Origin of the sequence: Lentzea sp. NPDC004782 (assembly GCF_040609115.1) — a bacterium.
Classification (GTDB): Bacteria; Actinomycetota; Actinomycetes; order Mycobacteriales; family Pseudonocardiaceae; genus Lentzea.
On record NZ_JBEXJN010000005.1, the window covers coordinates 159278 to 216948 of the forward strand.

The 57671-nt window shown below is 69.0% G+C and carries 49 protein-coding genes (2 of these 49 running past the window's edge); 17 read left to right on the plus strand and 32 right to left on the minus strand.

The features are described 5' to 3' along the window. From ABZV40_RS06900 to ABZV40_RS06920, 5 genes are all read right to left on the minus strand, one after another. Positions 1-38: the 5' end (the start) of a hypothetical protein gene (locus ABZV40_RS06900; protein WP_355436949.1), read on the minus strand. Its footprint begins 337 nt before the window's first position; the window shows 38 of its 375 coding nt (coding positions 1-38); it begins with the start codon at positions 36-38; the stop codon falls past the left edge of the window. A 1087-nt stretch (positions 39-1125) separates the two neighbouring features. After that, positions 1126-1851, minus strand: a complete 726-nt coding sequence (locus ABZV40_RS06905; RefSeq protein WP_355437146.1) for a hypothetical protein — start codon at positions 1849-1851, stop codon at positions 1126-1128. A 753-nt stretch (positions 1852-2604) separates the two neighbouring features. Then, positions 2605-2868 carry a hypothetical protein gene (locus ABZV40_RS06910; RefSeq protein ID WP_355436951.1) on the minus strand — a complete coding sequence of 88 codons (264 nt, stop codon included), beginning with the start codon at positions 2866-2868 and terminating at the stop codon, positions 2605-2607. A gap of 130 nt (positions 2869-2998) precedes the next feature. Continuing rightward, complete coding sequence (locus ABZV40_RS06915) at positions 2999-3193, minus strand: hypothetical protein (RefSeq protein WP_355436953.1); 195 nt, start codon at positions 3191-3193, stop codon at positions 2999-3001. A 435-nt stretch (positions 3194-3628) separates the two neighbouring features. Further along, the gene (locus ABZV40_RS06920) at positions 3629-4264 is read right to left on the minus strand and encodes a helix-turn-helix transcriptional regulator (protein ID WP_355436955.1); all 636 of its coding nucleotides are present in this window, start codon (positions 4262-4264) and stop codon (positions 3629-3631) included. Between the two features lie 198 nt (positions 4265-4462). On the opposite strand from ABZV40_RS06920, the gene ABZV40_RS06925 reads away from it, so the two are divergent. Next, the gene (locus ABZV40_RS06925; RefSeq protein ID WP_355436957.1) at positions 4463-4909 is read left to right on the plus strand and encodes a hypothetical protein; all 447 of its coding nucleotides are present in this window, start codon (positions 4463-4465) and stop codon (positions 4907-4909) included. 423 nt (positions 4910-5332) lie between these two features. On the opposite strand, the gene ABZV40_RS06930 is transcribed toward ABZV40_RS06925, so the two are convergent. Beyond that, the gene (locus ABZV40_RS06930; RefSeq protein WP_355436959.1) at positions 5333-5701 is read right to left on the minus strand and encodes a VOC family protein; all 369 of its coding nucleotides are present in this window, start codon (positions 5699-5701) and stop codon (positions 5333-5335) included. Between the two features lie 226 nt (positions 5702-5927). Between ABZV40_RS06930 and ABZV40_RS06935 the strand changes: the two genes are divergently transcribed. The 3 genes from ABZV40_RS06935 to ABZV40_RS06945 all read left to right on the plus strand — a co-directional run bounded on the left by ABZV40_RS06935 (position 5928) and on the right by ABZV40_RS06945 (position 8320). Continuing rightward, on the plus strand, positions 5928-6461 hold the full coding sequence (locus ABZV40_RS06935) for a helix-turn-helix domain-containing protein (protein ID WP_355436961.1): 534 nt from the start codon (positions 5928-5930) through the stop codon (positions 6459-6461). A gap of 23 nt (positions 6462-6484) precedes the next feature. After that, positions 6485-7948, plus strand: coding sequence for an alpha/beta hydrolase (locus ABZV40_RS06940; RefSeq protein WP_355436963.1), 1464 nt, complete (start codon positions 6485-6487; stop codon positions 7946-7948). A 75-nt stretch (positions 7949-8023) separates the two neighbouring features. After that, positions 8024-8320, plus strand: a complete 297-nt coding sequence (locus ABZV40_RS06945; protein ID WP_355436965.1) for a hypothetical protein — start codon at positions 8024-8026, stop codon at positions 8318-8320. A gap of 597 nt (positions 8321-8917) precedes the next feature. Here the strand turns inward: ABZV40_RS06945 and ABZV40_RS06950 are convergent. Next, on the minus strand, positions 8918-10120 hold the full coding sequence (locus ABZV40_RS06950) for an MFS transporter (protein ID WP_355436967.1): 1203 nt from the start codon (positions 10118-10120) through the stop codon (positions 8918-8920). Between the two features lie 72 nt (positions 10121-10192). On the opposite strand from ABZV40_RS06950, the gene ABZV40_RS06955 reads away from it, so the two are divergent. After that, a complete protein-coding gene (locus tag ABZV40_RS06955; RefSeq protein WP_355436969.1) occupies positions 10193-10639 on the plus strand; it encodes a helix-turn-helix transcriptional regulator in 447 nt (148 codons plus the stop codon). Positions 10640-10689: 50 nt separating this feature from the next. Here the strand turns inward: ABZV40_RS06955 and ABZV40_RS06960 are convergent, their stop codons facing one another. The 10 genes from ABZV40_RS06960 to ABZV40_RS07005 all read right to left on the minus strand — a co-directional run bounded on the left by ABZV40_RS06960 (position 10690) and on the right by ABZV40_RS07005 (position 22189). Beyond that, positions 10690-12714 (minus strand): APC family permease, encoded by a 2025-nt coding sequence (locus tag ABZV40_RS06960; RefSeq protein ID WP_355436971.1) that lies wholly within the window; start codon positions 12712-12714, stop codon positions 10690-10692. A gap of 47 nt (positions 12715-12761) precedes the next feature. Continuing rightward, complete coding sequence (locus ABZV40_RS06965; protein WP_355436973.1) at positions 12762-13193, minus strand: hypothetical protein; 432 nt, start codon at positions 13191-13193, stop codon at positions 12762-12764. A gap of 85 nt (positions 13194-13278) precedes the next feature. After that, entirely contained in the window at positions 13279-13956 is a 678-nt protein-coding gene (locus ABZV40_RS06970; protein ID WP_355436974.1) for a response regulator, read from the minus strand. Beyond that, the gene (locus tag ABZV40_RS06975; protein ID WP_355436976.1) at positions 13953-16535 is read right to left on the minus strand and encodes a sensor histidine kinase KdpD; all 2583 of its coding nucleotides are present in this window, start codon (positions 16533-16535) and stop codon (positions 13953-13955) included. The genes ABZV40_RS06970 and ABZV40_RS06975 overlap by 4 nt, the downstream gene beginning before the upstream one ends. Then, positions 16513-17040 carry a potassium-transporting ATPase subunit C gene (locus tag ABZV40_RS06980; RefSeq protein ID WP_355436978.1) on the minus strand — a complete coding sequence of 176 codons (528 nt, stop codon included), beginning with the start codon at positions 17038-17040 and terminating at the stop codon, positions 16513-16515. Before ABZV40_RS06980 ends, ABZV40_RS06975 begins: the two co-directional genes overlap by 23 nt. Position 17041: 1 nt before the next feature. Next, on the minus strand, positions 17042-19099 hold the full coding sequence (kdpB, locus tag ABZV40_RS06985) for a potassium-transporting ATPase subunit KdpB (RefSeq protein ID WP_355436979.1): 2058 nt from the start codon (positions 19097-19099) through the stop codon (positions 17042-17044). Next, complete coding sequence (kdpA, locus tag ABZV40_RS06990) at positions 19096-20718, minus strand: potassium-transporting ATPase subunit KdpA (RefSeq protein ID WP_355436981.1); 1623 nt, start codon at positions 20716-20718, stop codon at positions 19096-19098. Before kdpA ends, kdpB begins: the two co-directional genes overlap by 4 nt. Next, positions 20718-20819: a K(+)-transporting ATPase subunit F gene (kdpF, locus tag ABZV40_RS06995; RefSeq protein WP_355436983.1), complete on the minus strand. Its 102-nt coding sequence runs from the start codon at positions 20817-20819 to the stop codon at positions 20718-20720. Before kdpF ends, kdpA begins: the two co-directional genes overlap by 1 nt. Positions 20820-21110: 291 nt before the next feature. Continuing rightward, complete coding sequence (locus ABZV40_RS07000; protein WP_355436985.1) at positions 21111-21506, minus strand: type II toxin-antitoxin system VapC family toxin; 396 nt, start codon at positions 21504-21506, stop codon at positions 21111-21113. Beyond that, positions 21503-22189 (minus strand): alpha/beta hydrolase, encoded by a 687-nt coding sequence (locus ABZV40_RS07005; RefSeq protein ID WP_355436986.1) that lies wholly within the window; start codon positions 22187-22189, stop codon positions 21503-21505. Before ABZV40_RS07005 ends, ABZV40_RS07000 begins: the two co-directional genes overlap by 4 nt. Positions 22190-22285: 96 nt before the next feature. On the opposite strand from ABZV40_RS07005, the gene ABZV40_RS07010 reads away from it, so the two are divergent. Together ABZV40_RS07010 and ABZV40_RS07015 are read left to right on the plus strand one after the other, a co-directional pair. Further along, positions 22286-23248, plus strand: a complete 963-nt coding sequence (locus ABZV40_RS07010) for a WYL domain-containing protein (protein WP_355436988.1) — start codon at positions 22286-22288, stop codon at positions 23246-23248. A gap of 68 nt (positions 23249-23316) precedes the next feature. Then, positions 23317-24810: an amidase gene (locus ABZV40_RS07015; RefSeq protein WP_355436990.1), complete on the plus strand. Its 1494-nt coding sequence runs from the start codon at positions 23317-23319 to the stop codon at positions 24808-24810. Here the strand turns inward: ABZV40_RS07015 and ABZV40_RS07020 are convergent. Genes ABZV40_RS07020 through ABZV40_RS07030 form a run of 3 tightly spaced genes read right to left on the minus strand, consistent with a single transcriptional unit; the run spans position 24750 to position 30398 of the window. Further along, a complete protein-coding gene (locus ABZV40_RS07020; RefSeq protein ID WP_355436992.1) occupies positions 24750-26975 on the minus strand; it encodes an SseB family protein in 2226 nt (741 codons plus the stop codon). The genes ABZV40_RS07015 and ABZV40_RS07020 overlap by 61 nt on opposite strands. Before the next feature lie 34 nt (positions 26976-27009). Further along, positions 27010-27561, minus strand: a complete 552-nt coding sequence (locus tag ABZV40_RS07025; protein ID WP_355436994.1) for a hypothetical protein — start codon at positions 27559-27561, stop codon at positions 27010-27012. After that, complete coding sequence (locus ABZV40_RS07030; protein WP_355436996.1) at positions 27558-30398, minus strand: enterotoxin A family protein; 2841 nt, start codon at positions 30396-30398, stop codon at positions 27558-27560. The genes ABZV40_RS07025 and ABZV40_RS07030 overlap by 4 nt, the downstream gene beginning before the upstream one ends. Positions 30399-31236: 838 nt before the next feature. Here ABZV40_RS07030 and ABZV40_RS07035 point away from each other — a divergent pair. Continuing rightward, on the plus strand, positions 31237-31467 hold the full coding sequence (locus ABZV40_RS07035) for a hypothetical protein (RefSeq protein WP_355436998.1): 231 nt from the start codon (positions 31237-31239) through the stop codon (positions 31465-31467). 3 nt (positions 31468-31470) lie between these two features. Beyond that, positions 31471-31923, plus strand: coding sequence for a hypothetical protein (locus tag ABZV40_RS07040; protein WP_355437000.1), 453 nt, complete (start codon positions 31471-31473; stop codon positions 31921-31923). A gap of 22 nt (positions 31924-31945) precedes the next feature. On the opposite strand, the gene ABZV40_RS07045 is transcribed toward ABZV40_RS07040, so the two are convergent. From ABZV40_RS07045 to ABZV40_RS07065, 5 genes are all read right to left on the minus strand, one after another. Beyond that, positions 31946-32779, minus strand: coding sequence for a hypothetical protein (locus ABZV40_RS07045; protein WP_355437002.1), 834 nt, complete (start codon positions 32777-32779; stop codon positions 31946-31948). A gap of 17 nt (positions 32780-32796) precedes the next feature. After that, positions 32797-33303 carry a YbaB/EbfC family nucleoid-associated protein gene (locus ABZV40_RS07050; RefSeq protein ID WP_355437004.1) on the minus strand — a complete coding sequence of 169 codons (507 nt, stop codon included), beginning with the start codon at positions 33301-33303 and terminating at the stop codon, positions 32797-32799. 119 nt (positions 33304-33422) lie between these two features. Then, positions 33423-34295: a hypothetical protein gene (locus tag ABZV40_RS07055; RefSeq protein WP_355437006.1), complete on the minus strand. Its 873-nt coding sequence runs from the start codon at positions 34293-34295 to the stop codon at positions 33423-33425. Beyond that, positions 34292-34696: a hypothetical protein gene (locus tag ABZV40_RS07060; RefSeq protein WP_355437008.1), complete on the minus strand. Its 405-nt coding sequence runs from the start codon at positions 34694-34696 to the stop codon at positions 34292-34294. Before ABZV40_RS07060 ends, ABZV40_RS07055 begins: the two co-directional genes overlap by 4 nt. Continuing rightward, the gene (locus ABZV40_RS07065; RefSeq protein ID WP_355437010.1) at positions 34690-40434 is read right to left on the minus strand and encodes a hypothetical protein; all 5745 of its coding nucleotides are present in this window, start codon (positions 40432-40434) and stop codon (positions 34690-34692) included. Before ABZV40_RS07065 ends, ABZV40_RS07060 begins: the two co-directional genes overlap by 7 nt. A gap of 236 nt (positions 40435-40670) precedes the next feature. On the opposite strand from ABZV40_RS07065, the gene ABZV40_RS07070 reads away from it, so the two are divergent. Together ABZV40_RS07070 and ABZV40_RS07075 are read left to right on the plus strand one after the other, a co-directional pair. Further along, complete coding sequence (locus tag ABZV40_RS07070) at positions 40671-41126, plus strand: hypothetical protein (RefSeq protein WP_355437012.1); 456 nt, start codon at positions 40671-40673, stop codon at positions 41124-41126. Between the two features lie 32 nt (positions 41127-41158). Beyond that, positions 41159-41647: a hypothetical protein gene (locus ABZV40_RS07075; RefSeq protein ID WP_355437014.1), complete on the plus strand. Its 489-nt coding sequence runs from the start codon at positions 41159-41161 to the stop codon at positions 41645-41647. 23 nt (positions 41648-41670) lie between these two features. Here the strand turns inward: ABZV40_RS07075 and ABZV40_RS07080 are convergent, their stop codons facing one another. The 3 genes from ABZV40_RS07080 to ABZV40_RS07090 all read right to left on the minus strand — a co-directional run bounded on the left by ABZV40_RS07080 (position 41671) and on the right by ABZV40_RS07090 (position 45887). Then, entirely contained in the window at positions 41671-43755 is a 2085-nt protein-coding gene (locus ABZV40_RS07080; protein ID WP_355437016.1) for a M6 family metalloprotease domain-containing protein, read from the minus strand. A gap of 123 nt (positions 43756-43878) precedes the next feature. Next, positions 43879-45225 carry a HAMP domain-containing sensor histidine kinase gene (locus ABZV40_RS07085; RefSeq protein ID WP_355437018.1) on the minus strand — a complete coding sequence of 449 codons (1347 nt, stop codon included), beginning with the start codon at positions 45223-45225 and terminating at the stop codon, positions 43879-43881. Next, entirely contained in the window at positions 45222-45887 is a 666-nt protein-coding gene (locus tag ABZV40_RS07090; protein ID WP_355437020.1) for a response regulator transcription factor, read from the minus strand. The genes ABZV40_RS07085 and ABZV40_RS07090 overlap by 4 nt, the downstream gene beginning before the upstream one ends. Before the next feature lie 158 nt (positions 45888-46045). On the opposite strand from ABZV40_RS07090, the gene ABZV40_RS07095 reads away from it, so the two are divergent. Further along, positions 46046-47263, plus strand: a complete 1218-nt coding sequence (locus tag ABZV40_RS07095) for a bifunctional glycosyltransferase family 2/GtrA family protein (RefSeq protein ID WP_355437022.1) — start codon at positions 46046-46048, stop codon at positions 47261-47263. Continuing rightward, positions 47260-49317: a glycosyltransferase family 39 protein gene (locus ABZV40_RS07100; protein ID WP_355437024.1), complete on the plus strand. Its 2058-nt coding sequence runs from the start codon at positions 47260-47262 to the stop codon at positions 49315-49317. The genes ABZV40_RS07095 and ABZV40_RS07100 overlap by 4 nt, the downstream gene beginning before the upstream one ends. Before the next feature lie 48 nt (positions 49318-49365). On the opposite strand, the gene ABZV40_RS07105 is transcribed toward ABZV40_RS07100, so the two are convergent. From ABZV40_RS07105 to ABZV40_RS07115, 3 genes are read right to left on the minus strand one after another with little or no spacing between them, the layout of a single operon-like run. Continuing rightward, entirely contained in the window at positions 49366-50145 is a 780-nt protein-coding gene (locus ABZV40_RS07105) for a hypothetical protein (RefSeq protein WP_355437026.1), read from the minus strand. Between the two features lie 35 nt (positions 50146-50180). After that, positions 50181-50306: a hypothetical protein gene (locus tag ABZV40_RS07110; RefSeq protein WP_355437028.1), complete on the minus strand. Its 126-nt coding sequence runs from the start codon at positions 50304-50306 to the stop codon at positions 50181-50183. Between the two features lie 20 nt (positions 50307-50326). Next, positions 50327-50941 carry an NAD(P)H-dependent oxidoreductase gene (locus ABZV40_RS07115; protein ID WP_355437030.1) on the minus strand — a complete coding sequence of 205 codons (615 nt, stop codon included), beginning with the start codon at positions 50939-50941 and terminating at the stop codon, positions 50327-50329. Between the two features lie 88 nt (positions 50942-51029). Between ABZV40_RS07115 and ABZV40_RS07120 the strand changes: the two genes are divergently transcribed. From ABZV40_RS07120 to ABZV40_RS07130, 3 genes are all read left to right on the plus strand, one after another. Beyond that, positions 51030-51500, plus strand: a complete 471-nt coding sequence (locus ABZV40_RS07120) for a MarR family transcriptional regulator (RefSeq protein WP_355437031.1) — start codon at positions 51030-51032, stop codon at positions 51498-51500. Between the two features lie 73 nt (positions 51501-51573). Beyond that, positions 51574-52884 (plus strand): DUF2252 domain-containing protein, encoded by a 1311-nt coding sequence (locus ABZV40_RS07125; protein ID WP_355437033.1) that lies wholly within the window; start codon positions 51574-51576, stop codon positions 52882-52884. A 46-nt stretch (positions 52885-52930) separates the two neighbouring features. After that, the gene (locus ABZV40_RS07130) at positions 52931-53794 is read left to right on the plus strand and encodes a Scr1 family TA system antitoxin-like transcriptional regulator (protein ID WP_355437034.1); all 864 of its coding nucleotides are present in this window, start codon (positions 52931-52933) and stop codon (positions 53792-53794) included. 403 nt (positions 53795-54197) lie between these two features. On the opposite strand, the gene ABZV40_RS07135 is transcribed toward ABZV40_RS07130, so the two are convergent. Further along, positions 54198-57158 carry a BTAD domain-containing putative transcriptional regulator gene (locus ABZV40_RS07135; RefSeq protein ID WP_355437036.1) on the minus strand — a complete coding sequence of 987 codons (2961 nt, stop codon included), beginning with the start codon at positions 57156-57158 and terminating at the stop codon, positions 54198-54200. A gap of 232 nt (positions 57159-57390) precedes the next feature. On the opposite strand from ABZV40_RS07135, the gene ABZV40_RS07140 reads away from it, so the two are divergent. Then, on the plus strand, positions 57391-57671 hold the 5' portion of the coding sequence (locus ABZV40_RS07140) for a hypothetical protein (protein ID WP_355437038.1). 844 nt of this gene lie beyond the right edge of the window; only the first 281 of its 1125 coding nucleotides appear in the window; its start codon is at positions 57391-57393; its stop codon lies off the right edge, out of view.

The following is a 57671-nucleotide window of genomic DNA, read 5'->3' on the forward strand; positions in this document are numbered from 1 at the left end:
GTCCCCTTGTGGCGGCCATCGGACTCCACGTGCCTCATCGCCTGCTCCTCGTCTCGGTGGAACGCGCCCCGACGCCTCAGACGCTATGGCTCAGCCGCACACCCACTCAATGTCCGTCACCCGTTTGCCTCACTTCTTCTGATTTGACACACCTCGCGCTACTAGTTGCAGCAGGCGCCACCCCACTGCCGCAGGGGATCGAAGGTCACGATTGAGACGCGCGACGTGTAGCATCACCGACGGTCGGCAGCCAGACAGGTGAGCCCCAGTCGCAGTACGGCAGCCGCACCCCTTCATAGAGGTTAGCGAGACGTCTGTCCGCAGATGATCTTGATGGCAATCGCGGTCCACCCGGACCGCCCTTCATTGAGGTGCCTACGCCGCCGACATCGTGAAGACCGAGCGTGACGAGATCGCGGTTCGCTCGCGAACCGTCCTTCATTGAGGTTTCGGCGCCCGGATCGCCAGACACGTGTCGGAGATGATCGCGGTTCGCGAGCGAACCGCCCTTCATTGAGGTTCGTTGAGCGTGTCCAGAAAGTCATCGGCGACGTTGATCGCGGTTCGCTCGCGAACCGCCCTTCATTAAGGTGCGAACTGGAGCACCGGCCAGTCAACGCCCATGAGGTCCTATCGCGGTTCGCGGGCGAACCGCCCTTCATAGAGGTGCGTAACCGTCCCCCGCGTGCGGAACATGGAACGTCATCGCGGTTCACTCGCGAACCGCCCTTCATTAAGGTCTGGTGTAGGTGTCGCTGTGCGTTCCCAACGGCAGGATGATCGATCGCGGTTCGCTCACGAACCACCCTTCATTGAGGTTCGTAGGCCTGGGGGCAGCGCCCCAGCCACAGGCCCATCGCGGTTCGCTCGCGAACCGCGCTTCATTGAGGTGTCACCGGCACCGGTGCGCCCAGCGTCCCCGACCGGTCCGCCGTACAGGCCGAGCGCGCCGCCCTAAAGCTCGCGCACGAAGCACGACCCGCGGAGTAGCGCCTCAGCGATGGTGGTGATCATCAACGATCACGAGGGTCCACCCTGCCTCGCTTTACTCGAACTCGCCGCGCACTGACAGTGGGATCTGTCCTTCAATCTGTTCGAGAGCCGCAGCTGCAGGCATCGACAACTTCAGGCTGCCACGATCGTCTCACCGCGTGTCTCTCGCGCAACATCGCATTCGAGTTCTTGGGCCTGCTCGTCGAACTCAGAACGGACGATCTTGACGAGCCGTCGGGCCCGAGCAGCACCCACACCGAGCCGAATACGCAAGGTCTCAGCCGAGATCGGCTTCTGATGAGCTGCCCGATGAGTTGCATCCTCTCGCCGCGCCCGGACCAGAAGGTCTTCCGGCGCTCGCCTGCCACGTGTCTGCCGGTCAACATGCGGAACAACCGCCTCCTCCTGGAGGTGGGGCTGCGGCTCGGGCGTGCCGACGCCCGACTTCTCAGTGGCGAGCGGCGCCGACCGATCAGCATCGAACACAAGCCTCACTCGACTCGTTGAGCTGATCGCTTGCAGGAGACCAGGACCGACCTCTGACCAGCCGATCAGCAGAAGCGGTCCCACCGCGTCGAATGCCGCCTTCCCGTACTCGCCGGCAACGAGAGGCTCTGCAACGTTCAGGGCAAGGGTGACCACGCTCGCGAAGATCAGCAGTCGGCGAGCCGGCCGCAGCACGCCTGGCGACGCCCCGGTGAGCGCCAGGTGCCGCGTGCCGAGCAAAAGCCCGAGGATGGAAAGATCAACCGCAGGAGCAACGAGCGGCGCAACCCAGACGGGTACACCGAGCCGGAGCGCGAGGCTGAGGACGTTACCGAAGCCGAACATGAAGGTCAGGCCGACAACAGTCGCCATGATCGCAGTCACTGCCCGAATGATCGTTGTCGCGTCTGACTCGCACTTCGTCGCTCCACCGTCCGGCAGGCGCCCAGTCTCGACTGAACGTGCGGTTTCTGTAGCGTCGCTCATGGGTCCTTGCCCTCCTTACAGGGTGGGATCAAGGCCCCGCCGCGGTGGTGACGCACCCGGCGGGGCCGCTTCACAACGGCAGGACTGGCCGGGCACGCCGTGCAGCACGACGCGTTCGAGCTGAACAAGTACGGGGTGCGGATTTCAACACCAAGCAGGGTCGTCGGTCGCAGGACTGCAGCCGTGCGGACATCACTCGACCCAGACAAGATCGCCTGATCATGACTGATCGCCTGCTGCCATAGGCTCAACCGAAGCCGCCCCGATACACCTATCGAGTGACACCCGGTGCTCGACAACCAGACGCCCCCTCAGGAAACCCCTGGTCGGAGCTGTTCCCATCTGCTGTGTGCCCTGCCGGGGGCACACAAAACACGGGCAACATCAACAGCCGGGCGGCTGGTACTCGAAGGCACCTACCAGGTGTGAGTACCAGCCGCTTTGGCTAATGGCGACACGTCCGGCGGCCGGTCCCCACGGCGGCCCCTCGCCGTGCGGGACGAGTCACAGAAGAGGTGCAGGTGATTGCGGCCGGGTGCAACGGGTCCTCGGGTTGCTCCGTCAGCAAGACTGATGCCGATCATTCAACGCTATGGCCACCGAGAACACAGGGCTAATGAGTACGCGGGCTAACCAGTCTCAACGGCTGACTCCAGCGGCGTACCGATGCGGCTGGTCGGTGGCGGCACGGACGGCGATGTTCGACCGGCCGTGCTCTTTGATCAACTGTGCACGCTTCGCCAACGCGGCAGCCTCGTCCTCACACAGCCAGGCCTGCCAGGCGTAGCCGTCGCAGTGAAGTTTGCGCAGCGCGTTGCGGAAATTGGTCGAGTAGCCGACATGCGCGGGGTTCACACCGTTGTCGAGCAGGACGTAGGCGACGGTGGCGCCCTTGCCGGGCAAGCATCATGAGGCCAACGCCGTCGAATCCGGTGTCGCCCTTCCACGACTGATCATCTCGGTCCGGGAGGTTGAGCACCATGCACTTGAGGATCGACACGTCGAAGGGAATGCGCTTGGCCCACCGCGAGCCCTACCCGGCGATCTCGGAGTTGCGGATCTCTTCGCAGAGGGCGAGCAGGCCCCGGCCGTCGATACCCCGTTCGTTCCATGCCTGCCACGCTGCTGCGATCATGGCGTCTTCCGCCTCGAGTTCGACGGTGGTGGCCTGGTGGCGGGCCTGTCGGGCTGCGGTGTGCCGCGCAACGGCATCGTTGAGGCTGGTCATGGTTGGGCGTCTCCTTGCTCGGGCAGCGTGGCGAGGGCTACGACCTGACCGCTCCCCCGGCAGCGTCCCGTTCCTCGCTCCGTGACCTCGGCGGCTGGATACGAACCCTCACCTGCGGAACGGGTTGCCCAGGCGGCTCGCGGAGTCGTGCGGCTGCTTCGCTGCCTTGAGAGGTGCCAACCGAAGTGGTGTTGTGGTCCCTGCATCTCGACAGCATCGCGAGACCCGATCACTGGACCGGTCACCGCCGCAAGTCAAACTCCAAAAACGCCGGCCACAGGCATCTCACGATCGTCGGCAGTAGCGAGCGACCTGCGGCAGACGAGTGCGCTTCGCCGCAGATCGGATGTTCGACAAGGGGTGAACGCCGGTGGTCGCCGCGGTCAAGTCGGCGATCCTCTCGGTGTCCTCGCCGTGGTTCGCGTTCTGACGGTCTCAGCTGTGCTGGTAGGAATGCACCGAGATGGACCGCTCGGAGCCGCCCAGGTGGTTCAGCACGGTGTGTGAGCCGGTGCAGTCCTTGCTGACGAAGCCGAACTGTCGTTCCTTACTGCTGTTCATTTCCGAGCGAGCTTCGAAAGGCAGAACCTCGCAGTGCGGCTCGGAATACCAGACCGGGTCGAGCTGGATCTTCTGCCCACCGAAGTTGGGCTCGGCCCAGAAACACACATAATTGGGTGCGCACTCACCGATCGCAGCCACCGGAGCGGACGTCTTGTTGAGTTCTAAGGCGGCTATCGCCGTTCCCACCGAAACGAGTGCTACGGCTGCGGCGAGCACCACGAACCACCACCGTTGCCTGGGCTCGGGTTTGTCCGCCGGTGAGTTCTGCAATGCGCGGCGGATGATGTCGAGCTCGTCAACCAGCTCGGTCCTACCGATGCCCTGGAGGTAACAGCGCAACTGACCTTCGGTGGGCAGCTGGCCGTTCTCGATGTAGGACACCCGTTGCCGGGTCAGCGCCTCCCGGCCGGACACCGACCGTCTGGCCACCGCCTGCTGTGTCAACGCCCCGCGCAGCTCGCGCAGGCGTTCCCCGAAAGCCGCGGCGCAGGTGATCTCTTCTCCCATGTCAGGTCCCCTCAGGCCGTCCGGGGAGCAGTGTAGAGACGGTTCCGTGATCGAGTGGACACTTTGGGTGACATCGTCAGATGGGCTGGCTCTGTCCTGGACATGTCCGGACATGGCGAAGCTGGCGGCCGAGGCCGAGCGGCTGCTCCGCTTACGGCAGTCGGATCACTGATGAGGAGATGCCTTATGCCCCGAACTGTGAAGCGAGCGGTCACGATGGTGACCACCTTGTTCCTTCTCGCCGTGGCGGCGTTGGTGGCCGCGCAACCGGCATCGGCCGGATCCACCTGCGCGTTTCCATTGTGCAGCCAGACCATCAACGACAATGCGAAGGGAGTTCCCGGCTTTATCGTGCAGCGAGACTGGTGCGGCAACGACGCGAATACCCGGGAGGTTGAGGATATGCGTTGTCCGACCCCCTCCCCGCGCCGACTGCTCTCGTCCGGTGAAAGCACCGCTTTGGACCAGGACTGGGACGCCGTCAAGTTTCCGGCCGGTTGTTACGGCTACTTCCATGCGGTCAATTGGCTCGGGGGTGCTGACCGCAACTACCCGGTCGACCGGCGGCGGAGTCCTAACAGGACGACGCTCTGGTTCCGCGTTCACAACGACGAGGTCGCACACGTGACCATGAGGTGTAGCTGACGGCCGCCATTGCTGTCCCTGACGCGGCGGGCGCCTCGATGCAGTCGGGCGCCCGCCGCGACGTGGGCACATCTTCGAGGCCCCAAGCGTGTGCAAATCCCCTGTGGCAACGTTCGCTGCCACCGCCCGAACTGAGGACGGACAGCGATCTGCACGACTATCCCAAGGCCGTCCGCGCTTTCCGTCGCGCCGTCATGCTCGGCCGCGCCGGCGGCAATCCCCGCCATGAGGCCGTCGTCCTGGCCGATCTCGGCACCATGCTCACCGACGCGAGGCGTCCCGCTATCGCCCGTGCACTGTGGCGAGCGGCTCAGGAGACACTGCGCGAATTCAGAGATCCCAGAGCAACGTACGTGGAGGCCGCTCTCATCGGAGATCACTATGACCGAGCGGTCACCGCGGCATGGGCGTGCGTTCGGCTGGTCAGCCCTGGTAGAGCCAGATCCGGTTGCCGTCGGGATCTCTGACGGCCGCACTGCGAGGCATGCCCTGCCGGTCTCGCGGCGCGACGACCTCGGTGGCTCCGGCGGCCAGCGCCCGCGAGTGCCGAGCGTCCAGGTCGTCGACGAGCAGGCCGAAGGTCGTGGGGCCAGGTCGGCGGTGCGGCGGACTACCTCGTGACGCAGGTCGAACGCGGCCTGATAGAAGGCGATCGACGCGGCGAGGTCGTCCACGGCGATGGTGATCTGGACCGGTCGGCATCCCTGCTGGCCAGTCACGGCTCCAGCAGGCTCTCGTCGTATCAGACGGCACTGCCTCGTGATCGCCGACCATCGGTCCGGCTCGTGCCATCTCGCCAGCACCAGCTCGTCGACGGCTGTGCGATCACGTTGTTGGCTGCTCCCACCGACACGGCAGCCTCGCGACCGGCGGGGCACCTCCGAACACACGCATCGCGGCATGGAGCGGGCGTTGCCGCATCGCGGTCCAGTTCTGCGCCTCCAGTATGCAAAGCATCTTTGCAAATCGTCTTTGCATGGGCTAGGTTGTACACATGGCTGACCAGCCTCCTCCTCGGGTGATCACCGACGTCGATGTCTTGCGGTTGCTCGCGCATCCGCTGCGCCGCCGGATCGAGGACGAGTTGCGTCGTGGGCCGGTGAACGCGACCTCGCTGGCGCAGGCGCTGGGTGAGAGCACCGGGCTCACCAGCTATCACCTGCGCCAGTTGGCCAAGCACGGCCTCATCGAGGAAGTCCCGGAAATGGCACAGGGCAAGCAACGGTGGTGGCGTGCCGTCCCCGGTGACCGCCGCTATCCGGCCTATACCGAGCAGACCGACGACATGCGTGCGGCCAGCGCGGAAATGACCCGGAACAACCTTGCCGAGCTGGTCGAACTGTATGACGCCTACGAACGGCAGGCCCCCGGCCTCGGTGCATGGGCCGACGCGTTCCTGTTCTCCCGCGCGACGATTCGTGTCGATCTGACGCTGCTGCGGGAGTTTTTCGAGGACTACATCCGACTCGTCCAACGTTATGGCGGGACTGACGACATCGGCGATGACCGGAAGACGGTGCTGCTGCGCCTGTTCGGGTTCCCCGAGCTCTGAAATCCTGAGCCGAAAGGGCATCCATGTACGCCACCCCCTTGCGGCGGGGTAGCCGATTCACCGTCGCATGCCTGCTCCTGCTGGCCTGCTCGGTCCTGCCGAGCGCTCACGCCACTGCCGCGACCGGTTTCGACTGCACGGGCTTCAGCTGCACCGACGTCAGCTTCGCCGGCGGTGGCGGGCTCGTCCTGCACGGGACCGTGATCGGCCCGGCCACACCACATTCCTCCACACCGGGGATCGTCCTGGTGGGAGGATCCGGCGCGGGACCACGCCCGGAATACCAGTACGAAGCCCGCGCCTTCGCCGCGGCCGGCATCACGGCGCTGGTCTACGACAAACGCACGATCGGCTACTCGTTCGGTCATCGCGATTTCGCACTGCTCGCTGACGATGCGCGGGGCGCGGTCGAAACACTGCGCAGCACACCGGGGGTGCACGCGGACCAGGTCGGATTGTGGGGATTCAGCGAGGGTGCCTGGGTCGCACCGCTCACGGCGTCCCGCAGCAGCGACGTCGCGTTCCTGATCACACTCGGCGCATCCGCCTTCAGCCCGTTGCGGTCACAAACCTGGAGCCTTGCCACCACGTTGCGGCACCGCGGCGAAACCGGCCCGCTCGCCGGCACGATCGCCGGTCCCACAGCCCGTCTACTCGGTGAGACGGGTGCGTTTCCCGCGGCCGGCTTCGATCCGCTACCCGCGTTGCGAGACCTGCGCATTCCCGCCCTCGCCTTGTGGGGACAGCACGACGTGCAGGTTCCACCCGCCGAAAGCGCCACGTTACTGCGCAACACACTGACCGCGTCGCCTTCGGTCACCATCCGTTTCCTCCACGGTGGCGCACACAACGGCAGGGCGACCACTGATGGATTCGACCGTCTCGGCGCCGCACCGGCTCCTGGCGCGCCACGTGGCGCCTTCGCACCCGGCTACTTCGACACCATGACCGGCTGGGTGCACCAGATAGCCAGTGGCAACCTGCCGGCCTCCTCTGCCGATGCCCCACCACCGCAGACGATGACCAGCGCCGATCCCGGGCGCGGCTGGTGGACCTCGGCGTGGATGCAACTGACCGTGCTGGCCGCCCTCGTTCTCGGCTTCGTCGGAAGTCTGGTGTGGACAGTCACCCACCGCCGGTCGTTCACCGGCCCCCGTTCTCGCGCCACCAAGACCGCGAGCCTGCTCGCGCGCCTGCTGGCCTGCTCCGGTCTTGTCTCGGTGCTCGCAACGGTCGCGTACGCGGTGTCGATCCTCGCGTCCAACGCGCAGACCCTCGGCCCGATCCTCGCTTCCCGAACGCTGGCGTGGCTGAGTCTGCAGGTGCTCGCCCTGCTCACCACCGCACTGCTGGCCGGCACAGCGATCGCCACCGCCCGCGCCTACGCCGGCCTGCTCGTACGGCACCGGACCGCGCTGGGCATCTTGCTGCTGTTCGGATGTCTCTGGACGGCATGGGCCACCACCTGGGCATTGTTCTCCGTCTGAGCCGCCGCCGCGCCGGTACTCCGGGTCCGGCTCGTCGTCCTGTGCAGCTCGTGGGCACGTGAGGACACGCCTCACGTGTCGCGGTTGGTCTGTCCACCGGGGGCAATCGAGACCGGAATTGCCTGGTCGCAGCACGAGTTGAAGGAAATCGCGAAGCGCTCGGAGAGCGGTATGAACACAGCTCCCGACTCCGGGCAGCGGATCCGCCGTCAGCAGCACCATGAAGCCGTGGACGTCGTCTTCGAGATCAACCTCGTTGACGGCGCCGAAGCTGAGCGCATCGGACTGCTACAAGCGGCGGTCATCCGCGACTTAGTGCTGCTGCACCACCGAAACGTCGGCAGCGCGCCACCACACACGAGCGCCACCTGACTACGCCAACACGAAACTGTCCTGCACCGCCAAGTATCCAACCTGAAACCGCCGGTCAGCCCTGCTCCCATCGTTTGGTGCTCCCGCCGGGGAGACCAAAGGCGATGGGCGATCTGTGTTCGCGGAAGGCGCGAACCGGGTCGCCTTCGGGCGTTTTCGAGGGCGAGCCCCAGACCCCACGCTTGGGGCGAACCCCCGGACCCCGGTAGGCGGCCGAGTCCCCAGACATCCGTCATAGGCTGTCCAACCCGCGATCCCGCCCAGCAGGCCGACCGCAAGCCCGGCCCGCACGCACCCCGGCGCGGGACAACGCAGCTGTCTCCGCCAGGAGCGGTAACCCCGACAACCGTCTTGGTTCCGCACTGCCAGCGTGTCACCGCAGAGGAGACCTGCCTGCCAAACGGCACAGCCACCTCGCCTTCGGTCAGGGCGCCACTTCTGCATCGGCGCGCCACTGGCCCGCCTCGAAGGGAATTCGCCCAGGACACCCTGGTGCGCTTTCCGGACGTCGAGCTCGCGGTGCTTCCGGGCGAGCTGGCTTGGGCCCGGTGTTGCGCACTTCGCGGGCCGTTCCCGTGCTGCTCGAAGGTGCCGGGGTCACACCGGTGTCGGCACGGCACGCGTTTTCGGCAGGAGTGCCACCGCCATCAGTCCGCTGAGGACGGTGACGGCACATGCCAGGCAGGCGGCGAAGTCCAGCGATGCCGCTTGCGCGATCGCCGGACCCGCTATCGCACCTAGGAGCGTCGCGACGGCCTCACCGGTGAACTGCACCGCGCTGACCCTGCCCAGAACTGCGTTCGGTGTGGCGCGTTGCAACGCGGTCTGCGCGGTGACCAGTGCCGACGAGCCGAAGACACCGATCAGCACCGCGGCGGGCAACGCGGCCGCGGGGGAACGGGAGAGGAAGAGCAGCACGAACGCCACTCCCGTCGCCACCAGTGCACCGCCGAGCAGGTACGCGGGCGGCGTTCGGTCGAACAGCCGCCGAACCAGCGGTGCCCCGATCAGAAAGCCGGCACCCAGCGCGGACATCACCAGCCCGGTCTGCACGCTGCCACCCAGCACTCGCACGCCGAACGGCACGAGCAGTGCGGACAGCGACGCGTTCGCGGCGAAGAACACCGTGACCACCACGAGCAGCCATGCGGCCGGTCGTTCAGCGCGCAGGAAGGTGAGGCCTTCGCGAAGCTGGGCGAAGAACCGGCCGGCACTTCGCTCTTCGCGTGCACCGGACCGGACGGTCATCATGATCGCGAGTGCGGACACCAGGTAGGTCGCGAGATCGATCCACACCAGCGCGCCGAACCCGGCGATCCCGAGCAGGGCACCTCCCAGCGGAGCGCCGACGAGGCGCGCCGTGCCGTCGGTGACCGCGTTGAGCGAGTTCGCGCTGGTGAGGGCCGGCCCGGTGCCGACGATCACCGGGGTGTGCGCCTGTGCGGCCGGGCGGAAGAGCACCGTGCCCACGCTCTCCACCACGAGGGCCAGGTAGACCAGCCACACGTCATCGGGATCACGCACGAGCAGGAGCAGAGCGACGGCGATCGCTCGCAGCACGTCTGTCGCGATCATCAACTTGCGCCGGTCCCAGCGGTCGGCGAGCACACCTGCGACCGGGCCGAGCAGGACCGGTGGCAGGAACTCCGCCGCCAGCGTCAAGCCGGTGGCCGCCAGCGAGCCGGTCAGCTGCAGGACGTACGCCGGAATGGCGACCACGAGCAGCCATGACCCGAGCAGGCTGAGCAGCCGTGCGAACCAGAGCAGGCGGAAGTCGCGAATCCGCAGTGCCTCGAGCACCACACCACCCCCAGAGTTGTTCTGGCAGAATAGTCAGCGGATTCAATGTTCTGTCAAGACAGGTGGTTCGGTATGGGCAACCAGGAGTTCGGGCAGCAGCTGCGAGCACTGCGGGCCGCGAGCGGGCGCACACTGCTCTCCGTGGCGACCGAGGCGGGCCTGTCCGTGCCGTACGTCGCGAACTTGGAGAACGGGCGCGGCAACCCGACGGTGGACGCGGTCAACAGGCTCGCGGACGCGCTCGGAGCCGTGTTCGTGTTGCGCGTGGAGCCGGAAGGCGGGGCGACGGCACCGGCGCCGGCACTGCCCTCGTCGCTGGTACGGCTGAGTCGAGGCGCTCGCTTCCGGAAGGACGTGCAGACCCTCGCGGAGGCGACCGGCGAGCAGCCCGCGGAGCTCGCGGGGCGCCTGCTGGCCGCGCTCGCCGCACTCGCCGGCCGTGACCTCGCCGAGGCGGACTGGTTCCGGTTGCTCGACGCCGTCCTGCTGGTGCACCTGCATCCGCACGCCGCGAAGTGACACGGCGGCAATCGGCGAGGAGCGCCGCGATGGCGAACGTCGGTCTGCCGTTACACCGGTTCCTTCTCGACGGGGATCCGTGAGGTGGCACCGATTCCCCGGCGCACTTCGCCCGGGCTGTGCACCACGCGATCGGGGTCTCGGCGGGTGGTGGACGCCAGCTGCCACGGCACGCTGGTCACCATCACGCCGGGCTCGAACAGCAGGCGGCCCTTGAGCCGCAACGCGCTCTGGTTGTGCAGCAGGTTCTCCCACCACCGGCCGACGACGTACTCGGGGATGTAGACGCACACGACGTCGCGGGGGCTGGTGCGCCGCAGGTTCTTGACGTAGTCGAGCACCGGCCGGGTGACCTCCCGATACGGTGACTCGATCACCTTCAGCGGGATCTTCATGCCGCGTGCGTCCCATTCGCGTTGCAGGGCGCGGGTTTCCGCGTCGTCGACGTTGACGGTGATCGCCGCCAGCGTGTCGGGCCGGGTCGCGCGGGCGAACGAGATGGCCCGCAGGGTCGGTTTGTGCAAAGTGGACACGAGAACCAGGGCGTGCACCCGGCTGGGCAGCGTCTCGGGCTCGGTTCCGGCCCGCAGCTCCTCACGCACCCGGTCGTAGTGGCGGTGAACGGCCCGCATCATCAGGTACAGCAGCGGAATCGCGATGACGACCAGGTATGCGCCGTGCGTGAACTTGGTGACCAGCACGACCGCCAGCACCACGCCGGTGAAACAGGCACCGAGCGCGTTGATCCACCGCGCGCGGTGGATCCGGCGCCGTCCGGCACCGGTCGTGGCGTGTGCCAGCTCGCGGTTCCAGTGCCGGACCATGCCCGCCTGGCAGAGGGTGAACGAGGTGAACACACCCACGATGTAGAGCTGGATGAGCCGGGTGGCCGAGCCGTCGAACGCGTAGATCAGAGCTCCCGCGATCGCCGCGAGCACGACGATGCCGTTGGAGAAGGCGAGGCGGTCACCGCGGGTGTGCAGCTGTCGCGGCAGGTAGCGGTCCTGCGCGAGGATCGAGCCCAGCAGCGGGAAACCGTTGTACGCGGTGTTCGCGGCGAGGATCAGGATCAGGGCGGTGGCGGCCTGGATGTAGTAGAAGAAGAACGTCTGGTCGCCGCCGAACACCGCGGCGGCGAGCTGGGCGATCACCGTCCGTTGTGGATCGGTCTCGCAGTTGCCCGCGAACCCGATGAGGTCACAGGTGTGTTCGGTGAACCGCACGTTCGCGATCAGCGCCAGCGCGGTGACGCCGACGAACATGACGACCGAGATGCCGCCCATCAGCAGCATCGTCACGGCCGCGTTGTGCGACTTGGGTTTGCGGAACGCGGGCACGCCGTTGGAGATCGCCTCCGCGCCGGTCAGCGCGGTGCAGCCGGACGAGAACGCGCGCAGCACCAGGAAAGCGACCGCCAGGGTGCTCAGCCCCACCTGCTCGGGGCGGATGTCGTAGCCCGCGCTCTCCGCGACCGGTGCGTCACCGAGGACCGTGCGAACCAGGCCGACGGCGATCATCAGCAGCACACCGGCGATGAACGCGTAGGTGGGCACGGCGAACGTCCGGCCGGACTCGCGCACGCCGCGCAGGTTCATGGCGGTCAGGAACGCGACGAAGCCCAGGTTGATGGCCACCCGGTAGGGGTTGAGCTCCGGCAACGCGGAGATGATGTTGTCCACGCCCGCGGCGACGGACACCGCCACCGTCATGATGTAGTCGACCATCAGGGCGGCGGCGACCACCAGCCCGGCCGAGCGGCCGAGGTTGCGCGACGCCACCTCGTAGGAGCCGCCGCCGCTGGGATAGGCGCGCACGACCTGCCGGTACGAGAGGACCACCACGGTCAGCAGCACCGCCACGGCCAGCCCCACCCACGGCGCGAGGTGCAGGAAGGCCAAGCCGCCCAGGGTGAGGATCAGCAGGATCTCCTGCGTCGCGTAGGCGACGGAGGACAGCGGGTCACTGGCGAAGATCGGCAGCGCGAGTCGTTTGGGCAACAGGGTCTCGCCCAGCCGGTCGCTGCGGAACGGTCGTCCGAGCACCAACCGCTTGACCCACGAGGTGGAGGACGGCACGCCGCCAGCATGAACGGTCGACCCAGGTCACGCCTGCAAAGAACCCGTCAAGATCCAGTGGTTGGGCGTTGGGATTGCGTAAAGACCGGCTGTCGCTGAACGGGCAGACGCGGTGCGGACGAGTCGCCCTCGCGAAGGTGCAGCATGGGTGCGAACGCGGCGCGAAAGGTCGAGACGAGCAGCAGGACTCCCAGCGCGTCGAACCCGATGACGAGAGCATCATGGCCCGCTTGGCCGACCAGCGCGAGATCTCCGTGCCGGCCGAGCACGAAACCGTCGTGCAGGAACCAGCAGACCACCGCGGTCGCCAGCGCTGCCCTCCAGGTGGAGATCAGCGCGATCACGTTGACCACGGTGACCATCGCGATCACGGACAGCACCGGCTGGCCGGTCGCCCCGGTGGCCACGACCAGCGCGGTGGCCGCGATCCCGAGCACCACGCCCAAGGGGAAGCCGAACCCTCCCGATATCCGTTGCACTTCACCAGTTCACCGCCCGGCGACGCGGAAGAGGAGGGCCCTTGGCGAACTCCCAACGCCCAGCTGAAGAATCCTGACGCGGTCCTTACAGCTCCAGCCGGTAGCCCATCCCCGCTTCGGTGATCAGGTGCCGCGGCCGCGACGGATCGGCTTCCAGCTTGCGCCGCAGCTGCGCCAGGTACACCCGCAGGTACTGGGACTCCCCGACGTGCGTCGGTCCCCAGACGTCCTGCAGCAGCTGCTTCTGCGACACCAGCCGGCCGGGGTTGCGGGCCAGGATCTCCAGCAGTCCCCATTCCGTCGGGGTCAGGTGCACCTCGGCGCCGTCCCGGTGCACCTTCTTGACCGCGAGGTCGACGGTGAACGTCGCCGTGGTCACGATCGGGTCCTCGACGGTCTGCGTGGTGGCCCGGCGCACCGCGGCGCGCAGCCGGGCGAGCAGTTCGTCCATCCCGAACGGTTTGGTGACGTAGTCGTCCGCACCTGCGTCGAGTGCCTCGACCTTGAGCGCGGACTCGGTTCGCGCGGACAGCACGATGATCGGCATGGACGTCCACCCGCGCAGGCCGACGATGACCTCCACGCCGTCGATGTCGGGCAGTCCGAGGTCGAGCACCACGACGTCCGGTTTCTCGTCGACCGCGACCCGCAGGGCGGTCTTGCCGTCGTACGCGGTGAGCACGTCGTAGCCACGCGCGGAGAGGTTGATGCGCAGCGCGCGGACGATCTGCGGTTCGTCGTCCACGACCAGCACGGTGGTCATTGCAGATGCTCCTCGGCTTGCTGGTGAGCGGGCAGTGAGATGACCACCGTGAGCCCACCGCCCGGGGTGTCCTCCGCGTGGATCTCGCCGCCCATGGCCTCGGTGAAACCCTTGGCCACGCTGAGACCCAGCCCGACGCCCGAAGCGGCGTCCCGGTCTCCCAGGCGCTGGAACGGTGTGAAGACGCGGTCCGCGGACTTGCGGGGCAGTCCGGGGCCGTGGTCGACCACCCGCAGTTCCACGTGGTCGCCGTGCGCGCTGGCCCTGACCGCGATCTCCGGCTCGTCTTCACCGATCTGTCCGTCACCGTCGACGTCGATCCAGCGGCGCGGCCGGAGTCTGCCGTGGCGCAACGCGTTGTCGATGACGTTGGCCACCACGCGTTCCAGCAACCCGGCGTCGGCGACGACCTGCGGCAGGCCCTCGTCGACGTCGACCGTCATCGTGTGGCGTTCGTCGATTCCGGTGAGCGACCTGGCCACGATCTCGTAGTAGCTCACCGGGCGCAGCTGTGGCGAGACCGATCCGGTGGCCAGCCGGGACGAGTCGAGCAGGTTGTCCACCAGGCCGTTGAGCCGGTCCGCCGACTCCTCCACGGTGGCCATCAGTTCAGAAGTGTCCTCTTCGGACAGATGCAGCTCGCGGTCGCGGAGGCTGCCGATCGCGGCCTTGATGGACGTCAGCGGCGTGCGCAGGTCGTGCCCGACCGCGGACAGCAGCGCGGTGCGCAGTTCGGTCGTCTCGACCTTGCGTTGCGCGTCCAAGGTTTCCGCGGCCATGCGCTGTTGCCGCAACGCCATCAACGCCTGCCCGGCGGCGGCTTCCAGCACGCGCTGGTCACTCGCCGGCAGGGTCCTCCCCCGCAGCGCCAGGTGGATGTCGGAGGTCACCGCGATGTCGGCGTCGGCGTCGTCCGGCTCGTCGCACGGTCGCGGGCCCACGCACGCGACGCGTTCCCAGCCGCCGTTGTGCCGTTCCAGCAACGCCACCGACTCCGGGCCGAAGTTCTCCCGGATCTTCTCCAGCAACCGCGACAACGGGTACGGGCTCGTGAGCACCGTGCGGGAGTAGGAGGCGAGCAGCGCGGCCTCCGTGCGGGCACGGGCACCCTGCTCCGCCAGCCGCGCCGCGCGGTCGACCACCAGCGCGACGATGGTCGCCACGATCACCATGGCCACCAAGGTGATCACGTTCTCCGGTGTGTTCACCGCCAGGCTGTAGTAGGGCTCGGTGAAGAAGAAGTTGAGCAACCCCGCCCCGAGGAACGCGCTGACGAGCGCCGGTCCCAAGCCCCCGACCAGTGCCACGACGCAGGTGGCGAGCAGGAAGCCGACCAGGTCGGTGGAGTAGTCGACGTCGTCGCGCCAGAACAGGCCCAGGACCGTGGTCAGGCCCGGCAGCAGCACGGACGCGAGCCAGCCCGCGAGCTGCCGTCCGTGGCTGAGCGCGTTGCGGCCGATCTTCCAGCGGAGGCCCCGGCGTGCCGCGTCGTGGGTGACCATGTGCACATCGATCGGGCCGGAGTCGTGGATCACGGCGGCACCGATGCCTTCGTCGAGCGCGCGGGCGAGCCGTGACCTGCGCGAGGTGCCGAGGACGAGCTGGGTGGCGTTGACGCCGCGGGCGAACTCCAGCAGCGCCGTCGGCACGTCGTCGCCCACGACCTGGTGGAACGTGGCGCCGAGGTCCTCGGCGACCTTGCGGCACTTCGCCACGACCTCGGGCGACGCACCTGCCAGCCCGTCACCGCGCATCACGTGGACGACGAGGAGTTCCGCGCCCGCGCGCAGGGCGATGCGCCGGGCGCGGCGGATGAGCGTCTCGCTCTCCGGTCCGCCGGTGATCGCGGCGACGACGCGTTCGCGGGTCTCCCAGGTGTCGGTGATCTGCCGGTCCTGGCGGTAGCGCTGCAGGGCGACGTCGACCTGGTCGGCCACCCACAGCAGCGCCAGCTCGCGCAGTGCGGTCAGGTTGCCGACGCGGAAGTAGTTGCCCAGCGCGGCATCGATCTTGTGTGCCGCGTAGACGTTCCCGTGCGCCAGTCGCCTTCTGAGCGCCTCCGGGGTGATGTCGACGAGCTCGACCTGTTCGGCGCGGCGCACGACCTCGTCCGGCACGGTTTCCCGTTGCGTGACACCGGTGATCCGTTCGACGACGTCGTTGAGCGACTCGAGGTGCTGGACGTTGACCGTGGACAGGACGTCGATGCCGGCGTCGAGCAGTTCCTCGACGTCCTGCCAGCGCTTCTCGTTGCGGGAGCCGGGCACGTTGGTGTGCGCGAGCTCGTCGACCACCGCGACCTCGGGCGCGCGGGCCAGCAGGCTGTCGACGTCCATCTCGGTGAAGTCGACACCGCGGTGGTGGACCTCCTTGCGCGGCAGGATCTCCAGGCCGTCGAGCAGGTTCTGGGTCTTCTGCCGGCCGTGCGTCTCGACGAGGCCCACGACCACGTCGGTGCCGCGCTCCCGGCGCCGGTGAGCTTCGCCGAGCATGGCGAAGGTCTTGCCGACACCGGGAGCGGCACCGAGGTAGATCCTCAGCTCGCCGCGGCGCTTCTCACCTGGCTGCGTCGATGGCACGGTTCAGCGCCGTCACGTTCACGGTCGTGGTGAAGGTGCCACCGGTGTTGGCCTTGACGAGCTCCCGGACCTTCTCCGCGGTCAGGCCGCTGGCCCGGGCCACCCGTGGGACCTGGATCTCCGCGTACTCCGGGCTGATGTCCGGGTCGAGGCCCGACGCGGACGCGGTGACCGCGTCCTGCGGCACCTGGTCCTCGGCAACACCTTCGCGCTGCGCGATCTCCGCGCGCCGCTGAGCGATCACCTTGTCGTAGTCCTCGTTCCGCTCGCCCTTGTTCGAACCACCGGACGCCGGCAGCGTCGCGGCGGACGGACGCGGCACGAAGTACTTGTCGCCCTGGCGGACGACCGCGACCAGCGTGGTGTCCGCGGCCTCGGCGTTGGCGTGCAGGCCGGGGAGGCGGGAGACGCCCCACACCGCCATCGGGTACAGCACCCCGCAGATGACCGTGAGAGCGAGCAGGATCCGCAGCCCTGCCCACGCCTGCTTGAAGAAGTTGTCCATGTCAGCCGATCCCGGGGATGAGTCGCACGAGCAGGTCGATCAGCCAGATGCCGGCGAACGGCGTCACGATGCCGCCGAGGCCGTAGATCAGCAGGTTGCGCCGCAACAACGCCGACGCGCTGGACGGCCGGTACCGGACGCCCTTCAAAGCCAACGGGATCAGCGCCACGATGATCACCGCGTTGAAGATCACCGCCGACAGGATCGCCGACTGCGGCGTGGCCAGGTGCATGATGTTGAGCTTGCCGAGCGCCGGGTAGATCGCCGCGAACATGGCCGGCAGGATCGCGAAGTACTTAGCCAGGTCGTTCGCGACGCTGAACGTCGTGAGCGCACCACGCGTGATCAGCAGCTGCTTGCCGATCTCCACGATCTCGATCAGCTTGGTCGGGTCCGAGTCGAGGTCGACCATGTTGCCGGCCTCCTTCGCGGCCGACGTGCCGGTGTTCATCGCGACACCGACATCGGACTGTGCGAGCGCCGGGGCGTCGTTGGTGCCGTCACCGGTCATCGCGACCAGACGGCCGCCCTCCTGCTCCTTGCGGATCAGGGCCATCTTGTCCTCGGGCTTGGCCTCGGCGAGGAAGTCGTCCACGCCCGCCTCGGCCGCGATCGCCTTGGCGGTCAACGGGTTGTCGCCGGTGACCATGACCGTGCGGATGCCCATCGCGCGCAGTTCGGCGAACCGCTCCTTCATACCGGGCTTCACGACATCGCTCAGCCGGATGACACCGAGCACCTCATCGTTCTCCGCGACCACGAGTGGCGTGCCACCGTCCGCGCTGATCTTGTCGACGACCGCGCGAACCTCGTCCGAGGCGGAGAAGCCGCTGGCGGCGCCCTTGCGGATCTGCCGGCCGTCCAGGTCGATGCCGGACATGCGGGTCTGCGCGGTGAACGGCACGAACTCGCCGGTCTTCTCGTGCTCGGAGGCCTCGGCGGGCAACCCGTACTTCTCCACGCACAGCTCGACGATGCTGCGGCCTTCCGGCGTGCCGTCGGCGAGGCTGGACAGCCGGCAGGCTTCGGCGAGCCTGCGTTCGTCGGTGCCTCCCGCCGGGACGAACTCCGTGGCACGGCGGTTGCCCCAGGTGATCGTGCCGGTCTTGTCCAGCAGCAACGTGTCGATGTCACCGGCGGCCTCGACGGCTTTGCCGGACGTCGCCAGCACGTTGCGCTGCACCAGCCGGTCCATGCCCGCGATGCCGATGGCCGACAGCAGCGCGCCGATCGTCGTCGGAATCAGGCAGACCAGCAACGCGGACAGCACGACGACCGACTGCTCGCCACCCGAGTAGATCGCGAACGGCTGCAGCGCCACCACGGCGAGCAGGAAGATGATCGTCAACGTGGACAGCAGGATCGTCAGAGCGATCTCGTTCGGCGTCTTCTGCCGCTCGGCACCCTCGACCAGCGCGATCATCCGGTCCACGAACGTCTCGCCGGGTTTGGTCGTGATCTTGACGACGATCCGGTCGGACAGCACGGTCGTGCCACCGGTGACGGCACTGCGGTCACCACCGGACTCGCGGATCACCGGTGCGGACTCGCCGGTGATGGCCGACTCGTCGACCGTCGCGATGCCTTCGACCACGTCGCCGTCACCGGGGATGACCTCACCGGCCTCGACGACGACCAGGTCGCCGATGCGCAGATCGGTACCGGGCACGCGCTCCTCGGAGCCGTCCTCGGTCAGCCTGCGCGCGACCGCGTCCTTCTTGGTCCTGCGCAACGAGTCCGCCTGCGCCTTGCCACGGCCCTCCGCGACGGCCTCGGCGAGGTTCGCGAACAACACCGTGAACCACAGCCACACCGCCACCAGGACGGTGAACACGCTCGGGTTGCCGATGGCGAACACCGTGACGAGCAGCGACCCGACCCAGACCACGAACATGACGGGGTTGCGCAGCTGGTAGCGCGGGTCGAACTTGCGCAGCGCGTCCGGGAACGACGTCAGCAGCTGCCGGGGGTTGAAGACGCCGGACGCGACCTGGTGGCCCAGGTTCTCCGCGTGCCGGTTGCGGATCTCCTCGGGAGTCCGCTGAAGTGTGCTGGTCACAGCAGTGCCTCCGCGATGGGACCAAGAGCAAGGGCGGGAACGAACGTCAGCGCGGCGACCAGCACGACGCTGCCGGCGAGCAACGTGGCGAACAGCGGTCCGGTGGTGGGCAACGTGCCCGCCGTCACCGGCACCTTCCGCTGTGCCGCAAGGGAACCGGCCAGCGCCAGCACCGCGATGATCGGGACGAACCGGCCGAACGCCATGCAGACACCCAGCGAGGCCTGGAACCAGTCGCTGGTCACGGTGATACCGCCGAACGCGCTGCCGTTGTTGTTCGACGCCGACGCATACGCGTACAGGATCTCCGACAGGCCGTGCGATCCCGGGTTGTTCAAAGCCCCTTGAGTGCTCGGCAGGATCGCCGCGGTGCCCGCGCCGATCAGCAACACCGTCGGCATCGCGAGAATCGACACGGCCGCGGCCGTGACCTCCTTGCGTCCCAGCTTCTTGCCCAGGTACTCCGGCGTCCGCCCGACCATCAGGCCCGCCAGGAACATCGCGATGATCGCCATCACCAGGATGCTGTACAGACCCGTGCCGACACCGCCCGGTGTCATCTCACCGAACAGGATGTTCAGCAACGTGCCGCCGCCACCGAGTCCGGTGAAGCTGTCGTGCAGCGAGTTGACCGCACCCGTCGACGTGCCCGTGGTGGCGTTGGCGAACAACGCACTCGCTGGAATGCCGAAGCGGAGTTCCTTGCCCTCCAACGGCCTGAGACCGTTCGCCTCCGCGACCCAGATGACCGCGAGCATCGCCGACCAGATCAGGCCCATGACGCTCAGCAGGACGTAGCCCTGCTTCTTCTCCCCGACGAGCTGCCCGAACGTGCGGGTCAGCGACACCGGGACCACCAGCAGCAGGAAGATCTCGATCAGGTTCGACCACTCGTTCGGGTTCTCGAACGGGTGGGCCGAGTTCGCGTTGAGCACACCGCCACCGTTCGTGCCGAGCTCCTTGATGGCCTCCTGCGCCGCGACCGGCGCGTTGGCGACGACTTGGCCGTCAACGTCCACACCGGACTTGAGGCTCATCGTCACGCCGAGCGCGATCAGCACGATCGCGAACACGAACGACAGCGGAAGCAGGATGCGGATGGTGCCGCGCACCAGGTCGACCCAGAAGTTGCCGAGCCGGTCGGTCCGGTGCCGGACGAACCCGCGCACCAGCGCCACCGCGACGGCCAGCCCCACGGCGGCCGACACGAAGTTCTGCACGGTCAAGCCGACCATCTGGACCGTGTGGCCCATGACGGCTTCCGGCACGTACGACTGCCAGTTCGTGTTCGTCACGAAGCTGACCGCCGTGTTGAAGGCCATTCCCGGACCGATGTTGCCGCGGTCGAAGTTGAACGGCAGGACCGCCTGGATCCGTTGCAGCACGTACAGCAGCACGACGCTGACGAAGGAGAAGCCCAGCACGCCGTACGCGTACGTGCTCCACTTCTGCTCCGCGTCCGGGTCGATCCGCCCGATCCGGTAGATCGCCAGCTCCAGCCTGCTGTGCTTCTCGGTGCGGAACACCCGAGCCATGTAGTCGCCGAGCGGCCGGTAGGCCGCCGCCAGGGCCGCGACGAGGATGCCGACCTGAACGAGGCCGGCCACGGTGGGTGACATCAGAACTTCTCCGGCCTGATGAGAGCGATGAACAGGTAGACGATCAACAACAGCGCGATGACACCGCCGGCGGCGTTCGCGAGCAGACCGGTGCCGCTCACAACTTCTCCAGTCCACGCACGGTGAGACCAAGCACGAGGAAACTTCCGATCAGCAGCAACGCGTAGGCCAGATCGGCCATGACGCGCTCCCTTCCCGACAACGATGTGGCCTTGACGTGCGTCAGCGTGCATGGCGGAAATGCGCACGTCAGGGGTGTCTGACGGCAAATTGACACCCCTGACGCGTTCCTTTGCGCGTTCTTGATGCCGTGCGAGCTGCGTCTCACCCGAAGAGGTCACGAGGTGGTGACTCGGTGTGATTTGGCTGACCCGTGCAGGTGTCGTTCGTGATCAGAACAGCGCGTCGATCGGGGCGACGGTCACCAGTTCCTTCACGGCGTGGGCGAGCTGCTCGTCAAGCGTGACCAACGCGTCCGCCTGGAGCTGGGTCAGGGCGACGTACTCGGCGGCGAAGGTGTCGGGCCACCCCAGCCGGTCGGCGACCTTCCACGCGCTCGCCTGGAGGACCCGGTCTCCGAGCAACCGGATCCGCAGCCCGCGCAGGTGGTTGAGGTGTCGCTCGGCGTCCTTTTCGGTCACCTCGCCACGCTGCACTTCCTGGTAGAGCAACGACAGCGTCTGCGAGCGGAGGAGCGCGGGGGCCAGGATCCGGTGCCCGGCACCGATCACGGCCCGGTCGCGAGCCAGGCGGAGGGCCACGTCCGGGCCGATCACGTACTTGGTCACGGGAGGTCCGCGCCTTTCGCGATGAGCCGGGCGAGTTCGACCGGCTTGGTGTGCATGGGCCAGTGACCGGAGTCGATGTCGGCGAAGTCGAGGTGCTCGGCCCTGGCGAGTTCGGGCACGTCGCCCGCGTTGATCCACTCCTTGGCCTGGGCGGGGGTGAACTCGGGGCAGATGACCAGGACCGGGACCTTGAAGCGCCGCTCGTCCGTCAACCGCACGACGCCTGTGGTCACGCCCTCGGGAACGGGGATCGCGGTGGCGGCGAACGCGCGCTTCGCTTCCTCGTCCAGGTCGATCGAGTCCGGTCCGTCGAACGGGGCCCAGCCGGGGAAGGGCATGACGCCGTCCCGCAGTTCGAAGAAGTCGGCGTACGGCTTGCCGTCGGCGGCCGGGAAGCCGCCGATCAGGACGACTTCGGCGATCTTGTCCGGGCGTGCGTCCGCGGCCAGCCACGCGAGGGTGCAGGCGGCCGAGTGCCCGACCACCACCGGCTTGTCCGCGGCCGCGTCCACGGCGGCGAGCACGGTCGCCACCTGGTCGTCGAGCGTGGCGGTGGTGGAGCCGTCGCCCTGGCCGGGCAGGGTCAGCGGCACGGGGCGGTGGCCGAGCGACCGGAGTGCGGATGCGACGCCGTCCCAGGCGGATCCGTCGAGCCACAGGCCGGCGATGAGCAGTACGTCCATGATCAGTTCCTCTTCTCGTGCGCGGTCAGGTCACGCTAGAGGCAATTCCGGACGATCTGCTTCCGGTTCATCGTCGTGGTCGCCTAGCTTGGCCTGGTGCCGAGTGAACTCAGTCCGACCGCACGGGCGCTGCGCGCGCTGGAGGTCCTCCAGGCGCGCCCCGGTACGACGGCGGGCCAGCTCGCCGAGTGGCTGGGCGTCACGGAGCGCGCCGCCCGCCGCTACGTCGGGATCCTCCGAGAGGCGGGCATCCAGGTCGAGTCGACCCGAGGGCCGCACGGCGGGTACCGGCTGCGACGCGGAACGCGGCTGCCGCCGGTCGTGTTCACCCAGGCCGAGGCGTTGGGCCTGGTCATGGCGGTGCTCGACGGTCAGCCGGCCGCCACCGAAGCCGACGACCCGGTGGGCACGGCGCTCGGCAAGGTCGTCCAGGCGCTGCCGGAGAACGTCGGCCGGCAGGCGGCCGCTCTGCGCGAGCACGCCAAAGCCGCGCCCGACCGGCACGCGGCCCGGCCCGATCCCGCCATCACCGGCGCACTCGTCGCCGCCGTCGCGGCCAGACGCCGGGTGCTGATCACCTACCGCGGCGAGACCGGCAGCGCGTGGAAGTCCGAAGTGGACCCGTGGGCCGTCGTGGTCCGGCACGGGCGCTGGTACCTGTTGTGCCGTTCCCATCGCGTGGACGCGATCCGCACCTATCGGGTCGACCGGGTGCGCACGGTCGGGCAAACCGCGCACGAGTTCGAGCCGCCCGACGACCTCGACCCGGTCGCGGCGTTGGAGGAGAACCTGGGCACGGGCTGGGAGTTTCCCACCGAGGTCGTCTTCGACGCTCCCCTGACCGAGGTGGCGCCCTGGATCCGGCCACCCATGGGACGGCTTCAGCCGTTGGGCGACGGCTGCGTGCTCATCGGCAGCACCAGCAATCCGGCGATGTACGCCCAGGAATGGCTGGCGACGGTGCCGTTCGCCTTCCGCGTCCAGGGCGGAGAGGAGTTGAAGGCCGCGGTCGCGGAGGTCGCGGCGCGCTTCGCCGCGGCCTTGGCGCCGATCTCGTAGAACTGCCTTTTCCCGTTGCGCCAATTGGAATTTCATGGCCTCACCGGGCGGCCGCTACGGTCGGATTCATGGGGAATTTCCAGACGGCAGAAGAACTCCTGGCTGCCCTGCGCGCCGGTGACGTGACCTCGGTCGAGCTGACCGACGAGGCGATCGCTCGTGTCGAGCGGGACGACAAAGCGATCAACGCGATCTGCGTACCGGACTTCGACCGCGCCCGCGCCGCCGCGCGGGATGCCGACGCAGCGCGCGCTCGCGGCGAAGACCGGCCGCTGCTCGGCGTTCCGGTGACGGTCAAGGAGTGCTACAACGTCGCCGGGCTGCCCACGACCTGGGGCATGCCGCAGTACCGGGACTTCGTGCCGGCCGAGGACGCGGTCCAGGTGTCACGGGTCAAGGCCGCCGGGGCGGTGGTGCTCGGCAAGACCAACGTGCCCTTGGGGCTGCAGGATCTGCAGAGCTTCAACGAGATCTACGGCACCACCAACAACCCGTGGGACCACGGCCGGTCGCCGGGCGGGTCCTCAGGCGGGTCGGCGGCGGCACTGGCGGCAGGCTTCGGCGCGTTGTCCCTCGGCACCGACATCGCCGGTTCACTGCGCACGCCCGCGCACTTCTGCGGTGTCTACGCGCACAAGCCGACGCTCGGGCTGGCGGCGAGCCGCGGGATGGTCCCGCCGTCCGAGCCGGCCCTGCCGGTCGACCTCGACCTCGCCGTCGTCGGACCGATGGCGCGCACCGCCCGCGACCTCGCGCTCCTGCTCGACGTCATGGCCGGTCCGGACCCGCTGACGCTCGGCGTGGCGCACGAGTTGACCCTGCCGCCCGCGCGCCGTGACCGGCTCGGCGACTTCCGGGTCCTGGTCCTCGACGAGCATCCGCTCATCGCGACCGCATCGGCCGTGCGGGCGGGCGTGAACCGGGTGGCCGGCGCGCTCGCCGGCAGCGGCGCCCGCGTCGAACGGCACAGCCCGCTGCTCCCTGATCTGGCCGAAGCCGCGACGCTCTACACGCAGCTGTTGTTCTCGGGCTCCGTTGCGCGTTTTCCCGTCGACGAGGACGAGCGACTGCGGATCCGCGCCGCCGGACTGAGCGCGGACGACCGGAGCCTCGACGCGGCACGGTTGCGCGGCATGGTGCTCAGCCACCGCGACTGGCTGGAGGTGAACAACCACCGCGAGCTCCACCGCCACGGCTGGCGGCGGCTGTTCGCCGAGTTCGACGCCGTGGTGTGCCCGGTCACGCCGACGCCCGCGTTCCCGCACGACCACGATCCCGACCTGATGGCACGCCGGATCGACATCGACGGTGTCGAGCACCCGTTCTTCGACCAGCTCGTCTGGGCAGGTCTGGCCACCATGCCCGGCCTGCCCGCCACCGCCGTACCCGCGGGCATGTCCCCGGAGGGCCTGCCGGTGGGAGTGCAGCTCATCGGTCCGATGTTCGAGGACCGCACGCCGCTGCGGCTGGCCGAACTGCTCGAGCAGAAGATCGGAGGCTTTCAGGCGCCGGTCGCGAGCGCGGCGATCAGGTCGTCGCCCGGCAGCTCCACCCCGAGCTGACCGCCGGGGTTGACCACCAGCACACCACCGGCCAGCGCCGGGGCCAGCTCGCGGCCCGTCGTCTGCATCGGTGACACGGCCTCCTGCGGCACGTGCCCCGGTGCGGACCACGCCGCCACGAAGCGCTGTCCGCTCTGGGTGACGCCCATCCGCAGGTTGCCCTGGCCGTCGGTTTCCACGATCAGGTTGGCGTCCAGCGTCGCCGCCAGCAGGCGTTGCTGCGTCGCCCAGCCGCACGCGACGTAGCCCAGGGCCACGTCGAGGTCCGCCAGCGGTTCGGGGAAGCCGCGGCGGCGGGGACCGGGGCGGTAGTTGGGGTTCAGGTAGGTCTCGCCGGTCAGCTCGCCGTCCGGGCCCACCGCGTACGCGCCGAACAGGGTCGCGTCCGGGATGCCTTCGACGTAGTTCCGGTCGACCTCGGGGTCGGCGCACCACAGCCAGGCGTCCGGTACCTGGCGGCGGGCCTGCTCGCGCAGGGACTCCGTGACCGGTGGCAGGCCGGGGTGCAGGGTGAAGTCGTCGATGTGGTCCGGGTACTCGTGGAACGGCTTCGGCAGGACGTAGACGCGGGCGCCCTCCGCGGTTGTGGCGGTGATCAACGTCCACGGGCCCTTGAGCCGGTACAGGTGGTGTTCCCGGTCCGACCCGATCTCGGTCTCGTAGGCGAGGTTGCCGTCCGCGCCGCCGTAGCGGTGCACGAACAGGTCCTCGACCTTGGTCAGCCGCACGCCGGTCATCGTGTCCAGCGGCGGGTCCTGCTCGGAGATCACCTGGTACGGCGACTGCCACGCGGGCAGTTCCTCGTCGAGCTCGAACCGCAGGGCGTCCTGGTTCTCGATGAGCTGGCCGATCAGGTAGGTGACCGCGTTGCGGACGTCCGCGAACCGCTCGTGCTTCTCCTTCAGCTCGCCCTCGGCCCAGTAGACCTCGTACCAGTCGCCGTCGCGGACCAGGCACCACGCCTGGTCGCGGTGACCCTCCAGGCTGTAGAAGCGCGGGCTGGTCTGGACGCGGACGATCACCTCGACGAGCGGCGTCAGCGCCCTGCGGAACGCCGCCTCGACCTGGTTCTCGCTGAACGGCCTGCCCATGGCGAGCGCCGCGGCCCTGGCCTTCGCGATCTCCGGGACGACGGGGAGCTCGTACCGCTGCTGGCGGATGTGGTCCACCAGCGCCATCGGCGGCGGGATCTCGTGCCGGCGCAGGTAGTACGCGACACCCGCGGGCCACACCCAGCGGCCGTCGGTCTGGTAGGCGAGCGGCACGACCTCCTCGTCGCCGCCTGCGAAGAGGTCCTTCGCCGAGCCGCGCGACGACAGGACCACCGGAGCGTTCTCCAGGTAGCGCAGCAGCGGAACCTGTTCTCCGGCACCGATCATCGGGCGGTACCAGACGCCCTTGCCGTCCTCGATCACGTCGAACGCGCGCGCCAGTTCGAGCTGGGTGTCCTGCTGGGGTGGCAACGCACTGAGGCGTTCCGGATGCTGCATCTCGCCCGCCGCACGCCACATCCACTGCGGCACCGCTCCCGGCCGCCGCGGAAGCAGTCGCAGCTCGTCCGCGGCGTGCTGAACAGAGGCTTCGTAGCCAGGCGAGACCTGCCAGTCCGGCTTCTCCTGTTCCTTTTCCTCGAACCGCAGGGAGGTCTCACCACCCGCTACCGACGTGAAGCTCAGGGAGTACCAGGTACCGAACCAATCCAAGAACTGCCGCAGCCGGAACCGGTGCAACCACTGGCTGGCCATCACTGGCGGCACCCACACGTGGGTGGTGCCGTCGATGACCACCGTCGCCTCGATCTCCATGCGGCGGACCAACGCGCGACACCGGAGGTCGACCTGCTGCCAGCCGTCCGGCACGAGCGCGATGAGGGCTTCCCGGACCTGGCTCGCGATCGAGGTGTTGGTGCGCGGAATCTTGTCGCCGGCCGGCAAGAACGGGTAAGGCGTCCTGGGACGAGGAAGCGGAGGCAGCTCGCGGAGGAAGACCAGCCGTTCGGTGCTCAGGTGGCCCTGCAACGGATCCAGGTCGGTCGGCGCCGCGCCCTCGTCGGTGATGCGCCAGATCTCGGCGCCCAGCACCGTCTCGAACTGCGCGGTCGTCGCGTCCGCGCCGGGCTCGATCCGGAACGCCTTGTTCCCGTCGATCGCGATGTCGAACTGCACGTGCTTCACTCCTCGCCGCACACTGGGAAAACGGTCACGACTGCCGTGGTTCGACGAACTCGGCCCACTTCGGCGGCTGCTTGCCCATCTCCTCCATCATCTCCAGCATGTCGCGGAGATCCGTGACGTTCGGTGCCGTGTCCGCGAACCAGTCGCTGACGCTGTCCCACGCCCGGCGCGCGCCCTCGCCCTCGACGACGTCCCACACCGGCGGGTCGTCCTGGTCCAGGTCGGCGCCGTCGACGACGTGGTAGGCGTAACCCTGGTGCGCCGTGAGCGCGAGCAGGCCGCGCGGGTCGGCCAGCTCGTGGTCGAGACCGCCCAGCGTGGCGACGACGTGCCTCTTGCGTTCGGCGGTCATCGCGCCGACCCCGAACGCCGTGCCGGCCAGCCACAGTCCTGATCGGACACCCATGATGCGCAACACCGCGCGCACCGCCTCGGGAACGCGGTCCACGCCCTGGTCCGCGGCCATCTGGTCGATCTGGTCGTCGGACGCGCCCACCACGGACCCGCGGCGCAGGCCGTTCGCGCACACGCGGTCGAAGATGGCGGCGATGCGCTCGCTCGCGTTGTCAGGGTTCACAGCGGGTAGAGCCTCTCTCCAGCTCGGTTGACGACTTCCAGGCGCATGTTCGGGAAAATGCGCTCGTAGGCGAGCATGATCTTCTGGCACGACATGCAGATCTGGAACTCGGCCGGTGTTCCGTCGCGCTTGGCCGACGGCAGGTCGACCACCATGCGGAGATCACCCGAGATGTCCGCCGCGGAGAACGGCGTGTAGGTCGTACCGTTCGCCTCCGCCTTCGCCGCCGCGCGCTTGTTCAGCTCGTCGATCGCGAGGGACATGCGGTCCTGCGTGCGCTGCACCTCGCCCTTGAAGCCGTTCTTGTAGTAGTTCTCGTCTTCCTTGTTGAGCGTGTCGACCATCTTGTTGGCCTGGCGCAGCGCCGTGTCGACCTCGTTGCGGGACAACCCGCTGTACTCGGCGAGCTGGTGCCGCGCGAGGTCCTCGAACATCTTCGGTTCCGAGTCGTTGGCCCTGGGGGTGCCGCTGCCGTCGCGCCAGCCGCCGCTCTCCGGGTCGTACGAGGTCGCGTTGGACGTCTCGAAGAGCCGCTCGTTCTTCGGCGGTTGCTGCGGGGCTTCCGCCGCGGGACTCCAGTCGTGCTGCTTGCCGCTGAAGTTGTAGAAGTCGGCCGACTCGCCGTCGCGGTCACTGCGGTAGCGCGCCGTCGACAGGGTGCGCTCGTGCGGACGGCGTTCGGCGTCCGTGGCCGGGTTGCGGCCGGTGAGTTCACGCACCGCGTCCAGGCCCTCCTCCCGCTTCTCGCGGTTTTCTTCGCGCAGCTCGCGGAAGTCGTCCTCGCGCTCGCCCCGCCGCTCGGCGTCCCCCGGCGCGGACTCGGGCGTCTCGTCACCCCAGGTCGGCGTGTGCCCCGGCGGGTAAGGACTTTCGTGGATGTGCTGCTCGCCGTGGGGACCGAACGTGCGCCACTCGCCGTCCGGCGGCCAGCCGGGACGCCCGTTGTCCTGGGCGCTGGTGGCGAAGACGTTGCCCTCGTAGTCGACCCAGGCGTGCGTGTTCGGCGCGGTGACCGGCGTGCCGAGCTCCCGGGCGAGCTGGGCCGCGAAGCCGTTGTCGTGCTTGCCCGCGTCGCACCCGACGAGGGTGATCGGGTCACCCTTCTTGTAGTCGGGGTTCGCGCGGATGATGTCCGCGACGTCCTTCGGCATGAGCGGGTAACGGCCCACGCGCGCGTTGTCCTTGTTGCTGTGCAGGTCGACGACGAACTGGCCGGGGATCTTCTGCATTGCTCCGGCCGTGTGGTGGGCGTTGCGGTCGTTGCCCACGTCGTAGATCGACATGCCGGCCGGAGTGGTGTGCACGTGGTCGCGCACTTCCGCGTCGAGCTCCTCGTTGAGTGAGCCGAGGCGGTCGCGGAGCGGTTTCTCCTGGCGTTTCGGGGGTTCCTCTTCGTGGTCCTGTTTGGACGGTGGTTCGTGGTGTTGTGACCGGTCGTGCGGTTCGTGGTCCTGGTGCCGGGTGTCCTCGGACGGATGCGGGTGCTCGGTCCGCGCGGCCTCGGGCTCGGCGTGACGCGGCTCGGCGTGGTCCTGATGCCGGTGGTCCTCCGACGGATGCGGGTGCTCGGTCCGCGCGACCCCGGGCTCGGTGTGCCGCGGCTCGGTGTGGCTGGGTTCGGCGTGGTCCTGCGCGTTCAGGCGGTCGAGCACCGAGGACGTGGACGGCCGGTCGGGGTGCGCCGGTGTCGCAGGCCGGTCGGAGTGGCCGGATGGCTGGGACGGCGGCGAGGTGTTGAGCCGCTCCGCGATCGACGGGCGGGTCAGGTTCGGCTGCGGCAGTGGTTGCGTCGGTCCGGGCTGGCGCTTTTCGGGTGCGTCGGACTTCGGCGGAGTCTCCGCGTGCCGCGGTGGGGCCGGTTCCTGGCTGGGGTGCGTCCGGTCAGCGGGAGCGTGGTCCGTCTGCGCGGTGGTGGTGTCGCTGGTCTTGTGGCCGACGAAGTCCGGGTTCGGCACGAACGGCCCGAGCACGAACTCGCCCGCCTCGCGCCGGACCTGGTGCCAGCCCTCGACGTAACGCCAGTCGATGCCGCCGGGGAAGAGCGTCTCGTTCTCGTCGTACTCGCGGCCGTGGCCGGTGTTGTGCAGCGTCTCGTCGGTCATGATGCCGCCAGGCGCCTTGACCACGTACATCTTTCCTTCGCCGACGCCCGCGCGCTCCATCGCCTTGTGCTGCTCGGAGCTGGTGCTGACGTAGGCGTTGGTGTGCCCGTCGACGTGCCGCAGCAGGTCCGGCTTCTCGTCGGGCCGCGGCACGTCGAACCCGCCCGCCGCCTTGATCTCCTCCGGCGAGCGGGTGTCGCCGCGGTACAGGGCGTTCTCGTCACGTTGCCAGCCGGGGACGTCCCGGTGCGCGACCTTCGACGGGTCCACCCCGTACGTCGACGGGTCGACGTGCCGCATGGCGACCGGCGGGCCGCCGTCCGGGCCGGGAGGCGGTGGCGTGTGCTGCTGGTGAGCGTCGGGGGTGTGCGGCGGGTTCTGGTGTTCCGGCGGCGGACCGCTCGGCCGCTCGCCACCGTGCGGGACGGGCGTGTGGTGTGCCGGCGGGGCTTGCTGGTGCAAGCCCGCAGGCGGGCCGGCGGGGCGGGGTGCGGTCGGCGCGTTGGGGTGCGGACCAGGGCCGCCGTACGGGGCGGTTGGGCGCGGGCCTGGACCACCGGGCGGCGTGTTCGGGCGCGGGCCGTCGCCCGGCAGGCCAGGACGCATGCCGGGTCCGCCGTGCGAGGGGCCTCGACCGCCGGGCGGCACACCGGGGCCGTTGGGGTGCACGCCCGGACCGCCCGCGGGCAAGCCGGGGCGAACGCCGGGGTGCGTGCCGGGACCACCTGGGCGCATGCCCGGACCGTTGCCGGGCAGGCCAGGGCGCGTGCCCGGACCGTGCGCCGGCGATCCGGGGCGCGTGCCAGGACCACCGGGGTGCGCGCCCGCAGGCAGGCCAGGACCACCGGGGCGCGTGCCAGGACCACCGGGGTGCGCGCCCGCAGGCAGGCCAGGACCACCGGGGCGCGTGCCCGGAGCGCCTCCGGGCACACCGGGGGCAGGGCCGTTGCGTCCGGCGGCCGGGTGGGGGCCACCCGGTCCGAACGCGCCAGGACCGTGAGGCCCGGGGCCGTTCGGGTTGGGCATTCCGCGACCCGGTCCACCTGGAGGCGGACCGTCGTTCGGGCCCCGGAAGCCCTGCGGCGTGGTGTGAGGTGCCGGTCCGCCGAGGTTGGGGGCGGGGCGAGGAGCGGACGTTCCTGGACCAGGGGCGCCGGGCGGATGGTTGCGGCCGCCGGCCATCGGCGCTGCGGCGGGCGGGCCGGGCGCACGGCCCGGACCGGGTGCGGCGGGGGTGCTTCCCGGCGCACGTCCCTGGCCGGCGGCCATCGGCGCGTTCGGAGGTGGGCCACCCGCGGGGGTGCGCACGCCCGGAGGTGGGTTGCCGACGGGCGCACGGCTTTGACCACCTGCCGGTGGCGGCGGGCCACCAGCGGGTCCACGACCCTGACCTCCGGCCGCCGTCGCACCCGCAGGTGGGCCGACGGGTGCACGGCCGGCGGCAGGCGCACCACCGGCAGGTCCACGCCCCGCGCCACCAGCCGCAGGCGGGCTGCCGGCAGGTCCACGTCCCGGGCTGCCAGCCGCAGGCACACCACCAGCGGGTCCGCGCCCCTGACCACCGGCAGGCGTCGTGCCCGGCCGAGCACCGGGGCCCGCGGTCGGACCGCCTCCCAGGTTCGGCGGGCGCGGCGGTGTGCCGCCTCCCGCGGGTGGTTTGGCACCACCGGAGGCTGTCGCGTTCGACGAGGTCGTGAGGCCACCCGGCTTGTCGGGCAGCTTCACCGACGGGGCCGAGGGTGCGGGTGTCCTGGCGGAGGTGCCGGCCGAGGTGCCGCCCGCGATCGAGGGCGGTGCCGAGTAGCGGTTGCCCGAAGAAGAGGAGGTCGACGAGGAGGTCGTGGAGGTGCTGGGCGAGGCGGTGCTGGTGGGTGGCGCCTTCGGCTGGACGCGGTTCATCGACGACGCGACCGAGTGGTCGGTGTCGCGGGCGGTGCGGGCGGTTTCCTTGGTCTTGGTGCCTGCGTGGTCCGCCGCGGTGGCTGCCTTTTCGGCGCCGCCGCGGGCCGTTTGGATCGCCTTGTCGGCGTGCTGCATCGCCACCTGGCCGAACACGCCGGCGCTGCCCGAGGTGGCGTTGATGTTCAGCTTGCTCGCGACGCTGGAGCGGACCTGGTCACCGCGGTTGGTGATCTTGCCGCCGAGCGACTCGACGGCGTCCGGGTCCATGCGGGTGCCACGGCCGCCCACCCCGCCCGGCGACGGAGACGGTGACCGGGTGGGGTGGCCGCCGCTGTCGGGGTGCGAGCCACCGCCGTGATGAGATCGGGTCTTGCCGGTCATCAGGCGGTGGCAGGCGGCATGTCATAGGGCTTCACGGCGTCGTACGCGGACTTCGCGTAACCGCCGTACTCCGCGAACCGTCCCAGGCCCTTGACCAGGCCCTCCATCTTCTCCGCCAGCTTGGCCAGGCGGCCGCCGAAGCGGGCCATCGCGGACGCCAGCTTCGAGAGCCTGCCCGCGATCTTGGTCGCCATCATGGCGCCACGGGTGCCCGCGTAGCCCGCGTACGCGGCGATGGAGCTGCCCAGCGTGACCACGGCCGACGCGGCGGCGATCAGCGCGCCCGCGATCAGTTCACCCACGAAGTCCGAGATCCAGCCGAACACCAGCGACCGCAGTTCGCAGACGAGCGCGCCGGACAACGCGTAGATCGCCGCGGTGCCGTCCATGGTCTTGCCGAGCGCCTCGTACTCGCCCGCCATCTGCTCCATCTCGCGCTTGAACGCGTCCCCCGACGCGCCCTCCCAGTCGGAGACGCCGCGCAGGTCCTCGCGGTGCTCCTGGGCGATCATCTTCATCTCCAGCGCGGCCTGCTTGAGCTGGTCGGTGTTCGCGTTGATCTCGTCCGGGTTGCCGAGCAACGCGTCCAGCGGCTCGCGCAGGAAGTCGACGTGCTCCAGCAGCCAGCCGACACCGGCGGACGCGAGCATGCTCAGCGGGTTGGCCATGGTGCTGACCAGGTCGACCACCATGCCGGCACCGCCGAGTGCGACGTCGATGACGTCCGGGCCTTCGCCTTCGGACTCCGACGTCAGCGAGTCGACGAAACCCGCGACGCTGTCGACCACGCCGGCGCCGGTCGACCACGTGGTCGTGCTGTTCTCCTCTGCCACGGTTCCCCCAGTGCGGATCAGCGGTTGCGGAAGATCGAGTTGTCGCCGAAGTCCTCGTCCTCATCGGCGCTCGGACGCGGCGCGGGGCGACGGGCAGGAGGCGGCGGCGCGGCGGTCGCGGCGCGTTCCTCGTACTCCTCGTTGAACGCGTACGCCGGTGCCTGCTGCTGCTCTTCCTCCTCGGGCGGCGGCAGGTACTCGGTGATCATGCGATACGTCTCGGAGCCCTCGCCCTCGACCGCACCGAACGTCTCGGCGACCTTCACGGCCGCACCGCGCTGGGCCTTGCGCGCGATCTCGAGGATCTCACCGGACAGCTGGCTGTGCGACTTCCGCATCGCGTCCGCCGTCAGTTCGAGGCCGGTCAGCGCACCGTTCGGCGCGACGCTCACCCTGATCGTCCCGTCGTTCGACGACGCCGAACCACCCGCCTGCGCCAGCCCCTCCTGGACCGCGGCGGCCTTCGCCTGCGCGTCGGCGATCTTCGCCTCGAAGTCCCGCATCCACTCTTCGGGCGTCTTCACCAGCACTCCACCTCGCACTCGACCGTACGGCCCAGAGCATTCCACAGGCGAGGTGACCGCGTTGCCCGAACGGCTGAATCCGGGTCCGCTGAGGACGGTCGAGAGCAGACTCCTCCCCGTCAGCCGGTCAACGCGCGGACCGCCGACTCCGCCGTCGTCCTGGCCTGCTCGGCGGTCGCGTTCTTCAGCTCGACCTGCGCCCCGGCCCAGAAGTCGTTGTCCCGCACTGCGCTCACCGCCGCCCGCCCACCGAAGGCGTCCTGCGAGACGCACTGCGAAACGAAGGCGGAGACCGTGGGACGAACATCAGGACCGCAGAACAGGGCCACGTAGTCGTGGGCGTTGCGGCGCAGCTCCTGCAGCCGCGGCCGCCAGCGGAACGGGTCTACCGGCGGCCGGGCGAAGGTCACCTGGAGCCGGGTGTCGCCCGAGGTCGACGTGCAGGTGCCCGGCGTGCCGGGCTGGATGCCGGGGAACGCGGCGCGCAGCCGGTCGCAGCTGAACGGGGCGTCCGAAGTGGGCAGGGGTGGCGACACCTCCGCGGTCACCAGGTAGAGCGGTTCGGCGCAGGGCAGGGCGACGACCGAGCCCGAGATGCCGGGCCCCTGGTACTCCAGCGAGAACCGGCCGTCGGACGCGGAGCTGTTGCCGCCCACGAGCCAGCCGCGGGCGCTGATCAGCTTCTCCACCGACGCCCGCAGACCCGACAGCGACGAGACCTTGCCCGCCGCCACGACCCGGTCCACGTCGGGGTCGGGCTGTGCCAGCGTCGACTCGCCCGACGGCACCTCGGCGCCGGACGCCGCGGGCAGCACGGAACCGGCTGCGCCCGTCACCTCCGGCGGCACCAGGAGATCGGTGCCCAGCGAGGCCGCCGGCCTGCCCGAGGACATGATCGAGGAGACCCTGGTGCAGTCCGCGGGGTTCACCGTCGAACCCGGCTGTCCACAGGAGACAGCGAAGAGGACCAGGACCACCACGAGAAGCCTCACTTGATGCTGCCCTCCGCCGACGACGAGCAGTACCGCACGCCGTTGAGCTTGTCGAGGTTGTCGAAGGTGGCCTTGTAGCCGTTCAGGGTCGCGCCCGGATAGTCCAAAGCGGACCGTCCGCCCTCCACCTCGTGGCGCGCCACACCGTCGGACCCGCTGGTCGCCTGCGCGATCAACCGGCCCTCCTCGGCACCGCCGGGACCGGTGGCGCGCGTGTAGAACGCCACCCGGCCGCCCGAGACCGGCGAGCCGTCCGAGGTCAGCACCGCTTCGAGCACCAGCGGAGTGCCGGATGCCGGACGGGCCTGCAGTGCGGTGCTCGTGCAGAACGCGCCGCAGGCCGTCGCCGCGGTGGAAGCGGCGACGACCAGCAGCACTGCGCAGAGATTCCTGATCAACACGAACCGAGGTTCCAGTCGCTGATGCCGAGTTGGGAGTCGGCGAACGGTGAGGCGAAGTACGCCAGCAGGTCGATCAGGTAGTCCGGGATCGCGTCACCCGCGTCCAGGAACATGATCATCTGCTGTCCGTCCGCGCCGTGCACGACGATACCGTTCGGGCCGGTCGCGACCTTGCCCGGCTTGGTCGACAGCTGCAGGCAGCCGAGGTTCACGCCGAGCGCCGCCAGCTGCAGCTTCGAGCTGATCGGCCGGTACTGCTGGTCGTAGCGGTGGTACTGGATCGTGTGCGTCTCCCCCAGCACCAGGCGCTCGTCGTAGGCGTCGGGCAGGCCCAGCGGACGTTCGATCCGGAAGCGGAGGTCGACGTCCGCGTTGATGTCGACACCGCTCGTGCCGACCTCGACGCGGTCGTAGTCACCGCGGTCGAACGCGGGCATCACGTAACCCGCGAACGCCGGCACGCCGTCGATGTTGAACGGCACCTTGGCCGGGCGCACGGTCAGCGCGGCGATGTCGTGGATCGCGAAGCCGATGTCCGCGATCTTCGACGGCTTGAGCCCGTAGTGGCCGGCCAGCGTGCCGGTGAAGAAGTTCACCGGGTCGGAGAACAGCTCCTCGTTCACGTCGGTCTTCTTGAACTCCGACGCGAGGATCAGGCCCGTGTGGAACTCGATCAACGGCGTGCGCGGCGTGGACTTGAACTCGACGGACGAGTCCTGCTTCAGCGTCGCCTCGGTCTTGCCGCCGAGGTCCTGGAACCGCAGCGAGATCCCGCTGATGCCGCCCTTGATCGCGTCCGGCTTGTCGCTGGTGGCCAGGACGATCTGGGCCTCCAGGGCGAACAGGCCGTCCAAGGTGCTCGCCGGCGAGGTGTAGGCGAAGTCCGGCGCCGTGATGCCCGCCGTCTTCACCGCCGTGGTGATCTCGAACTGCGCGGGCACGTCGGTCAGCTGCGCGATGCCGCTGGCCGGCTTGCCCTCGTAGGTCGCGGACGCCTTCAGCACGAGCTTGTTGATCGGTGCCGAGTTGGCGACGCTGATCTTCGAGCCCTCGCCGAACTTGGCCTTCACACCGACCTTGCCGGGGATCGGGTCGAGCTGGGCCAGCGCCCGCGCGGTGCCGAGCTTCGGCACGTTGTAGGCCTCGGCGTGCACCTCGATCGAACCGGCGTTGACGACACCCGCGTCGTAGGCGAACTCCAGGCCGTTGGCACCGACGGAGATCGGGCCCAGCTTGAAGTCGATCGCGGCCGGCAGGTTCGTCAGCGTCACCTTGGCCTTCGCCCCGGTCAGCGGTTCCGGCGTGAACACCGAGTCGGCGACGTGGAGCTCCAGCCGGTCGACGACCGGGTGGTAGTTGCTGAACGAGAACGAGCTGGTGGTGAGGTCGGCGGTCACCTCGGTCGGCAGGCCCGAGATGTTGATGATGCCGACCACGCCGTAGCAGCCGCGGTCCGTGCAGAACGGGCCGTCGTCGCGCGGGCAGCCGTCGCCCGCGCACTTGCCGTCCACCACCGCGATGCCGTTGGCGAACTTCGGTGCGCCGAGGCCGTTCAGCGCGGCCTCCTTGCCCAGCCACGCCTGCAGTTCCAGCGCGAGCTGCCGGTCCGCGCGATAGGTGAGCACGCCCTTGTTCGAGCCGATCGTCAGCGTGCCGGGCACCGGGCCGAGCCTGCCGAGCGCGGCCAGCCGCACCGCACCGTTCAGCCGGACGTCGGCGTCCAGCGCGATCGTCTGCGAGGCGATGTTGAACTTCGTGGTGAAGTCTCCGCCCGTGTGCGTGTACTCGGCCCTTGAGAACCCGCTGAGCGCCGCACTGCCGTCAACGTCCTCAGTGGACTGGTTGTAGTGGACCGCGAGGTGCGACCCCGTCGGCGCCTGGGCACCGTCGTGGTTGGTGACCGCGAACGCCGCCGAACCCAGCGGCGCGGACTCGGCCGCCAGCAGGTACTTCCCCTCGGCCCAGTCGGCGGTGAACTTCGACGGGATGTCGCGCAGGTCGCCGAACGCGGACCACCTGCGGCCGTTCACCGGGATGTCGCGGACCAGCGCCGTGACGGCACCGATCGGCGCGGACATGGTGACCTCCGCGTGCTTCGCCGGTGCGTCCACCAGCACGTCCGCCGAGGCCGGCACGCCGAAGACACCCGCGCGCAGGTACCCGGCGCTGTCCCCGGTCACGGTCAGCGAGATCTCGTCGACCGGCGCGGAGTTGCGCATGCTCACCGATGTCCGGTCGCCGAGCTGGCCGACCAGGTGCATCGACGCGGGCAGCTTGCCGGCGACGCCCTTGGCCCGCAGCACGGGGAACCGCGCGTCGGTGGTGCGGGCATCGGCTTCGAGGGTCAGCGTGCCCAGCGGCGCGGACGCGGTGTACCCGACGTCGATCCTGCCGTCGGCCACGTCCAACGGGCCGACGGTGAGGTCGACCGGTGAGGCGAGACCGGACAGCGTGGCCAGTGCCTTGAAGTCCGGCAGCCGGTCGATCAGCCCGTGCACGCCCACGTACGCCTGCAGCGGCGCAGTCGGCCGGTAGTCGTCCAGCACGACCTTGCGCGCGTTGAGGTCGATCGTGATCCCGGTCGGCAGGCCCGGCAGCTGCACCGTGCCCACGACGCCGAAGCAGCGCGGGAACACCTGGCAGAACGGGCTTTCGTCCTTCGCGCAGCCGGCACCCTCCGCACAGCCGCGGGCGACGGCGGCGACACCGTTGGCGAACAACGGCGCACCGAGCCCGTTCAGCGCGGAGACCTTGCCGAACGCCACGTTCAACGCCAGCCCGACGTTGCGGTCGGCCGCGTAGGTGATCTTGCCGTCACCGACGTCGACGCGGATCGTGCTCGGCAGGTTGTCGATCCGGCCCAGCACGGAATATCTCGTGTCGTCGGTGTTCCCGGCCGCCAGCAGCACGTCCGCGTCCACGAACACCGGATCACCACCGGTGTCGGTGTCGAGCCGGAACGTCTGGTTGCCGGTCGAGGCCCGCGAGTACTCGATGTGCGACAGCTTGCGCACCGACACGCTCGCGTCCAGGTCCTGCGTGGTCTGCTCGTAGTGCACAGCCGCGTGCAGACCGGTGGGCGCGGCCGTGCCGCGGTGGTTGGTCACCGCGAGCTTCGCGACGCCCAGCGGTGCGCTCAGCGCGCGGAACCGCAGGTTGCCGTCCGCCCAGTCGGCGTCGAAGTCGGCGGGCACCGCTTCGAGGTGCGTCAGCGCGGTCCAGTCCCGGCCGCCGACCGGGAACCGCGCCACCACGTCCACCAGGTCGAGCGACTGCGCGAGCTTGCCCTGCAGGTGCTTGGCGGCGAGGTCGACCAGCACCTCGACGCTCGTCGGCACCCCGGTCGTCAACGCGGACAGGTACCTGTCGTCCTCCGGCCGCAGCTGCTCGACGTGGTCGGGGCTCGCGAAGAGCTCGATCCGCGGGATGCGGCTGGACGCGGCGTACTTGACCCGCGGCTTGTCGCCGAGGTCGTACTCTACGTCCACTGTGGACGGAACGGCGAGCACCGTGCCGAACAACGTCGGACCGCTCTTGGTGTTCGTGTACGCGACGTGCGCCCGGTCGACGACCTCGCTCGCCCGGTAGGCGATCTTGCGCGCCACCGTGTCCGCGTCGATCGACGCGGACTTGGGCAGGTTGGAGATCTCCAGCCGCGCCTCGTGCTCGCCGTCGACGTCGGCGGCACCGACGAACGCCTGGCCGCCGGGCGAGAACTCGGTCCGCAACCGGGTGTGACCGTCGAAGAACGCGTCGACCAGCTTCAGTCCGCTCACCTGCGCGCTGGCACCGATCGCCTGGTCCCGCGTGATCACCGTGGTGTGGTCGCCTTCGAGAGGTGCGAACGCGCCGAGGTTCTTCGAGAACGCCACGGTCGCCGAGCCCAGCGGCTGGCCCGCGGTGAAGTTCGCGTGCTTGGCACCGCGGTCGACCTCGAAGTCGACCTTGGTGGGCAGCTTGCGCAGTGCACCGCGGCCGACGATCGCGGGATCGCGGTCGTAGAAGTTCACGTCCAGCGACTCCAGCGCGCCGGAAGCCGTGTAGTGCGCGGAGATCTTGTCCTGCTCGGTCTTCAGCTGCGCGTCCCACTTCGCGGGCACGGCCTTCGCACCGGCCTGCACGGCCCAGTCGAACCGGTCCTGACCGCTGTAGACGTAGTCCGCGAACAGCACGTCAGCGATGGCCGACTCGGCCTGGTAGTCGATGGTCGTCTCACCACCGCCGACCGGCCGGGTCATCGCCGCGGACACCTGCGACGGCAACGTGTCGATCTTCAACTGGTCGAACCGGTTCCTCCCGCCCTGGTTGGTCAGCACCTGGGCGTCGAGGTGCGTGCCGACGTCGCTGCGTGCGTCCACAGTGGCCTTCTGCGGCCGGTCCTGCGCGCCCATGTCGATGAACGCGTGAGCGGTGAACAGTCTTGGCACAGGCGAAAAGCGCGCACTGGCAACGGTCGGGTCGTACGCGTCGCCCTTGTCGTCGTCGCGCACGGACGCGATACCGGCCGTGATCGCGAACGCATTGCCCGCACCGAGTTGCAGCAACGACGCCTTGACGTCGAACACGCCGCGCGCGATCTCGAAGGGGTTCAACGTGAAGATGCCGATGGTGGCCGTGGAGAGGCTGGTGCCGCGGCGGAACCCGTCGTAGCCGAGCGACACCCGCTTGTGGCCGGGCAGGTCGTAGACGCCCCACACGTGCGCGGGCAGGTCGCGGCCGGCGAACTCGCTGGTGGGCAGGCGCAGCGTGACCATGGCGAGGCCGACGTTGATGATCCGCAGCAGCGCCTCGAGCTTCTCCTGCAGCGTGGTCCTCAGGTTGTCCAGCAACGACTCCAGCTGCAGCTTCTCGATCAGCAGCTCGGGGTGCAGGATCACGTTCAGCGGGTCCTTCAGCAGCTCCAGCACCACGTTGAGCCGCTTGGTCGCGTCGTCGATCTGCCGCTGCACGTTCAGCAGGTCGCGGACCGGGCCGACGATCTCGCCGACCGCGACGGCGGGCAGCACGTCCGCGAGCACGTCGGGCGTGCGGTCACCGGTGACGTCGACGATCGCGGGCACGCCGAGCGGCAGCGTGAGCGAGCACGACACCTGCTTGGTCGCCGACTCGGAGCAGACCCGGTAGGTGACCCTCGGGATCCCGTCCGGCAGCTCGTTCAGCAGCGCCAACGGGTCGACGGGCAGCGGTGGCGGGATGTTCCCGGACGTGAGGGCGTCGATCAGCTCCTGCAGCGTCGCCCGCCGGGTCGGATCGATGAACTGGGCCGACGACACCTGCGGCTGCAGCTTCGTCGCGTCGAGGTCGGGGGTGCCCTGCGGGGTGGCCCGGCCCGCGTTCTTCAGCGTGGTCAGGGCGTCGGCGGCGGTCAGGTCGACCAGCTTCTGGCCCGGCTGCTCCGGCAGCGTCAGCTGGTACGGGCGGGCCTGCGGATTCGGCACGACCGGCGCCTTCTCGACCGGCACGGTGCCCGGAGCGGGATTCAGTGCGGGCAGCGCCGGGATTTCCTGCAGCGCTCTGGATCTTTCTCGCGGCACCTGCACCGAGCCGTTCGGCCCCGGATCAACGGGCTCGACCGGTGGAATTGCCTGCAGCTGCGGCGCCACCGCGGCGTCGGCCTGCTGCACTTTTCCGGTCGGAACGTGCTTGTTGCTCACCTGCGCCTGCTGCGCTGGTGGCGGCGGTGGAGGTGGCTCGGGGTCGGCCAGCGCGACCTTCGTGCCGAGACCCACCTGAGCCAACACAACTAATGAGACAAAAGCATGCGAAAACAGCCGTCGCGACACTTGACCCCCTAGGTTTTCCCCAAAACCTGAAGCGGAGTCTTACAGATCGAACGGCACCGCACTAGCAATTTCCACCAACATGAGCAAAGCTCCCGACAATTTGTGCCAAGCATTGTCGGTGGTACCACTACTGAGTGGACCTGGGCGTGTGCAGCGCGGTGTCGCGTCCGGCCGGCCCGAGACTGGAAGGCGTGGACACCAGGAAACGAGTCGATCCGGTCCGGCGCGGTCGCACGATTCTGGGCGCGTCGTTGGTGATCACAGCCGCCGCGGCGGGCACACGGGCCGCCGCGGGGTTCAGCCACGAGGCGGAGACCGAGCTCGCGATCCGCGCGGACGACGGCCTGGGCGTCACGGTCGCACTGCACGCCGGGCTCACCTGGGGCTGGCTGCTGTTCGCGGTGCTGGCCGGGATCGCCGCGGTTCCGTTGCTGGTCAACGGAACGGGCCGGCTGTTCGCGGCCGGCGTCTGCTACGCGCTGGGCATGCCGTTGCTGCTGCTCGGAATCGGTGTGCCCGCACCGGTTTCCGCGGTCAGGACGCTGACGTGGGTGGCGTGCGGTGCAGTCCTGCTGCTGGCGTGCTTCGTGATGCTGACCTCCGGTCCCGTTCCGCAGCAACGACGTCGATCCGTGCGAACCCGCTGAAAACCGCGGTCCGGCCTGGCAGGGTGTCGGCCATGATCGAGACAGCCCGGCTGGCCGGGTTCTTCGCCGCCCACGGGGTGTGGTGCGTTTCCGAGGGAGAAACGCTGATCCCGTTGCTCGGCTACGAGCACACCGACGGCGAGTACGGCATGAACCGGTTGATGTACGACGACATCGCCGAAGGCGCCCGCGCGGGCCAGGACGCGCTGGCGGACGGCGATCCCGGCTGGGTCGGCGCGGTGCTGGTGGCCGACGGCTACGTCCACCTCGAGCGGGGCAGGACGGACGCGTTGATCGTCGAGGCCGTGCAGTACGGGCCGCACCGGCAGAGCCTGCAGGTCGCGGTGCCGTACCGGCCGGCGCAGGACCCGCGCGGATTCGCGGTGCACAGGCCGAAGTTCATGGGCGTGGAGTGCGACGACCCGGACCTCGGCCCGGTGGCGGAGGCCTTCTTCGTCGGTGCCGCGTCCCACACGGAAGCCAACGCCGTGTGGGACGCGCACCTCGACGAGTCGATCTAGCGGCGCGTCTCCGAGCCACACCTCTAGCGGATGGCGGCCACCGAGCACGTGGCGGTCGCCTGCTTGAGCGGGTTGCTCTCCGAGACGGCCGTCAGCGTCACCTTCGACGTCATCGAGCCGCCGTTGCGCTGAGCGTGCACCGGCACCGTCACCGTGCCGCCGAACTTGGCCGTGGCAAGGGCGTTCGGCACCGAGACGGTCCACCCGTTCGAGGCGGTGGCCGAGACCCGGTAGACGTCACCGTCGATGTACTGCGCGACCGGTTCGGGGTGCTGCGAGGTCGGCGGCGCGGCACGGCCGGTGTTGACCACCGGGAAGCGGCACGTCACCACGCCGTCCTGGGTGCCCGGCGTGCCCGGCATGACCTGCACGCCGCGCTGCTGCGGACCCGCGCCGTCGAGCGACCTGACCGCCACCGTGTACGACAGCACGCCGCGTGAATCCCTTTGCACGTCAAGGATGTAGAAGTGCACGCGGTTGGCCGTGTCGACGTACTCGTACTCGCTGCCGGAGTTGGTGCCGGCGTGGAACAGCGCGTCGGCCAGCTGCCGGTAGTCGCCGATCGTGATGGGCACCTTGGTGCCGTCGGGCAGGACGTAGTCGGTCATGCCGATGTCCTGCGGGTTGGCGTCGATCACCCACGTGAACGGTGCGGCGTCGGCGTTCTTCGTCTTGGCCAGCAGCACGCCCGAGTCCGGCGTGAACGAGTCGGCGCCCATCCGGTCCACGACTTCGAGCGTGTAGTTGTTGTAGCCGCCGCCGTCGCAGAACGGGTTGGTGCTCACGTTGCAGGACGGCGACTTGTCGCCGGTGCCGAGCGCGAGGTTGACACCGGTCAGGCCGGTCGTGCCGGGGTTGACCTCGCGGGCGGTGATCTTCGCGATCACCACGCCCGAGCCGGAGAGCGCTTCCCTGGACAGGCGCAGCACGTTGCGCTCGTCGATGATGCCGAGCTTGATCCGGTTGCGGAAGGTCTGTTCTGCGCCAAGGGACGCACCGCCGGTGGCTGGGATGGTCCAGCGCGAGTGCGGGCCGCCGGGGCCGTTGAACGAGCCGCGCGACAGCATGTCCCACGGACCGCTGTAGTCACGCCGCGGCGGGCTGCCGTACGGGTTGTTGTAGTTGTCGCCGATGCCGAGGACGTGGCTCAGCTCGTGCGCGTACACGGCCTGGCCCGAGCTCTCGGCCTGGGTGGTCGAGCCGCCGCTCGCGTTGGGCCAGATGCTCGAACCCGCGGCCCACGAGGTCCAGTCGACGTACCGGGTGCTCGACCAGTTCGGCAGCGCGGGGTCCGGTGGGCCGAAGTCGTCGGTGACGTCCTGCTTGGTGCGGAACTTCATCATGCCGAACTCCTGCCAGGTGCCGGACTCGTCCTGGCCCGCGGACAGGTAGTAGATGAAGTCGTAGCCGTTCGGCACCTCGTTGCCCACGTCGGCGACCCACGCGGCACGGCCGTCCGTGCGGATGTTGCGGTTGCACGAGTCACCGGCGGGGCAGGCGGTGCCTCCCTGGAACTCCATGCCGTACTCGTGGTCCTTGCCCGGCATCGTGTACGGGCCGAACGCCTTCAGGTCGACGCCGTAGCGCCCGCCGGAGGTCTCCATCCAGTACTCGTGCACGGTGTGGCCGTGGTTGAGGGTGTTCGGCTTGTTGAGGAAGTCCTGGTAGAACTGCGCGACCTGGCTGCGCGGGATCCCGTTGGCCTCGGCGCTCGGGTTGCCGAACACCGTGGAGTTCCTGGGCTGCGTCACGACGAACGGCTGGTTCGGGTAGTCCAGCAGGACCACCGCACCCTTGAAGTTGCGCACCGAACCGCGCACCGACGGGTCGGCCCAGTTGGTGCCGGGAATCTTCTTGTAGTCCCGTTCCCACGTCATGTGGTCGGGGTTGACCCAGTTCTGCGGATCGATCGGGCCGGGGAACCCGGCGAGTGCCGCCACGCGTGCGGAGTCCCTGGTCTGCTGCCAGGGCTGCTGCTGGGGCCAGTGGTCGTACTGCCACGGATGTGTCGGCTGGTCGGGGGAAGCGGCTGAGTTGCCGGCGGTGACCATCGCGACCGAGAGGAGCGCGGTGATCAGCAGGGCAGGGCGCCGGTGTCTGCGATCCATGCCCTTCACCGTGGTGCAGAGCGACCCGCGCCAGCCACGGCCGATCGTCGGTTGCCCGCACGCGGCGCGCCACGTGCCCGATGAACGGCGCATTTGTCCACGTGAGGTGGACAAATGCGCCGTTCATCGACTGGGCGGCAGGTTCAGGCGGACCGAGGCGCCCCTGCCGTTGGGCACGAAACGCACCGAACCTCCGTGCACCGCAACGATGTCCGCCACGATCGCCAGCCCCAGCCCCGATCCGGGCAGGGCGCGAGCGGTGGGTGCGCGCCAGAACCGTTCGAACGCGACTTCCCGGTGCTCGGCGGGAATTCCCGGGCCTTCGTCGGTCACGGTCAGCCAGCCCGGCCGGGAGCGAACGGTGATGGTGGAGCCGGCCGGACCGAACTTCACCGCGTTGTCCAGCAGGTTCAGCACACTGCGTTCCAGCGCGGCCGCGTCGCCGAGCACGGACCACTCCGAGCGGTCGACGTCGAAGACGTGGCCGTGGGCACGGCTGCGGGCGCGTTTGACGGCACGGTCGACCACCTCGGCCACGTCAACGGGTTCGCGGGCCAGTTCGCGTTCGTCGCGGGCCAGCACGACGAGCTCGGTGACCAGGTCGCTGAACTCCTGGCTCTGGGCCTGCAGCCGGTCGAGGACCTCGTCGCGCTGGGGCAGCGGGCGGCCGGTGCGTTCGCTGCGCACCAGCAGGTCGATGTTGGTCCGCAGGCTGGTCAACGGGGTGCGCAGCTCGTGCGCGGCGTCGTTGACGAGATCCCGTTGGCGGCGCCGGGACTCCGCCAGCGCGGCGGTCATCGACGTGAAGGCGCGGCCCAGACGTCCCACCTCGTCCTGGCCGGAGACGGTGACCGGCGTGGTCAGGTCCTCGGTGCGGGCGATGTGCTCCGCGGTTTCGGTGAGGAGTTCCATCGGTGCCAGGGCGCGGCGGGTCAGCCACAGGCCGAGCGCGGCCACCAGCAACGACCCGAAGACCGACACGCTCACCAGGACGCCGGCGAGCGCGGCCAGGGTGTCGTCGATCTCGGCGAGGCTGCGACTCAGGATCAGCACGTCGCCGTTGTCGAGCGGCTGCAGGAGAACGCGTGCCGCCTGCCCCGACTGCGTCACGCCGTCGCGGAACGTGGTCTTGTCCACGAAGTCGTCGTCGCTGGTCACCACCGGGTCGACGCCGGGCGGAGCACAGCTGATGTTGACCTTGCTGATGACCTGGATGCCCTGGAGGACCTGCTGCAGGCCGTTGCCGGGTACCGGTGCGTCGCAGCGCAGCCTGAAGATCCGCACCTCGCCCAGCTCCGGTGACCGCCTCGTGAGCGGTGGCATGCTCGAGAGCAGCGACTTGTCGAGTTGCGCGCGCAGGTTGTGCTCGGTGGCGAGCCACGTGACGACGCTGATCCCGGTGATCGCCACCGCGACCACGCAGGCGGTGATCAGCGCGAGCTTGCCGCGCAGCAGCACCGGGCCCCTCACGGCGACTCGCGCAGGATGAATCCCAGGCCGCGCACGGTGTGCAGCAGGCGGGGCCGTCCGCCCGCCTCGGTCTTGCGGCGCAGGTAGCCGATGTACACGTCGAGGTTGTTGGTGCCCTGGTCGTGACCCCACACCGCGTGCTTCAGGTGCTGCTTGGTCAACAGCCGTTCCGGGTCGCCCAGGAACACGGCCAGCAGGTCGAACTCGGTCGGCGTCAGGTCGAGCCGCAGGCCGTCCCTGGTGACCTCGCGGGCCCGCAGGTCCATGGTCAGGCCGCCGAACCGCAACGACTCCGGCGTCTCGCGGCGCCGGTTCTGCTTGAGCAGTGCGCGGACGCGGGCCAGCAGCTCCTCCAGCGCGAACGGTTTGACCAGGTAGTCGTCGGCGCCCGCGTCCAGGCCGGTGACCTTGTCGCCCAGCGCGTCCCTGGCCGTGAGCATCAGCACGGGCAAGCGCTCTCCGGCCGCGCGCATCCGGCGGCAGGCCTCCGACCCGTCCAGCACCGGCATCATCAGGTCGAGGATCGCCAGGTCCACGCCGGTGAGCAGGCGCAGCGCCTCGGCACCGTCCGCGGCGGTCGTGACCTCGTAGCCCTCGAACTCCAGGCTGCGCCGCAGACTGTCCCGAACGTCCGGGTCGTCGTCCACCACGAGCAGTCGCATGAGGCCGACGGTAACGCCGCTACCTGTGTGAATGCTGTGTCAACGACCTGCTTCTCACGAAACTCTCAGCGGAAGCCAAGGACGCTCTCACAACCACGTCAGCACTCTCGGTCGCAGAGCGGTCACACCTGTGTCCACTGTGGAACGGAGAGCAGCACATGGCGGTGAACACCGCACAGGCCACGGGGACGGTGGACATCATGATCCCCGTCTACAACGAGGAACGCGCACTGCCCGGCTGCATCGAGGTGCTGCACGGGTTCCTGAGCGAGCAGTTCCCCTTCGACTGGTCGATCGTGATCGTGGACAACGCCAGCACCGACGCGACCCTGGCCGTGGCCCAGGAGCTGGCGCGGAGATACGAGCGGGTGCGCGTGCACCACCTGGACCGCAAGGGTCGCGGGCTCGCGCTGCGCGAGTCGTGGGGCGCCAGCGAGGCGGCCGTGGTCGTGTACATGGACGTCGACCTCTCGACCGGGCTGGACGGGCTGCTGCCGCTGGTCGCGCCGCTGCTCAACGGCCACTCGGACCTCGCGATCGGCTCGCGGCTGGCACCGGGGTCGCGGACGGTGCGCGGTCCTCGGCGGGAGCTCGTGTCCCGCTGCTACAACGCGTTGATCCGGCTCACGCACGGCGCCCGGTTCAGCGATGCCCAGTGCGGCTTCAAGGCCGCGCGCACCGACGTCGTCCGGCCGTTGCTCGGCCAGGCGCGCGACGAGGCGTGGTTCTTCGACACCGAGCTGCTGCTTCTCGCGGAGCACAACGGTTTGCGCGTGCACGAGGTGCCGGTCGACTGGGTCGAGGACGTGGACAGCCGGGTCGACGTCGTGGGCACCGCGATCGACGACATCAAGGGGTTGATCCGGGTGGCCAGAGCCAAGGCCAACGGCACCGCGCGCGTGCACGGGTTGCCGCAACGCCCCCAGCCGCGCGCCATCCACCCGGACGCGGTGCTGAGCCGCAGCGAGGGCGGTCTTTCCTGGCAGATGCTGTCGTTCGCGGTGATCGGCGTGATCTCCACGCTCGCGAACCTGGCGCTGTACGGGCTTTTCCGGCTCTGGTGGCCGGTGCTGGCGGCCAACCTCGTGGCCCTGGTGATCACGACTCTCTTCAACACGGAGGCCAACCGCCGCTTCACCTTCACGGCCCGCAACACCGCCCGCGGCAGAACCCATCTGCAGGGCGTCGTGGTGTTCGGCCTCTACTACGCGTTCACGTCGGCCGCGCTGCTCGTGCTGCACGCGGCCTCCCCCAACCCGCCCCGCCTGCTGGAACTGGCGGTGCTGCTGGGCTCGTCGGCCCTCGGCACGGTGGGACGCTTCTTCCTGTTGCGGAGCTGGGTGTTCCGCCGGGACGACCGAAAGGACCAGGCATGACCGCCACTGCCGAAGTGGCCGCACCGGTGGACGACCAGATCGAGGCGCCGCGGCCTGCCCGCTGGCCCGCGTGGGCTCTCGCCGCGATCTGCGTGCTCGCCGGAGCGCTGTACGTGTGGGCCATCGGAGCCGGTCAGGTCGGCAACTCGTACTACGCGGCCGCCGCGAAGTCGATGTCGACGTCGTTCACCAACTTCCTGTTCGGCTCGTTCGACCCCGCCGGGGTCGTGACCGTCGACAAGCCGCCGATGTCGTTGTGGCCGCAGGCGATCGCCGTGTGGATCTTCGGTTTCCACGGGTGGGCGGTGCTGCTGCCGCAGGTGATCGAGGGCGTGGCGGCGGTGTTCCTGCTGCACCGCACGGTCCGGTTGTGGGCGGACGAGAAGGTCGCGCTGCTCGCCGCGTTGATCCTCGCGCTGACGCCGATCACCGTGGCGATCAACCGGGACAACAACCCCGACACCCTGCTGGTGCTGCTGCTCATCGCGGCCGCCTACGCCTTCACGCGGTCGGTGCGGTCGTCCGAGGGGCGTGCGCGGACCAAGTGGCTGCTGTGGTGCGCGTTCTTCGTCGGATGCGGGTTCCTGACCAAGATGCTGCAGGCCTGGATCGTGGTGCCGGCGTTCGGCCTGGCCTACCTGGTCGGCACCGCGGCGCCGGTGAAGCGGCGGGTGCTCGACCTGCTGGCCGCGGGCGCGGTGCTGGTCGCGTCGTCGTTCTGGTGGGTGGCGCTGCACGCGTTGTGGCCGGGCTCCAAGCCGTACATCGGCGGCAGCACGGACGGCGGCGCGTGGGACCTGATCATCGGTTACAACGGCCTGGGCCGGGTGTTCGGCCAGGGCAACCGCGGTGGCGGTCCTTCCGGTCAGCTCCCGTCCGGTCAGATTCCCGAGGGCCTGGAGATGCGCGGCGGGCCGGGCGGGATGTTCGGCGGGCAACCCGGCATCACGCGCATGTTCGAGCCCTCGGTCGGCGGCCAGATCTCGTGGCTGCTGCCGTTGTGCCTGCTGGTGCTGGCAGCGGTCGCGGTCGCGGGAGTGCTGCGGTGGCGTCGTGGCGTTCCGGGCAACCCGGCCGAGCGCGCGGGCTGGTTCATGTGGGGCGGCTGGTTGCTGGTCACCGCCGTGGTGTTCAGCTTCGCGCAGGGCATCTGGCACCCGTACTACACGACGATGCTGGCGCCGGCCGTCGCCGCCATCAGCGCGGCCGGGCTGGTGATGTTCTGGCGGGCCAGGAGCTTCGTGCGGTTCCTGCTGCCGGCGGGGATCGCGATCACGGCGGCCTGGGCCTTCGTGCTGGTGTCGCGGGACACGTCGTTCCACGGCTGGACCCGGTGGGCCGTGCTCGGCGTCGCCGCGGTGGCGATCGTGGTGCTCCTGGCGGGCCTGCGCCGGGTGGGGCTGGTGGCAGGGATCGTCGCAGTGCTGCTGGTGCCGGCCGTGTGGTCGACCGCCACGGCAGCGACCCCGAGCTACAACGGCACGATGCCCGCGGCAGGACCGGCTGAGCGCGGTGGCGGGTTCGAGTTCTTCCGCAACGGGCAGCAGCCGCCGAACGGCATGCAATTGCCTGGCGGCCAGGCCCCCAACGGTCAGACACCCAACGGTCAGACCCCAGGCGGCCAGTTCCCGCAGCGAGGCAACCGCGGCGAGATGCCGGGCGGCCCCGGCGGGTTCGGCGGCCGGGCCGAGCTCACCGACGAGCAGAAGCGGATCCTGGCCTACGCCAAGGAGCACGGCAACGGCGCAGCGATCACCCTCGCCATCGCGGGCTCGGCTCCTGCCGCCGCCCCGTACATCATGAGCACCGACGAGGTGGTGATCGGCATGGGCGGGTTCTCCGGCTCGGACAACGCCCCGTCGGTCGACCAGCTGCAGACGTGGGTGAGCGAGGGCAAGCTGAAGTTCGTCCTCAGCGGCGGCGAGCGCGGCGGTCCCCGCGGCGGCCGGGACGCGGGCGGCCGCGAGGAGTGGATCAAACAGCACTGCTCCGCAGTGGATCCGAGCGCGTACGGCGGCGGCTCCACCGAAACCCTGATGGAGTGCCACGCCTGACAGGGCCGGGTGCGCCCCAGAAACGACCTGGGGCGCACCCTCTTGTGGTCAGGGCACGAGTGCCCATGCCTGCTGCGCACTGGCCTTGCAGAACGTGAGCCAGCGGCTCTGCGTGGTGATCACGCCGTCGGACCCGGCCCGCACGAGCGCGGCGGAGGAGTCGCGCTGGGTCTGCGGGCCCCAGTCGCCGTCGATTCCCGTGGAATAACCCCAGATGTACTGGCACGCGGCCTGCACGAAGTACGTCTGCGTGGTCGACGACGTGGCGAAGCTGGAGTCGCCGCTGCCCGACACCGCGTTGTCGATGTGCACGTGGTTGTGGTGCTCGGCGTTGTCCAGGTACGAGAGGACGTGCCGGAAGTGGTAGTGCAGTGACGCCACGGTGCCCCAATAGCGGGTGCGGGCGGTGCGCAGGGCGTCACCGGTGAGGCTGTGCCACTGGTCGTAGCGGCCGTTGAACGCGGTGAACATCGCGCCCGTGTCGCGGTTGGTGATCAGCAGCCGGGCGAGGTCGAACGCGCGGCCCTCGCCGTGCATGCCGGGCTTGTCCACGTACGCGCCGTACGAGTAGATCTTGTGCGGCACGGTCCAGTGGTTCGGCGTCCAGTTGCGCCAGTGCACGTGCCAGGTCTCGAGCCGCGAGTAGAAGCCGGGCTCGTAGCGGAACGACGTCGCGGCGCCGTTCACCTCGTAGTAGGTCGGCTGCGAGTTGATCTCGCTCTGGGTGACCAGGGTCGCCGCGGAGGCGCGGGCGGTGCCGAGCAGAACCGCCGCTGAGCCCGCCGCGGCCGCGGTCAGGATGCTCCGGCGGGACATCGATCCGTTCATGCCCAGCAGTCAACTGCCGGGCATGAACCGGATCCCTAGTCCTGCGACCAGTCCTGCGCCGCCGGTTCCTCCTCAGGCACCTCGTCGTCACGCTCGGTCTCGTCGACGAGACCGAGCACGCGGTGCACGTGTTCCTTGCTGGCTCCGAACATGAAGCACATGCCGTCGACGCTAGGTCCCCTCACCTGCTCACGGCTTCTCGATTCCTGCCCGAAACCGCCGCTCTTTCGCGCCGGGCCTCCCGCACCCCGCGCAGCGCGCCGGACCAGGCGATCACCTGATCGAGCATGCCGCCCATGGCGGTCGCGAGGCCCTCCTGAGGAACGAAGGTGCCGGTGTGGAACGAGGGGTGCGTCGAGATGGTGGGCTGGGCACGGACCGTGGCCACCTGGAGTTCGGCGAGGACGAGCCGCAGCGCCTCCGCGGCCCGTGCGCCGGCGACCCAGCCGCCGTAGCTGACGATCCCGGCGGCCTTGTCGTTCCACTCCTTGTAGACGTAGTCCAGGGCGTTCTTCAGGGCGCCGGGGTAGGAGTGGTTGTACTCGGGGACGACGAACACGTAGCCGTCGAAGCTGTCGACGAGTGCGCTCCAGGCGCGGGTGTGGTCGTGCTGGTACTGCTGGAAGTTCGGGTTGCCGGGCTCGTCGAGGTTGCCGAGGTCGTGGTCGGCGAGGTCGACGAGTTCGTAGTCGGCTCCGCCGTGGGCACGAGCGGCCTGGATCGCCCAGGCGGCGATCTGGTCTCCGCGGCGTCCGGGACGGGTGCTTCCGAGGATGACTGCGATGCGCAGTGTCATGGCCGCCCTTCCGTAGGAGTTGACGCATCAACTCTAGGCAATGCGGAGTTGAAGTGACAACTCTCCTGGTCACGGTATTCTCAGCGGCATGACGGAGACCCAACCGCTGGAGCCTGAGGAGTGGGAGTTCTGGGACGTCTGGATGCGCGCGCAGCGTTTGCTCACCAGGGAGCTGGAACGCGGTCTGCAGCGCACCTGCGACATCTCGAAGGCCGAGTTCAGCGTGCTGGTGACGCTGTGGCAGGCAGGCCGCCGCGAGATGCGCGTCGGCGAGCTCTCCGAGTCGCTCGACTGGGACAAGAGCCGCGTCGCACACCAGCTGACCCGCATGGAGAAGCGCGGCTTCGTCGAACGCACCCAGTACGGGGCCGACGGTCGCCGCGCGGGCATCGGGCTGACGTCCGAGGGTCGCCGCGCCGCCCAGAGCGCCATCCTCGTGCACGGCAACAACATCCGCCGTCACTTCCTCGACTCGCTGACCCCCGGGCAGGCGTCGTTTCTCCGGGCGTGGAGCGAGCAAGCGGTCGATCGCCTCGACTCCCCCACGCAGCTGCCGTGACGTGAAATTTGCACGTGCACTCGCATCCTCGCACCGGGATCCGCGTCTGAAGGTTCGAGAGAGGGAGGGCACCATGACCGATCGCGGTGACCGCATTGTGCACGTGCTGGAGGACGCCTTCACCGAGCTGATGACGGCCGACCCGGCCGCGTTCCGGCACAAGTTCCGCAAGATGGCGGCAGAACCGTTCGCGTTCTACAGAGGCAGCGCTTGTCTGTTCTACGCCGACATGGCCGAGATGCCGGACGAGTGGACCGACGAGCGCACCAGCCGCATCTGGATCCAGGGCGACCTGCACGCCCAGAACTTCGGCACCTACATGGACTCCGAGGGCACGCTGGTCTTCGACGTCAACGACTTCGACGAGGCCTACCTCGGTTCGTTCACCTGGGACCTGCGCCGCTTCGCCGCCTCGATGGCGTTGCTCGGCTGGCGCAAGGCGTTGCCCGACAGCGTGATCAGCGACCTGATCCGCACCTACCTGAGCGCGTACGTCAGGCAGGTCAGGACGTTCGCGGAGAAGCCGGGCGACGAGCTCTTCAGCCTCCGCCTCGACAACACCGAGGGCGCCCTGCACCACGTCCTGCAACGCGCCCGCCTCGCCACCCGGATCGGCCTGCTGGACGAGAAGACCGTCGTCGTCGGCTACGAACGCGTCTTCCGCCGCGACCGCGAGGGCACCCACGAGCTCGACCCGTCGGTCCGCGCCGCCGTCGAGGAGGCCTTCGCGTCCTACCTGGACACCATCCCCACCGGCAAGCGCGCCAGCAGCCGCACCTACACCGTCAAGGACGTGGTGGGCCGCAGCGGTTTCGGCATCGGCTCAGCGGGCCTGCACGCCTACAACATCCTCGTCGAGGGCCACACCCAGGCGTTGGAGAACGACGTCGTGCTGTCGATGAAACAGGCCAACGTCGCCGCACCCAGCCGCATCGTCCCCGACGAGCGCATCCGCGAGTACTTCACCGACCACGGCCACCGCACCGCCGTCTCGCAGCGAGCCCTGCAGGCCCACGCCGACCCGTGGCTCGGCCACACCCAGGTCGACGGCACCGGCTACGTCGTCGCCGAACTCTCCCCCTACGAGTCCGACCTGGACTGGTCCGACCTCACCGAGCCCGCCGACATGCTGCCGGTCCTCGACCACCTGGGCCGCGCCACCGCCAAGATGCACTGCGTGGCCGACGAGGACTCGTCCCAGACCCTCGTGGCCTTCCAGTGCGAGGAGGCCATCGCCGAGGTGATCGGCTCCCGCGACACGGAGTTCGCCGACTCGATCGTGGCCTTCGCGCTCGACTACGGCCGCCAGACCCGCGAGGACCACCGCCTGTTCGTGGACGCGTTCCGCGAGGGCCGGATCAAGGGTGTCGGCTCGACCGCCTAGACCGTTCGGCGGTACGTTTGCGGCCAATCGACGACAGGAAGCTCCGATGGCCCGCTCCGACGACGCCCAGCACGACCTCGACGACCTGGGTGCCCTCCTCCGCACACACCGGAAGAGGGCCCAGCTCACGGGGTCGGAGGCGGCGCGGCGGGCGGGCTTCACCCAGTCCAAGCTGTCCAAGGTCGAGAACGGCATCCTGCTGCCCAGCCCGGACGACGTGCGCCGCCTCGCGGCCGGGCTGGGCATGGACCCGGACGCGACGGCGCGCGCACTCGACCTGGTCGAACGCCTGTGGGCCGACCGCGCCGGGCAACGGGGCGTGCTGCGCCGCAGTGCATCCAACGAGCACGCCGCTTTGCTGACCAAGTTCAGCGCCACCGGGCACGTAGTGGCGGCCGATCCGGCTGTGGTGCCGGACTGGTTGCGCACGCACGACTACCTGGCCGCGGCAGCCGGGCCCCAGACCGAGCGCGACGCGGCGAGGGTGACGGCGTTGGCCCGCAAGCGGCAGCGGCTGCTGGAGACGCCGGGCTTCCGGTTCGAGTTCTTCGTGTTCGAGTCCGCGTTGCGCACGCACGTCGGGTCGTTGCGGATCATGGCGGATCAGCTGCGGACCGCGGCGGCGACGGCTGGACACGGCTCGAACGTCATCATCCGACTGGTCAACGACGAGGCGCTGGTGACACCACTGCCCCAGCACGCCTTCGAGATGCACGACGACCGCCAGATCGTGCTGTCGACGGCTCCGGGAGTCGTTGTGATCACGTCCAACAACGACATCCGGCCGTACCGGCGGACCGTGATCTCGTTGCGGGACCGCGCCCTGAGCGAGGACCGGTCCCGTCACTACCTGCGTCAGGTCGGCGGACTCTACGACGTCCTCGACCGGATCGACCGACTGGCGAGCTGAGCGCCTGTTCACCAGGCGGGCGCGCGACAACCCGCCTGGTGAACAATTTTCGAAATCGCGGCCGGGGGATAGCTCCCGCGATCTCAGTTATTGCGCCGGCGTGGTCTCCGCTGTCACGCTGTTGACCCAGAAACGGCTCGCGTCCGTGCTACTCGACGTCGAGCTCGCGTAGACCAATCCGAAGCCCACTGCGGCCATAACGGCTACCACCAGCAGCGGTCGTCCCACCTTCTTGAAGGCGTCGATCTCAGGATCCTCCGGTTCGTGCGAGTCGGGGCATTCCAATGACAGCGGAATACTACTCACAGCTGCGGGATGCCCGTCAAACCCGAGGAGTTTTCAAATAACGGGTGACACCCAAATGGAGTACCGACGCCGTTAAAGATACTGAAAGTAGGATCGATTAATGGCGAACTTCATTGCCCCGACCTACGACGGGGGACCCTGTCCGCGTAGGTGGAACACCGCGTTCAGCCAGCAGCACACGCAGTTCAGCGGCTATTTGCACACTGCGTCCGTGGTCGAGATCGGCGAAGATGGCCTCCGCCCGTTCCAGCGCCTCAACGGCCCCGTCGAGCTGCGCATCACGTGCGAGAATGCGACCGAGCACGTGCAGCGCAGTCGCCTCACTGAGTGGCACCCCGGCCCGACTGCAAAGGCGAATAGCCTGACGCGCGTACCGTTTAGCATTCAACCAATTTCCGTCGTCCGCCTCGATCTCACTCAACAACGCACAAGATTCACCAGCGCGACCCACCGCCAGTAAACGAGCGTGTTTCAGCAGCGCGGCTTCAGCGAAGCCCCGCGCTTCCGCAGTGCGTTCCTGAGCGAGCCGCAAGGCGCCGAGCAACTGGAGAACCGTCGCCTCGGAGGCTTCGTCCTCCTGTGCACGGGCCAGCGCCAACGCCTGGTGGTAATAGGAAGCCGCGCGCTCGTAGTCGAAGGCGTGCTTGTACGCCTCCCCCGCCCTGAACAGGAAGATCTGTTCCATTCCACTGTCGGGAATCTTGCGCACCATCGCCAATGCGCGTTCGTGGGAGTCGATTCCCATCGGGATGTTTCCCGTTGCCACCAGGATCCGGGCACCGGTGTGCAGACAGGCGGCAATCCCCGTGGTCTGGTCACCACCGGCCCGCACGAAACCAAGGTGAGCCGCGTGGACGTAGTGCTCGGCACGCCCGTACTCCTGGCGCAACAAGTAGGTCGCACCGATCGAATGCATCAACACGGCCGCCTCGGCCTCCGCCGGCTCACCGAGAGCCTTCGCCGCGGCCAGACCGGCGTGCAGGACGTGCAGCACCTCTTCGGTGCGGCCTTGTCTGAGCCAGATCTCCCCCACCAGCTGCGGAATCTGCATCGCGTGCTCGAAGTGCCCTGCGGCCAAGGCGAAGCGCACCAACGCGACGAGGTTCTGCGCCTCGGCCGCGCACCAGTGATGAGCGGCTGACGCGTTGTCGAAGCTCAGTGCGCCGACATCCGCGTCACTGTCCGATGTGATCACTCGAACCAACGTGGAGAACACCGTCATGTCGGCGTTTTCCGCTGTCCTCAGGTAGAAGTCGAGCATTCGCCGTTCGATCGCCAACCGCTCCTCGGCATCGTCGAGCAACCCGGACGAGAACTCGCGCAGCAGATCGTGCAACTTGAACCGGTCCAGCTCGCCGGCCTGTTCCAGCAAATGCGCTTCCACCAACGCATCCAGCGCCTCGTGGACGCGGCGTGCCGGCAGCGCGGCCATGGCGGCCGCGGCGCTCACGCTGATGCCCGGTCCCGGGTGCGCTCCGATCGTGCGGAACAACAGGCGTGCGTCGGGTTCCAAGGCGCGCAACGACTGCATGAACACCGCACGTGGACCGTGCATGGTGCCGATGTCGAGGACACCTCGGTCGCGGAAGTGGTCGACGAACGCGCCCAGCCGCACGCCCGGCCTGGTCGCGATGTGGTTGGCGAGCACCTTCAACGCGATCGGCAGGCCACCGCAGACCTGCGTCAGCGCCAGCAGGTCGTCATTGCCTCTGCCGCGCTCGCCGATGCGGTCGAGGAGCAGGCGGCTCGCCTCCGGGGCGTCGAGCGGATCGATCGAGATCCGGCGCGGCGCCAGGCGGGCCGCGAGGCCGGACAGCCTGGAACGGCTCGTCACCACGACGACGCAGGACGCGAACAGCGGCAGCAGGTGATGGATCTGGTTGGTGTCGCGGACGTTGTCCAGGATCACCAGGAGCCGGCGGCCGGACAGCACCGACTGGAGCTTGGCCAGCCGGTGCTCCGGGTTGGCGATCCGGTCCGGCGGCACGCCGAGGCCCTGCAGGAAGCGGTCGACGACGGAAGCGGCGTTGACCAGGGCGCCGTCGGAAAAGCCTTGCATGTCGACGAAGAGCACGCCGGGGAAGTGAGCGCGGCGGGAGTGGGCCCAGTGCACCGTCAGCGCGGTCTTGCCCACACCGCCCACGCCGGACACGACCACGACACCTGGTTGCGCGGTCGAGGTGTCCAGCGCGGCGAGCTTGTCCTCGTGGCCCACGAACAGCGGGACGTCGAGCGGAAGTTGTTGCGGCGCGGGAACACCGGCCGTCGCGGTGGCCGGTTCGACGTGGGCGACGCCGTGGTCCTGGAGCTTGTCGTGGAACTTGCGCAGGTCGTCCGCGGCGACGTCGTCCAGTTCCGAGCGAAAGGCCTTGTGCATGTTGAGGAACAGCTGCGTGGCCTCTTCGGTCCTCAGCAACCGGTACAGGGCGTCGAGCCGGTGCTTCAGCAAGGCCGGGTGGGTCAGGTAGTCCGGCTCCAGGTCGTCGAGCGCGTCCAGGACCGCGTTGTACTCGCCGAGCACCAGGAGCTCTTTGCACAGCAGGTCGTAGGCGGGCATCTGCCGGTTCAGCAGGGCATTGCGCCGCCAGGTCGCGGCGCGGTCGGATTTCAGGTCCTCGAGGGGCACCTGATGACGCCAGATGAGGAATGCCGAACGAATCGCGTCCAGCGCCTGCTGGTGATCACCGCCGGCGGCCAGTTCGCGCGCACGGTCAACGTGGTCGCGGAACTGGAAGTAGTCCACGAATTTTCGGTCGACGTCCAGTCGATAAGCGCCGTTGGACACCGACAATTCCACCCGGTCCGGCAATGATTCGAGCACGGAGCGAATCCGCGAGGAATACAGGTGCAGCGCCTGCACCGGATTCTTCGGCAGCTCCTGTTCATCCGACCAGATCCAGTCGACCAGCTCCGCCGCAGGTACTGCGCTACCTGGGCGAGTCAGCAGCACGGCCAGCATCGCGCGCTGCTTGAGCGGGCCCCATTGCGTGTCGACCTGCTCGCCGACACGTATCCCCGTTTGTCCCAGAATCGTGAATCGCGCACCCACCAGCGCCACCCCTCGCGTCCCCGCCAAAGAGTGTCCTCCCCGCCCAAGACCGATGCAATGCACTCGTTCGGCCGAAGAAGACAGATAGATGACAGTCCAATGACATGAGCGTGTGAATGGCGGCGGAGACACGTCCGATCGCCTTGACGGAAGTGCGCTGAGGTGCGTGAAGAGTTTCCGACAGCTCAATGAACGGTCCGGCCTGGATGGTCTTGGCATCGCTTCGACCGAGGAGGCCGAGATGAACTGGTTGACCACCCCGCTCGGTGCGGGAGGTGCGCACCGGGTGACGGTGCCGGGATGCCGCAAGGTGCTGGTGATCGTGCCCACCATGGTGGCGTGCACGCGGCTGCTCGACCTGTTGCCGTTGCTGGACAGCGACTTTCGCGTCCAGGTCTACTTCACGCAGCCGGATCCCTGCGGCGAGACCACGAGGTTGCTCGCCGCGATCGGCGCGTTGGTGGTGCCGTGGGAGATGGCGTCACAGCACGAGTTCGACCTCGTGCTCGCGGCCAGTTTCCG

Bases quoted from the DNA above. Each gene is read 5' to 3' on its own strand.
- ABZV40_RS06915 (WP_355436953.1), bottom strand. From the start codon at position 3,193: ATGACCAGCCTCAACGATGCCGTTGCGCGGCACACCGCAGCCCGACAG.
- ABZV40_RS07125 (WP_355437033.1), top strand. From the start codon at position 51,574: ATGACCGATCGCGGTGACCGCATTGTGCACGTGCTGGAGGACGCCTTC.
- ABZV40_RS06905 (WP_355437146.1), bottom strand. From the start codon at position 1,851: ATGGCGACTGTTGTCGGCCTGACCTTCATGTTCGGCTTCGGTAACGTC.
- ABZV40_RS06940 (WP_355436963.1), top strand. From the start codon at position 6,485: ATGTACGCCACCCCCTTGCGGCGGGGTAGCCGATTCACCGTCGCATGC.
- ABZV40_RS07080 (WP_355437016.1), bottom strand. From the start codon at position 43,755: ATGGATCGCAGACACCGGCGCCCTGCCCTGCTGATCACCGCGCTCCTC.
- ABZV40_RS06930 (WP_355436959.1), bottom strand. From the start codon at position 5,701: ATGGCACGAGCCGGACCGATGGTCGGCGATCACGAGGCAGTGCCGTCT.
- ABZV40_RS07110 (WP_355437028.1), bottom strand. From the start codon at position 50,306: ATGTGCTTCATGTTCGGAGCCAGCAAGGAACACGTGCACCGCGTGCTC.
- ABZV40_RS07005 (WP_355436986.1), bottom strand. From the start codon at position 22,189: ATGGACGTACTGCTCATCGCCGGCCTGTGGCTCGACGGATCCGCCTGG.
- ABZV40_RS07105 (WP_355437026.1), bottom strand. From the start codon at position 50,145: ATGAACGGATCGATGTCCCGCCGGAGCATCCTGACCGCGGCCGCGGCG.
- ABZV40_RS07120 (WP_355437031.1), top strand. From the start codon at position 51,030: ATGACGGAGACCCAACCGCTGGAGCCTGAGGAGTGGGAGTTCTGGGAC.
- ABZV40_RS07100 (WP_355437024.1), top strand. From the start codon at position 47,260: ATGACCGCCACTGCCGAAGTGGCCGCACCGGTGGACGACCAGATCGAG.
- ABZV40_RS07095 (WP_355437022.1), top strand. From the start codon at position 46,046: ATGGCGGTGAACACCGCACAGGCCACGGGGACGGTGGACATCATGATC.
- ABZV40_RS07090 (WP_355437020.1), bottom strand. From the start codon at position 45,887: ATGCGACTGCTCGTGGTGGACGACGACCCGGACGTTCGGGACAGTCTG.
- ABZV40_RS06955 (WP_355436969.1), top strand. From the start codon at position 10,193: ATGGGCAACCAGGAGTTCGGGCAGCAGCTGCGAGCACTGCGGGCCGCG.
- ABZV40_RS07130 (WP_355437034.1), top strand. From the start codon at position 52,931: ATGGCCCGCTCCGACGACGCCCAGCACGACCTCGACGACCTGGGTGCC.
- ABZV40_RS07015 (WP_355436990.1), top strand. From the start codon at position 23,317: ATGGGGAATTTCCAGACGGCAGAAGAACTCCTGGCTGCCCTGCGCGCC.
- ABZV40_RS07030 (WP_355436996.1), bottom strand. From the start codon at position 30,398: ATGCGCCCAGGTGGTCCCGGCACGCACCCCGGCGTTCGCCCCGGCTTG.
- ABZV40_RS07115 (WP_355437030.1), bottom strand. From the start codon at position 50,941: ATGACACTGCGCATCGCAGTCATCCTCGGAAGCACCCGTCCCGGACGC.
- ABZV40_RS06980 (WP_355436978.1), bottom strand. From the start codon at position 17,040: ATGGACAACTTCTTCAAGCAGGCGTGGGCAGGGCTGCGGATCCTGCTC.
- ABZV40_RS06920 (WP_355436955.1), bottom strand. From the start codon at position 4,264: ATGGGAGAAGAGATCACCTGCGCCGCGGCTTTCGGGGAACGCCTGCGC.
- kdpA (WP_355436981.1), bottom strand. From the start codon at position 20,718: ATGTCACCCACCGTGGCCGGCCTCGTTCAGGTCGGCATCCTCGTCGCG.
- ABZV40_RS06970 (WP_355436974.1), bottom strand. From the start codon at position 13,956: ATGACCACCGTGCTGGTCGTGGACGACGAACCGCAGATCGTCCGCGCG.
- ABZV40_RS07075 (WP_355437014.1), top strand. From the start codon at position 41,159: ATGATCGAGACAGCCCGGCTGGCCGGGTTCTTCGCCGCCCACGGGGTG.